Here is a 56,914-nt window from a genome sequence, read left to right on the forward strand (position 1 = left end):
TGGGGCAGCTGAAGCTGCTGGCCGCACAGGAGCCAGGGATCGTGAACGCCTCGCTGCAGTTCGACGCCGAGCGGCTGGTGCCCACCTACCGGCTGGTGAAGGGCGTCCCCGGGCGCTCGTACGGGCTGGCGATCGCGCGCCGACTGGGCCTCCCTCAAGGCGTGCTGGAGACGGCCGAGGCCACCATGCCGCAGGGCGAGCGCGACGTGGGCCGGCTGCTGCTGGAGCTGGAGGCCAAGGAGCAGCGGCTGGACTCGACCACCGCGCAGCTGGAGCGCGAGCGGGCGAAGACCGAGGCGCTGCAGCGGGAGCTGGAAGAGCGCGAGCGCGACCTGAAGCAGCGCGAGAAGGACGCCGAGCGCCGCGCCCGCCAGCAGGCGCGCGACCTGCTGCTGAAGGCGCGCGAGGAGGTGGAGGCCGCCATCCGCGACGTGCGCGGCGCCGCCGACCAGGCGGGGCTCGACGAGGCCGCGAAGACCGCGCGGCGGCGGGTAGAGGAAGCCGCCAAGCGCCAGCGCGAGAAGGCGCCCGCCGAGCGCCGCCAGCGGAGCGGGACGGCGTCGACCCCGCGGCGGCAGGCGGCGGAGCTGGAGGCGGGCGTGCGCGTGCGCATCGAGTCGCTGGGGCGCACGGGAACCGTGGTGGAGCTGCGCGACGGCAAGGCGATGGTGGAGGCGGGCGCCATGCGGCTCCTCCTCCCGCGCGACGACCTGACGCCGCTTCCGCCGGGCGACCAGGGGCCGGAGAAGCGGAAGGCCACCAGCGGCTACTTCGTGCACAGCGTGGAGGCGCGCCCCGAGGTGGACCTGCGCGGGATGCGGGTGGACGAGGTGGAGACCACGCTGGGGCGCGCCATCGACGACGCGATCCTGGCCGGGCTTCCCAGCTTCCGCATCATCCACGGCAAGGGTACCGGCGCGCTGCGGGCCCACGTTCGCGATCTGCTGAAGGCCGACCGCCGCATCTCTGCCGCGCGCCCCGGCGAGCTGTTCGAGGGGGGGACGGGGGTGACGGTGGTGGAGTTCGGGTGAAGTGCGGGAGTGCTGAGTGCTGAGTAGTGAGTGCTGAGTGCTGAGTGCTGAGTGCTGAGTGCTGAGTGCTGAGTGCTGAGTGCTGAGTGCTGAGTGCTGAGTGCCGGGTCGTGGAGCGCGTCCTCCGGCCTCGCGCCCTCTCCGGCCGGCTTAGGCCGTCCACCTCTCCCGTACCGGGAGAGGTAGCTTGCATGCATCTCCGGCACACCGAAACATAGGTGTGACCAGAGGTTGCAGGGCACGCCGATGCTGGACGGCCCCCTCGCCCGGTACGGGAGAGGGCGAGCGCTCCAAGGCGCGGGGAGAGGGCGGCGCGGATGCCGGCCACTCGCAGCGGTACCAGCAGATCATCAAAGTCTGGAAATCTGGATCCGGAAGTACGATCCGGCCTCCGATGCGTTAGATTGGACGGGCAGCAGGGAGCGGGCGGAGAAGCCATTCACCGGGCGCCGTTGGTGGCTGTCCCCTGAGCCCTGTTCCCTGTCCCCCGAAGTACCCTGATGCCGATCCCCGACCACCTCGTCGAACAGATCCGCGACGCCGCGGACATCGTGGAGATCCTCTCGGAGCACACGCGCCTCAAGCGCTCCGGGCGGACCTTCCGCGGGCCGTGCCCCCTGCACGGCGGCGAGGGGCCCAACTTCTCGGTCGACCCCGCCAAGGGGTTCTACAAGTGCTTCGTGTGCGGCGAGGGCGGCACCGTCTACACCTTCCTCATGAAGCACCTGGGGATGAGCTACCCCGACGCCATCCGCTGGACCGCGGCGCGCGTGGGGATCGAGGTGCCCGACGAGCGCGAGGAGCGCCCCGAGGAAGACCCGCACCGGCACTACTACGAGGTGAACGAGTTCGCCCGCGACTGGTTCCGCCGCCAGCTGTGGGAGGAAGAGGGCGGGAAGGGCGCGCGCGAGTACCTGGAGCGGCGCGGCGTGGGGCGCGAGCCGGCCGAGCGCTTCGGGCTGGGATGGGCGCCCGAGGAGTGGCGCGCCTTCGGCGACGCGGCGCGCCACCACGGCATCCCCGACTGGCTGCTGCTGGAGCTGGGGCTGGTGAAGGAATCGACCAAGGGCGGACGCGAGCCGTACGATGTGTTCCGCGGGCGCGTCATCTTCCCCATCGTGGACCTGGCCGGCCGCGTGGTGGCCTTCGGCGGGCGCATCCTGGGGCAGGCCGAGGAGCACGTTCCCAAGTACCTGAACTCCCCCGAGACCCCCGTCTACAGCAAGGGGCGCACGCTGTACGGGCTGAACTGGTCCAAGAACGCCATCCGCCGCGAGGAGACCGCGCTGGTGGTGGAGGGCTACATGGACTACGTGTCGCTGGCGTCGCATGGGGTAGGGAACGCGGTGGCGCCGCTGGGCACGGCCATGACCGAGGAGCAGGCGGCGCTCATCGGGCGCTACTGCGGCCGCGCCATCCTCCTGTACGACAGCGACAAGGCGGGGTTGAAGGCCACCTTCCGCTCGGGCGACGAGCTGCTGCGGGCCGGCGTCGAGGTCCTGGTGGCCACCCTTCCCGAGGGCGAGGACCCGGACTCGCTGGTGCGCGGCAAGGGAGCGGCGGCGCTGAAGCGCTACCTGGACGACGCGGTCGACGTGCTGGAGCGCAAGATCCAGATCCTGGAGCGCAAGGACTACTTCGGCTCCATCCGCGGCACCCGCCAGGCCATCGACTCGCTGCTGCCCACGGTGCGCGCCGCCGCCGACGAGGTGATGCGCGGCGTGTACATCCAGCGCATCTCCGAGAAGACCGGTGTCCCGCGCGAAACGCTGGAGAAGGAGGCGGCCGAGGCCCCCGCGCACGAGCGCCGCGCGGGTGCGCCGCCGCGCGACCGGGGCACACCGCCGCCGCACGCGCCGCACCACGGCGGCCACGCGCGCCCCGAGGACGTGGGCGCCATGACGCGCGCGGTGATGGAGCGGCACCTCCCCGAGCGCATCCTGCTGCTGCTGATGCTGCGCGACGAGGCGTGGGTGGAGCGCGCGGCGGGCGACCTGTCGCCCGGCGACTTCCGCCACCCGCCGTACGGGGCGGTGTTCGCAGGGCTGGTCGAGGCCGAGGGACGGCGCGACGCCGAGGGCGAGTGGCTGAACGTGTTCCCCCCCGAGGTGCTGCCGCTGGTCGAGGAGCTGCGCGGCGACCCCGAGGCGGCCACGCTGGTGCCGGCCGACCAGTTCTTCAACGGGAGCCTGCAGCTGATCCGCGCGCGCAGCATCCAGGCGCGTCTGGCCGAGATCGCGCGCGAGCTGAGCGTGGCCGCCCCCGAGCAGCAGCTGATGCTGTTCCGCGAGAAGAAGCAGCTCACCGACGAGCTCCGCGGCACCAGCGGCTACCTGCGCAAGGCGGGGCTGATGAAGGCGCCGCTGGTGCTCACGGAGCGGCCGGTGAACGGGCCGTACGGATCGTAAACAAGGTGCGAAAGTGCGAGAGTGCGAGAGTGGCGGGGTCCGCCGCGATCCCACGCACTCTCGCACTTTCGCACTTCAGTTCCGTCTCCTACGCCATCCCCGCCGCCTGCATCTTCTCCCGATCCCCATCTTCTCCTTCTTCCCCCGCATCTCCCAGCACCCGCGCGGCTTCCCAGCACAGCATCGCCTGCTTGCGCTCGGTGCCCCAGCGGTAGCCGCCGAACGCGCCCAGCTTGCGGATCACGCGGTGGCAGGGGATCACGTAGGCGATCTGGTTGCGCGCCACGGCGCCAGCCACGGCGCGCACCGCGTCCGGCCGCCCCGCGGCGGCGGCGAGCTGCTCGTAGCTGACCACGGCGCCGGCGGGGACGCGCAGCAGCGCCTCCCACACGCGCACCTGATGGTTCGTCCCCTGCACGAACAGCGGGATCGGGCGCTCGTCGCGCTCGCCGGGCGCGAAGATGCGCGCGGCCAGCGGGGCGGTCACGCGGGCGTCCTCGTCGAGATCCGCCAGCTCCCAGCGCTCGCGCAGCCCGTCGATGGCCTCGCCCTCGCCGCCCTCGTCCACGAACGCGAGCGAGCAGAGGCCGCGGGCGGTGGCGCCCAGCAGCGCGGTGCCGAACGGCGTCTCGTGGAAGCCGTACGAAATGCGCAGTCCCGCGCCCTTCTGCTTGTACTCGCCGGGCGTCACGGCCTCGAGCGTGACGAACAGGTCGTGCAGGCGCCCCGGGCTGCTGAGGCCGGCGTCGTACGTCGCGTCGAGCACCGAGCGGCACTCGTCCAGGCGGCGCTTGGCGTGCTCGATGGTCAGGAACTGCAGGAAGCGCTTGGGGCTGATCCCCACCCAGCGGCGGAACAGGCGCTGGAAGTGGAACTCGCTCAGGAACACGCTCCGCGCCACCTCGTCCAGCGTGGGCTGGCGAAGGTGGTTCTGCTCGATGAAGCGGATCGCCTGGGCGATGCGGTCGTAGTCGGAGACGGGCATCGGGATCGTCCGGAGTGCGTTGGTCTCTCAATCTCGGATGCCGAAGGGTTTCGCGCATCCGTGAACGAAGGATAGGGCTGGACACCCGCCGTCTCCACCCGGATCTTGCCCTTCTAACAACTGACATCGCTGCTGGCTGCGACCGAAAGGCTTGGGTGTGACGAATGGACGTTCTACTCCTGATCCTTAACGTGTTGGCTCTTGCTGGAATCGGAGTCTTGGGAATTCTGCTGCGACTTTATCTTCCCGGGTACATTCAGGAAAAGGCGAAGAACCTGGCGACGAAGGAAGATGTTGGTGACATCACCCGAAAGATCGAATCGGTAAAGGTTGAGTATGCCGGTGAACTCGAGCGTCTGAAGGCCGAACTTCGGCGGTCCGGGTTTCAGGAAGAAACTCAGTTTGCCCACCTTTACGAGCGTCGTGCCGAGGTACTGATCCGGCTGTACAACAAGCTTGGGCGAGCTCGACTCTATACTGAGATATCTCTGAAATATCCCAGCAACCACGAGGTACGGAACAGGGCTGGTAAATCGCTGATATCAGCGGGCTTATACTTCAGTGAATATAAGTTACTGATCCCGCAGCAACTGGCGAATGTTGTTTCGCGGGTATTCAGCCTCTCAGCTGGATTGCTCGCCGATCCCAGTACGTCCGGAACGGAGATTGTGAGTCCGACGCCCGAAGCATGGAAGAAGTTCGAGGTAGAGGCCCCCGGCGCGATGGAGCAGATTGAGATTCAGATCCGCCAGCTACTCGGCGACAAACATGACTAAAAATCCAATGACGCTGGACGAGCTGGAAACGCCCGCGGCCGTGGTCGACGTGGACCGCATGCACGCCAACCTGCGGCGCGCGGCCGAGTACTGCCGCGCGCACGGGCTGGCGTGGCGCCCGCACGCCAAGACGCACAAGATCCCCGCGCTGGCGGCCGAGCAGGTGCGCGCGGGCGCGGTCGGCGTCACCGTGGCCACCCCGCGCGAGGCGGAGGTGATGGCGCCGGCGGTGGACGACCTGCTGCTGGCGTATCCCCCCGTCGGCCGCGCCAAGCTGGACCGCCTGATGGCGCTCCCCGCGCGCGTCCGGCTCACCGTGGGCCTCGACTCGCGCGAGGCCCTGCGCGGGCTGGCGGAGGCGGCGCGCGCGGCGGGGCGGCGCGTGGGCGTGCTCGTCGAGTTCGACGCGGGGATGCACCGCGTGGGCGTGCAATCTCCCGGCGACGCGGTTGCCCTGGCGCGCGAGGCGGCGGAGCTGGAGATGGTCGACTACCGCGGCGTGATGCTGTACCCCGGCCACATCCGCAGCCGCGTGGCGGAGCAGGATGCCGCCCTCCGCGACCTCTCCGCCACCGTCCGCCGCGTCGCCGACGCGCTGGCGGATGCGGGCGTGCCGCCGGAGGTCGTCAGTGGCGGGTCCACGCCCACGTTCTGGCGCTCGCACGAGATCGGCGGGCTGACGGAGGTGCGGCCGGGAACCAACATCTTCAACGACCGCACGACCGCCGAGATCGGCGCCTGCGGCTGGGACGAGGTCGCGTACTCGGTGCTGGCGACGGTCGTCAGCACCTCCGTGCCCGGGCAGGCGGTGGTCGACGCGGGCTCCAAGGCCCTGTCGCGCGAGGAATTGCGGGCCGAGGGCGGCGGCTTCGGCGCGCTGCTGGAGCGCCCCGGGGTCGTGGTGAAGGGCGTCTCCGAAGAGCACGGCCTCCTCGACCTTGCCGGGACCGACTGGCGGCCGCGCGTGGGCGACCGGGTGCGGGTGGTGCCGAACCACGTCTGCGTCTCCGTCAATCTCCAGGAACGGCTCTGGGGGATCCGGGGCGACGAACTCGTGGCGGAGTGGCCGGTGGCGGGGCGGGGACGGGGTCCGCTTTGAAACAGCCAGCCTCGGTGCCGCGCCGATGCGGGGGCTGTTAGATTGATCCCATCTTCCGATGATTCCGAGGGATAGGCTCCCGCCGCCATGAACCTGATCTTCCGGCTCATCCAGGTCGCCGTCGCGGCGCTGTTCCGATCGCGGCTCTCCCCGCTGGGCGAGTCGGTGACGCGCTTCACCGTGCTGCCCACGGACCTGGACCTGAACGGCCACATGAACAACGGCCGCTACCTGACCATCATGGACCTGGGCCGCGTGGACCTGCTGCTGCGCACCGGGGTGGTGGGCGCCATGCGGCGGAACCGCTGGGCCGGCGTGGTGGCGTCGGTCGCCATCCGCTACCGGCGCGCGCTGAACCCGTTCCAGCGCTACGACCTGCGCACGCGGCTGGTGGGGTGGGACGAGCGCTGGTTCTTCATGGAGCAGCGCTTCACCCGCCGCGGCGAGCTGTGCGCGTACGGCATCGTGAAGATCCAGTTCGCCGGGCGGGGGCGCCGCGTGGCGCCGCAGGAGATGGCCGACGCCATCCACCCCGGCGCCGAGTCGCCGCCGCTGCCGCGGGCGGTGCGCGACTGGCAGGACAGCGAGGACCGCCTCGTCAGCGGCCAGGAACCCGCACCGGCGCTCGCATGAACCCGCAGGACCCCCGCGCGCTCGAGGAGCGCATCGAGCGCCTGGAGCGCATGGTCGACGAGCTGAATCGCCAGCTCGCCGCCCGTCCCGCCGCGCCGTTCATCCCCCCGCAGGCGCAGCGGCCCGCTCAGATGGGCGGGATGGCGGCGGATCCGCATCTCCATCCCCCGCAGCCCGCTCCGCACCGGCGCGGGCCGGGGCTGCCGAAGCTGGAGTGGGATGGGCAGCTGTGGCTGAACCGGCTGGGGATCGGGCTGGTGCTGCTGGGAACCGGGCTGCTCTTCCGCTACTCGATCGAGATGGGGTGGCTGACGCCCGCCGTGCGCGTGGCGTTCGGCGCGGCGCTGGGGCTGGTGCTCTTCCTCGTGGGGCTGCGCATCGACCGGCGGCAGCGCTTCGGCGCGGTGCTGCTGGGCGGCGGCGTGGCCACGTGGTACATCACCGGGTGGTCTGCGTTCAACCTGTACGGACTGCTGGGCTACACCGCCGCGTTCGTGGGGATGGTGGGCATCACCGTGCTGGCGTTCGGCTTCGCGCTGGGGCGAGACGCGCCGGCGCTGGCCGTGCTCGGCGCCATCGGCGGGCTGGGGACGCCGCTCCTGCTGGGCGTGTCGTACGGCACCCCGCGCGGCTTCGCCCTCTACACCTGCCTGATCCTGGCGTGGATCGCGGCCGTCTACCTCCGCCGCGGCTGGCGCGTGGCGCTGTGGACGGCGATGCCGCTGGGGTGGGCGCTGCTCTTCATCTACGCGCGCCGCCAGCCGCCCGAGCCCGCACTGACGCCCGGCGACGCCTGGGTGCTGCAGGCCGCCGCGGTGTTCGCCTGGGCCGCGCTCGGCGCGCTTCCGCTGGCCCGGCGCGTGGTGCTGCTGCGGCGCGCGGGCGGCCACGAGTTCCACTGGAAGCACCTGGAAACCGCGCACTGGTACGCGCTCGCGCTGATCCCCCCCGCCGCCGCGCTGGCCGTGGCCGCGGCCATCTGGCATCCCCAGCCGGAGCCGTGGGGGTGGTGGACGCTCTCGGTCGCCGCGGGGTACGCGCTGGCGGGATGGGGATTGTACGGCCCCGACCACCGCATCGCCCGCGCGCTCTTCTTCACCGCGTCGATGCTGGTCTCGGCCGGGTGCGTGGCGGCGTTCAGCGGCGATGCGCTCCTCTTCGCGTTCGCGCTGCAGGCGCTGGCGCTGCACTGGCTGGCCGGGCGCGGCGGCGGACCGTCGATCCGGTGGATGGCGCACCGCGTGTTCCTGGTGGCCGCGGCGTGGATGCTCTTCCGGCTGGTGCAGAATGATGATACGGACGCGCCGCGCGTGCTGGCCGACCTCTCGGTGGTCGGCGTCGGCTTCGTGGCCTCCTTCCTCTTCCGCGGCAGGCGATGGGTGACGGGGTATCGCTACTTCGTGCACGTGGCGCTGATGGGATGGATCTGGCGCCAGCTGCGCCCGTACGACGGCGGCGAGGGGCTGGCGACCATCGCGTGGGGCGTGTACGGCCTGGCGCTGCTGCTGGTCGGCCTGCGGCGCGGACGCCCGGTGCTGGAGCGGACGGGGATCGCCACGCTCTTCGCGGTGGTCGCCAAGCTCTTCCTGGTCGATCTCTCCGCGCTGCACCCGCTCTTCCGCGTGCTGCTGTTCCTGGGCTTCGGCGGCGTCTTCCTCTTCCTCAGCTACTCGCTGCAGGCGTGGTGGAAGGACGCGCGCGACCAGGCCTCCGCCCGTGCCGCCGCGCGCTGAGCCGTGGACGCGCCCCACACGTACGCGCCGCCCGCCGGCCTCTGCGAGAGCTGCCGCAACGTGAAGATCGTGGAGACGCGGAAGGGCTCGCGCTTCTTCCTCTGCACGCTCTCGGACGTCGACCCGCGCTTCGCGAAATACCCGCGCATCCCCGTGGTCCGCTGCCTCGGCTACGTCCCCGCCGGGGCGGCGGCACCCGCGCTCAGCGAGGAATCCGCATGACGATGCGCATCGCCTCCATCCAGGTCGCGCTGCCGCGCGAGCACGGTGACGCCGGCGCGGCCGAGCCGATGGGGCGGCCGTGGACGACCGCGTTCTACAAGGAGCCCGTCGAGGGGCCGGTGTGGCTCGGCCTGACCAACCTGGACGGCGACCGGCAGGGCGATCCCGAGCACCACGGCGGCCCCGACAAGGCGGTGATGTGCTACGCCGCCGCGCACTATCCCGTCTGGCGCGAGGAGCTGGGCCGCGACCTGCCGCACGGCGGCTTCGGCGAGAACTTCACGGTCGAGGGGGCGGACGAGTCGGGCGTCTGCATCGGCGACGTGTGGGCGGTGGGCGAGGCGCGGGTGCAGGTGTCGCAGCCGCGCATTCCCTGCTGGAAGATCGCGCGGCGCTGGGGGATGAAGGACCTGTCCGCGCGCGTGCAGCGGACGCGGCGCACCGGCTGGTACCTGCGCGTGCTGCACGAGGGCCACGTGGTGGCGGGCGACGAGATCGTGCTGCTGGAGCGCCCGCACCCCGGCTGGACGGTGCGCCGCGCCAGCGACGTCCTCTACACCCGCCCGCACAGCGTGGACGACGTGCGCGCCCTGGCCTCGGTCGCCGCGCTGGCGCCGGGGCTGGCCACCGTGCTCGCCCGCTACTTCGCCCAGGCCGAAGCGCCGCCCGACGAGCCGCGCCTGGTGGGTCCCAACGCCGGCGCGGCGTGACGAGGACGCGCGCGCTCGCCCTCCTCGCCGCGGGGATGGCGATCGGCGGCGGCGCCGTGGCGCTCGCGGGGCCGCATCGTCCTCCCCCTCTCCCGGCCGCCGCGTCCCGTCCCGCGCGGGCGGCCGCGTGGCGCGATCCGTCGCCGCACACCGCGCGGATGGTGCGCACCGCGCCGGGCGTGCGGCTGGAGGTGCTGGACTGGGGTGGAGATGGGCCGCCGCTGGTGTTGCTGGCCGGCTCGGGGAACACGGCGCACGTGTTCGACGGCTTCGCGCCGCGGTTCACGCGCGGCTTTCACGTCGTCGGCATCACGCGGCGCGGGTTCGGCGCATCGTGCTGCCCGGCGGGGGGATACGACTCGCCCACGCTGGCGGCCGACGTCGTCGCGGTGCTGGACTCGCTGGGGATCGCGCGGGCGTCGTTCGCGGCGCACTCGTTCGGCGGCAGCGAGCTGAACTGGCTGGCGGTGCACGCGCCGGAGCGCGTGGAGCGGCTGGTGTATCTCGACGCGGGCGTGGACTTCGCGGAACTGTTCGCCGGGCCGGAATGGCTGAACGGTCCCTTCCCGCGCCCCTCGTTCGAGGGCTTCCGCAACGTCCCCGCCGACGTGACGCGGTGGCTGCGGGCCTTCGCGGGGCCGGGCTACCCCGAGTCCGAGGTGCGCGCCACCAGCCGCGTCGAGCCGGACGGCACCCTGGGCGCGACGCTGCGGGTCGACTCCGCCGACCAGAAGCTGCGGGGCGGCGCCCGGCGTGCCGAATTCAAGCGGATTCGCGCGCCGGTGCTCGCCATCTACGCCGCGCCGCGCACCGCCGGGGAGAAGTATCCGTGGATGGCGGAGCTGGACGACGAGAAGCGCGCCGTCACGGAGCGGCGCTTCGCCGTCGAGGAACGCATCCTGGCCCGCCAGCGCGAGCGCTTCCGCCGCGAGGTGCCGCACGTCACGGTGGTCGAGGTCGCGGGCGGGCGGCACTACATCTTCCTCACCCATCCGGGGGTCGTGGAGGAGCGGATGCGCCGGTTCCTCTCGCACCGCTGACCGCATCCGCACGCGAAGAGGGCTCCCGCCGCGACGGGAGCCCTCTTCGCATCTCCATCTCCATCTCCATCTGCCGTCATACCGCATTCCGGATCGCTCGTGCAATCCGGCAGCGGACGTGCGACCTCGCTCATAGATCCTTCGGCCTGCAACCTCTTGTCTGGACACTGGTTGCAGCGTGGTCGGCCTCAGGATGACGTCTCTCTGTGCGTTTTGCGCCTGCTCGATGATCGCTGAATCCTAGCAATCAGCTCGGGAGCGGGCTGCGGTCGCGGAAGTAGTCGATCACGGCCTTGCCGATGGTTTCGGCCTTGTAGTGCATGGTCACGCTCTTGGCCACCCAGCCGATGATGGGGATGACGCCGATGGCCTCGGCCGCCACGGCGCCGGTGATGGAGCCCAGCACGCCGCCCAGGTGCGTCTTCAGCGCGTCCTCGTCGAACGCGGGGATGCCGAACGCCTCGCCCACCTGGCGGATCATCACCACGTCGGCGGCGCCCAGCGCGATGCTGGCGCCGGGGATCCAGCCGGTGAACAGCGCCGTCTTGGCCCAGCGGTCCACGATCGTCCGTGCCCGGGCCTCCGCCTCCGTTTTCGTCGCAGCCGCGCTCATCGCTCGCCTTTCATCGTGTGGGTCCGCCCGCCGCCCTCCGGCCGGCCGTCGCACCACCCTACTCGATTCGCCCCCCGGTAGTTTCGCACTTCCGCACTTCCGCACTCCCGCACTTCCTCAGTCCCCGCTGTACATCGCCTCCAGCTCGTACACCGCCTCGGCGGGGCCAATCACGATCAGCGTCTCGCCGGGGGCCACCACGCGCTCGGCGTCGGGGTTCAGCACGAAGCCGCCGCCGGGCTCGCGCACCGCCAGGATGCTCACGTTGCGCACGCGGCGCAGGTCGCACCCGGCCACCGTCTGCCCCGCGAAGGGCGATTGGGGCTCGATGGTGATCTGCCCCACGTCGATGGCGATCTGCACGCCGAACGAGAAGATCTCGTTGAACAGGTCGTGCACCGCGGGCCGCAGCAGCGCCAAAGCCAGCCGGTGCCCGCCGATGGCGTCGGGCGTGACCACGCGGTCGGCGCCGGCGCGGCGCAGCTTGGGCTCGCTGGACTCGCTGTTGGCGCGAGCCACGATCAGCAGCTCGGGGTTCAGCCCCCGCGCGCTGAGGACCGCGAGGACGTTGCTGGCGTCGCTGTCCAGCGCCGACACCAGGCCGCGGGCGCGCTCCACGCCGGCGGTGCGCAGCACCTCGTCCTGCGTGGCGTCGCCGATCACGTGGGGGATGTTCTCGGCCAGGAAGGTCTCCTCGATCGCCTCTTCCCAGTCGATCACCACGAACGGCTCGCCGCGGGCGCGCAGGTCGCGCTCGATGCGCGTGCCCAGCCGGCCGTGCCCGCAGATCACGTAATGGTCGCGCAGCCCCGCGAGCGACTGTCTCATCCGCCTCCTCTGCACCGAGAGCCACAGCGTCTGCCCCAGCATCACCTCCACCGCGCGCGTGGCGGCCCACGCGCCGGTGCCCACGCCGACCAGGATCAGCCCCATCGTGAACACGCGGCCGGCGGGCGTCAGCGGCCGCACCTCGCCGAAGCCCACGGTGGCCACGGTGATCACCGTCATGTACGCCGAGTCCAGCCACCCCAGCCGCTCGATCCAGTGGTAGCCCAGCGTGCCCGACACCATCACCGCCAGCAGCAGCAGGAGCGACGCCTGGAACTGCCGCACCGGGTCCTCGAGCGAGGTCCGCAGCCGGTGCATGGGCGGCGGCCGGGTCACGCGGCGCGGGCTGGGCGCGCGCACCACCCCCAGCCGGCGCTGGCGCTCCGAGCCCTTGCGGCGGTTGCGGCGTTCGTCAGGCGGCATGCATCGCGGTGGGCATCATGTCGCGGTTCTGGAGATGAGCGGGGCCGGCTCGTGCCCGGGCTGGCCGGCCCGGTCTCAGCCTGGCCAGCTTGGCCTCAGCTTTGGCCCCGGCGAATGAATTCGCGGCAACAACAGCACAAAGTCCGCCTTCGCGAACTCCCTCCTCACCCTCGTGGCGAGGTCTCGCCGCCGGAGAATTCCCCGCGCTGAGTTCTCCCCTCCCCCGCGGAGCGGGCGGAGGGGCCGGGGGAGGGGGCCAGCCGGGCGGGCAGGATCCATCCTTCCCGAGCCGTCGCCTCTCCTCGCTATGAGGGCTCCCGGCGCGCAGCGCCCCCGCCGTGCCGCCCCGCGATGATCTCCATGCGAATTCGAGTCCGCCGGGGATGGTCACTCCCCGAAGTACGCCACCTCCGCCAGCGGCTCGCCGCCCAGAACCACCGCGCGCACCGCATCCCCCGGCCGCAGCTCGGAGCCGGCGGGGATGATCCCCAGCGCGTCCGCGGTGGCCATCGAGGTGCCGATGCCGGAGCCCTGCGCGCCCGTCAGCCGCACGTACGCGGTGCCATCCTCCATCTCGATCTTCAATCGGGGGATCTGGAGGAGCTCGCCGCGCGCGCTGATGGGGTCGCGGGCGACGGCGCGGACGACCCGTTGGTAGATGCGGGTGCGGCCGCACATCCGCAGCAGCGCGGGGCGCACGAACAGCTCGAACGTCACCATCGTCGACACGGGGTTGCCGGGGAGGCCGAACCACGGGATGCCGCCCAGCGCGCCCACGTGCCCGAACGCCAGCGCCGAGCCCGGCTTGATGCGCACGCGCCAGAACTCCACGCGCGTGTCCATCTCGCGCATCACCGCGCGGACGTGGTCGTGCTCGCCCACGCTGATCCCCGCGCTGGTGACCAGCGCGTCGCACCCGCGCGCGGCCTCCACCATCTCGCGCAGGCTGTCGTGCGTGTCGCGCGCGATGCCGGGGACGCGCGCCTCGATCCCGCTCTCCGCGAGCTGCGCGGCCAGCGCGTAGCTGTTGCTGGAGACGATCTTGCGCCCGGCGCGCACCTCGTCGAAGCGGTCCAGGTCCACCAGCTCGTCGCCCGAGGTGACGACGGCGACGACGGGGCGGCGATGCACCCGCAGCCGCGCCCGCCCCACCGCCGCGGCCACGGCCAGGTGCGGCGCGCGCAGGGTCGTCCCCGCCGCGAGCACCGTCTGCCCGGCGCGGACGTCCTCGCCGCGCGGGCGCACGTTCTTTCCCGCGTCCGCGTCGGAGAAGATGGCGACGCGCGCGTCCGCCGACCCGATCCCCACCCCCCCGTCCGTGTGCTCCACGCGCACCACGCCGTCCGCGCCGGCGGGGACGGGCGCTCCGGTCATGATCCGCGCCGCCTCGCCATCCGCGAGCGCGCGCGCCGGAAAGCCGCCCGCGGCGATGTCGTCGACCACGCGGAGGACGGCGGGGCGATCGCGCGTGGCGCCGCGGACGTCGGCTGCGCGCACCGCGAACCCGTCCATCGCGGAGTTGTCCCACGGCGGCAATTCGACGGGAGATGCGACCTCCTCCGCGAGGATGTGGCCCAGCGCGTCCAGCAGCGGGCGCGCCTCGATGCCGATTGGCCGCACGCCATCGACGATCCGCCGCAGCGCGTCGGCGGGGGAGAGCCAGTCCGCGCGGTCAGCCGGCATCGCGGCCTCCGCCGAGGAACCGCGCCTCGATGAGGTCGGCGACGCGGGCGACGTGCGCACCGTCCGCGCCGAGCGCGATCACGGGGCAGCCGGCGCGCAGTTCCGCGTCGTCGGTCACGATGGCGACGAAGCGCGCGGCGGCGTGCGCATCTCCCGCGTCCTGGACGGGACGGTCGTGCACGGCGCGGCGGAAGATCTCGATCTTCGGCAGCGCGCCGTGCTTCCATCCCTCGATCAGCACCAGGTCGTAGCCGCGGCCCGCGTAGAACTCGGAGATCAGCCGTTCCGGATCCGGCTCGTCGCCGGTGCGCATCACCAGCGCGATCTTGCCGGTGCCGGCCATGATCGTGGCCTCCGCCTGGCCCTCGTTGAAGTGGCGCCAGCTGTCGCGGCCGGGCTGATCGGTCTCGAAGGCGTGATGGCCGTGCTTGATGGTGGCGATGCGCCGCCCGCGCCGCCGCAGCTCGGCCGCGAGCGCCACCGCCAGCGTGGTCTTCCCGCTGTTCTTCTTCCCCACGATGCAGACGGCGGGCGGGATCTCAGGCATTCTCGGCGATCCGGAGGGCGCGACGGTGGTCGTCGGGCGTGTTCACGTTCAGGAAGATGACGTCCGGCTCGCCGAACCGCCGCACGTCGGCCAGGGGGATGCGCTCCGCGCGCACCGCGTCCACCAGCGCCGCCAGCGACCGGTCGCCGGACGCCAGCGCCCGCTCGACGGCGGGGAGGCAGGCGGCGGAGTACCACGCGCACAGCGGCTCGAATCCGCGCCGCCCGCCGCTCTCCGGCACCACCGCGTCCGCATCGCCAGACCCGGCGCGCGTGGCGATCTCGCGCAGCAGGGCGGGGGAGACGAACGGCATGTCGCACGCGACGCAGAGCGCGCCCGGCCGCCCCATCTCCATCGCCCAGCGCAGCGCCGTTTCGATGCCGCCGATCGCGCCGAGCCCCGGCGTCCGGTCGCCGCGCGTGGGGAGATGGAGGTCCGCGAAGAGCGCCGGTTCGTTCGCGACCAGCACCACGTCGCGCACCGCCTCCGCCAGCGCGTCCCGCACCCGCTCCACGATCCGTCGCCCGCCCACCTCCGCCAGCGCCTTGGACGAGCCGAAGCGCCGGCTCGCCCCCCCGGCCAGGATGGCGCCGAGGGGTTGGAAGACGGGATCGGCAGAGGGCGGCAGAATGGCTCCAGTGCGAGGGGTGCGTTTGTGCGCAGCCCGGCTTCCCCCGGCGAATGAATTCGCGGCAACAACGGCCCGAAGTCCGCCTTCGCGGACTGCTGGATTGCATTCGCGCGGTTGTTCGAACGCCGATGCAGCCGCGGCTGGTCGCGATTCAGGCAGCCGCCCGCGCGAATGACCGGGCGGCAGTCGCGAAGCGACTTCGTGCTTTTGTTGCAGCGAATTTATTCGCCCTTCCCCTTCCGCGCATCGGAACGGACCGGGAACGCCTCTTGCGCGCCGGGGTGGGCGAGTGCGAACGGCGCAATCAGGAGCAAGGAGACGAGCGATGGCGGGCTACGACGACGGTTTCGGCGGGCCGCGGGGCGGGTGGCGCGGGCGCCAGGGCGGACCCTACGATCGCGGCTTCCGCGGCCCCGGCGGGATGCCGCAGGGCGGCCGCCCCGGCTACGGCGCATACGGCGGCGGCGACTGGGGCCGCGAGTACGGCGCCGGAAGCGGCCAGGGGCGCCCGATGCACGGCGGCGGCAACTTCGGCGGCGGAACCTACGGCAGCGGCGGCGCGCCGTCCGGCCGCGGCTGGGGCGGCGGCGAGGGCGGCTACCGCGCGAGCGGTCACGGCTTCGGCAGCGGCAACCGTTCGGCTGGGACCGGGCTCGGCAGCGGCGGCCGCTCGGGCGGTTTCGGGATGGGAAGCGGAAACCGCTCCGGCGGCTTCGGGGCTGGCAGCGGAAACCGCTCGTATAGCGGCGGGATGAGCGGCGGCGGAACGCCGGGCGGATGGACGTACCGCGCGGGGATGGACCGCGGCGCGGGCGAGGCGTGGGGCGGCGGACGCGGCGAGTACGGCGGCGCATACGAGGAGTACGGGGGCTATCCCGGCGGCCCGGTGCGTGGCGAGTACTACGGCGGCGGGCGTCCGTCGCAGGGGCGGGGATACGACGCGGGGTTCGCGCGCGAGCCGTTCATGCCCGAGGAGGCGTATCGCCGCCACCCCGAGTACCGGCAGGAGCGGCACCCGCGCGACTGGGAGGCGCACCAGCACGAGTACGGCGACGACGACCTGAGCGACGACGAAATCCGCGAGGCCGTGTACGACCGCATGCACGCCGACGCGTGGCTGGAGCCCGGCCGCATCGAGGTGCAGGTGGAGGACGGCGTGGTCACGCTGACCGGCGAGGTGGACGACTTCCTGAAGGCGCGCTACGCCTGGGACGACGCGTGGGAGGCCGACGGCGTCCGCGGCGTGGTCAACAACCTCACCGTCCGCGCCGACGAGCCCAACGAGGAGCCCCACGGCGACGTGGTCACCCAATCCGGCGGCGACCGCACCAGCCCCGACGACGCTGGCGGGATGAGCTGAGGGGACAGGGGACAGGGCGCGAGCCCGCGGACGGATCTCCATCACCCCGAACGAGACGGGCCCCGGCGCAACTCGCCGGGGCCCGTTCTCACGCGGAAGCAGAACGCACTCATATCACGCACTTCCGCACTCACGCACTCACGCACTTCGGTTCCGTACTCTCGTACTCCCCGTACTTTCGTACGTCCCCTCAGTGCGCTTCCCGATTCCCGTATCCGTCCGCCACCGGGTGGTCGGGCGGCTCGTAGGTGGCGCCCTCCTCGATGGCCTGGCTCGCGTCGTGGGTGCCGTAGGCCTGCGCGTCCAGGTCCTCCACCAGGTGCTGCGCGGTGTCGGACTGGTCCCACGCCGGGGAGCCCAGCTGGTCGTCGGTGTCCAGGTCCTGCGCCACCGCGTCGTCGGCCGCCTCGGGCATCTCGCCGCGGTGCAGCTCGTCGACCACCAGGTCGTTGGTGAAGCTCTGCTCGTCCAGCCCCAGCACGTCCACCACGCCCTTTTCGGCCACCTGCGCCTCGCCGTCGCTCGACACGCGGCCGGAAAGCGTCACGTGGCCGTTGCGCACCGTCACGTCGATCCACCCCATGTCCAGCTCGGGGTACTCGCCCAGGTGCTGCACGACGAGGTCGTAGATCTCGTCGTCGGTCATGGTGGAGAAGTCGTACGTTCCGAAGTCGCCCAGCATCGAGCTCCGTCCCTGTCGGGGTTCAGAAGTGCACCACCGCCCCGATCTGCGCCGAGGAGGCGTTGTTCCACTCGTCGATCTTGCTCTGCGAGACGGAGCGGAACCCCGCGGGCGCCGACTCGTGCCAGAGCCGGCCGTCGAGCTCCAGGCGCAGCGCCACGCGGCGCGTGAGGAACAGGTCCGTTCCCCCGCTCACTCCGAGAGCAAACGATGGGCCGAACTCATAGCGCTCCTGCGCGGGGATGTCGCTTTCCTGCGGGTCCTTGCCGCTGATGGCGCGCGCGTACCCCGCGTTCACGCCGATGAACGGCGCCAGGTTGTGCACCGCGCGCGGCCCCGTCAGGTGGAACAGGAAGCCGGTCTCCACCAGCAGGATCCCCGTGCTCACCCGCCGCCCCGTGTCGATGGGGCGGATCTGCGTGCTGTCGGCGCTGGCGTTCTCGGCGAAGAAGACCTCGCGCTTGCTGGCGATGTACCCCGCCGACGCGCGCAGCGACAGCGGCCCGCTCACCCGCAGCGTGTAGCGCAGCCCGAAGATGGGCGCCGAGCGCGGCCCGATGTCCACCGAGGTGCTGTCGGTGAGCGTCAGGTTGGGGTCGGTGAACACGTAGCCCACGAAAGGCTCCAGCCCCTGCGACGGGTCGATGTAGCGGATGTGCGACGGGATGGTCTGCGCAGCGGCGGGGCGGGCGGCAAGCGCCAGCACGGCCAGCGCGGCAAGGGCGGTCCGCGAAAGTCGAGTCATGCGTGTGAAGGCTGCAAGATGCGTGAGCGGCGGGGAAGCGAACGGCCCCCGCCGCAAGGCCAACGGTCCCGGGACGGGATTCGTCGCGGGACCGTTATAGCGGGCGGAAGCTACGCTTTGTTCCCTGATGCGGCAAGAACGGCGCGGGACAGGGGAGGCGATGGAAGATGGAGATCGGGATGTGGATCGGGATCGGCCGCCGCTCGGCCGCCGTCCGAGGTCGAATTCGAGCAGAGGGACGACAAGTCGCCGGGGCGATGGTCCCGAGGGTCTACCGGCGCGGCCGCAGCTCGCCCGACGCGAGCCGCCGGAGCGCCTCCGCCCGCCGCCGCTCGCGGCGCATCCTGGCGGCCTGCCACGCGGCCGCGGCGGAGCCGAGCACAAGCACGGCGACCAGGGCCAGGCGGACCTTGCTGGCGGGGCGCACAGGAAGCTCGTTCCACCTCTGCTCCGCCGGGAGCGCCGCGATCCCGTTGGCCTCGGGGTGCATCGTCAGCATGTAGGCGGAGAACGGGCCGGCGTGGATCCCCTCTTTGGTGTCCACGATCACCCACTCGTCGCCGTGCCCGCCGTACGCGGGGGTGCGGTGGGCCACGATGTAGCGCTCGCCCCACCCGATCCGGTCCACCGCCCGCCCGGTGTAGGCGTCGGGCTCGTCCCTGCCCGCGGCCTGCAGGTAGTAGAGGTCCTCTTCCTTCTCCAGCTGGTAGTCTCCCACGATGGTGCGCCGCGACAGCCCGAACGGGTCGTGGCACCCCGCCAGCAGCGCGCAGAGCGCCAGCAGCGCCGGAAGCGCTCGCCTCACCCGCCCACCGCGGCCGCGCGCCGCCGCGATTCCGCGCTGGTCGCGGGGGCCAGCACGCGCAGGTCGCGCCCGGTCATCGCCTCGGGCTGGGGGACGCCGATCAGGCCCAGCATGGTCGGGGCGACGTCGCAGAGGGCGCCGTCCGCCAATCCCGTCGCCGTCCTGCGATCTTCCGGCTCCAGGAGGATGATGCCCACGGGGTTCAGCGTGTGCGCGGTGTGGGGGCCGTTGGTCTCCGGGTCCCACATCTGCTCGCAGTTGCCGTGGTCGGCGGAGACGATGAGCGTGGTCCCCGTCTCGCGGCAGGCGGCCACGACCTGCGCCAGCCCGGCATCCACCGCCTCGACCGCCTTCTTCGCCGCCTCGAGCGAGCCGGTGTGGCCCACCATGTCGGGGTTGGCGTAGTTGCAGACCAGCACGTCGTACTCCATCGACCGGATCGCCTCGACGAGGCCCGCGGTGACGTCGGCGGCGCTCATCTCCGGCTGCAGGTCGTACGTGGCCACCTTCGGCGAGGAGACCAGGCGGCGCGATTCCCCCTCCGGCGCTTCCTCGACCCCGCCGTTGAAGAAGAAGGTGACGTGCGGGTACTTCTCCGTCTCGGCGGTGCGGAAGCTCTTCAGCCCGTGCGCCGCCAGCACCTCGGCCAGGATGTCGTCCATCGGCTGCGGCGGGAAGGCGGCGGAGAGGGGAAACGCCTCGTCGTACTGCGTCATGGTGACGACCTCCACCTCGGGCCGCTCCGCCCCGCGGTCGAAACCGTCGAACGCCCGGTCGGCCAGCGCGCGCGTCATCTGCCGCGCCCGGTCCGCGCGGAAGTTGAAGAAGATGACGCCGTCGCCGCTCCGCACCGGGCCGATGGGCCTGCCGTCGGCGTCGACGACCACGCGCGGCTTCACGAACTCGTCGGTCTCGCCCGCCTGGTACGCGGCGGCCACGGCCTGCACGGGGTCGGTGATGGCGATCCCCTCGCCGTACACCATCGCGCGGTAGGCTTGCTGGGTGCGGTCCCAGCGGTGGTCGCGGTCCATCGCCCAGTAGCGCCCCATCAGCGTGGCGATGCGGCACTTCTCCCCGATCCCCGCGCGGCCGGAGAGCTCGGTGAGGAACTCGCGCGCGCTGGAGGGCGGGGTGTCGCGCCCGTCCAGGAAGAGGTGGATGCGGATGGCGGGCGCGGCCTCCTGCTGCGCCAGCTCGCAGAGGGCCAGCAGGTGCTCGTCCACCGCGTGCACGCCGCCGGGGCCCACCAGCCCCATCAGGTGCAGCGTGGCCCCGCGCTCCTTCACGCTGCGGATCAGGCGCAGGAAGGCGTCGTTGCGGCGGAACTCGCCGGTCTCGATGGCGCGCGAGATGCGCTGCAGGCTCTGCATCACCACGCGGCCGGCGCCCAGGTTCAGGTGGCCGACCTCGCTGTTCCCCATCTGCCCCGCGGGAAGCCCCACCGCGGGCCCGTGCGTGGTCAATCGCGCCCGCGGATAATCCCCCTCTTCCCACAGATGCCGCCAGGTGGGCGCGTTTGCCTGGGCCACGGCGTTGTCCCACGCGGGCTCGCGCAGCCCCCATCCGTCGAGGATGACGAAGCAGACGCGGGGGCGTTCCCCCGCCGCAAGATCGGTCACCGGGGCACCTTCCGTGGACGAGTCCTAACGTGATTCCAATTGACAGGCGGGAAGCATGGGCATAGGTTGAGCCCGAACCCGCAACGACCTGTCGACATTCTACGGAGCGCCCGGAAGGTTCCGCCATCCCGGTCCGCTCCTTCCCGTTGACATGCCACGCAAGCCCGCGCGCCACCGCCCCGGCGGAGCGCGCACGCGTCCCATTGCGCACGTGCGTCCCCACACACGAGCGCGACCGGCCGCGACGGCCCGCGGGTGACCTTTGCCGGACGCCGACCTCCCCCACCGGCGTCCGCCCGTTCGCAGTGGCTCCGGGCCCCTCGGCCCGGGACGCAAGACTTCGAGAACCCCGCAGGATCAGCAGCAAGGAGTTGCCATGCCCCGTCGCCGACGCGCCTTCGCCGGACCGCTCGCCGCGTGCGTCCTGGCCGGAACCGCCCTGGGTTTCGCCCTGCCCATGCACTCGCTTCCCCCGGTCACCTGGAGCTCGCGGGCTCCCGCCAGCCCGCACCGGCTGTACCGGCTGAAGGGCGAGAGCGCCTTCCGGCTCGCGGACCTGGCGTTCGGGCGCAGCGGCCAGCTGCGGGTGATGTTCACCGATCCGTACCGCCGCGTGGACCTGCCCATCGAGTGGAACGGCGCGCCGCCGGCGGACCTGCGCTACGAGTGGGTGCCGGTGAACGGAACGCAGCCGCGCTCGCTGCAGGGCGCCGGGTGGGTGGCCGCGGGCTTCACCGCGCCGGCCGAGCAGGGGCAGTGGAAGCTGCAGCTCACCGGCCCCGGCCTCACCCAGCGCGTGGACGAGCTGACGCTGGTGACGCGCGTGCCCTTCAGCGAGAAGCGCGACGGCATCCTGAACGGCTACCGCATCGGGCGCTACGTGGCCGAGAGCAACGGCACCCGCGACGGAGCGTACGCGCCGCCGCCGGGGTTCATCGAGGTGACGCCGTTCAACCAGGACATGCCGGTCAGCACGCACTTCCGGCTGCGGAACTTCCTCACCAAGAACCAGTTCGCCGTGTGGCCCAAGTACCTGGCGCTTGACCTGCGGCTGATCGACAAGCTGGAGCTGGTGATGCAGGAGCTGAACGCCATGGGCGTGCGCACCGAGAGCATGGCGGTGATGAGCGGCTTCCGCACCCCGGCGTACAACCTGGAGGGCGTGGGCGAGGGCGGCCGCGCGCTGTTCTCGCGCCACACCTACGGCGACGCCAGCGACGTGTGGGTGGACAACGACGGCGACGGGTGGATCGACGACCTGAACGGCGACGGCCGCCGCGACACCCGCGACATCCTGGTGATGCTGCGCGCCGTGGAGCGGGTGGAGCGCCGCTACCCGGAGCTGACCGGCGGCGCGGGCGTGTACAACGGCAACGGTGCGCACGGCCCGTTCATCCACATCGACGCCCGCGGCTACCGCGCTCGGTGGGGACTGGAATAGAAGTGCGGAAGTGCGGAAGTGCGTGAGTGCGTAACAGCTAAACGGAGGAAAGGAGACGGCAGCGCCGTCTCCCTTCTTCCGTTTTGCATTCCCGTTCACCCACTCGGCCATGCATTCGCCGACCGGACGAACGGCAGGGTCTCACACGGAGGGAGCGGAGGTAACGGAGGAGGGACGGCAGTTCTCCGTTTCCTCGGCGTGAGACGGTTCTCGATCCTCCATCACTGCGTACTTACGCACTCACGCACTCACGCACTCCCCGCACTTCCGTCTACCAGGTCGTCTTCCGCTCGGAAGAGATGCCCCAGACGAAGCTCACGTCGGCCGTGGGCGCGTTCTCGAGGTTGATGGTGAACTTGCCGTCGCCCGGGGTGGGGTCCGTGATCCAGTAGCTCCCCGCGCCGAAGAGCGAGCTGCGCGGCACCACGTAGATGAAGCGGATGGAGTCGACGTCGCGGTTCATCCCGTGCGAGACGACCTTGGTGGTGGTGCCGGCGGCCACGGCCACGCTGTCCGACGCCTTGGTGTTGTAGCCCCGGTTGTCGCGCACCAGCACGGCGCCCGCGGTGGGGGCCAGCTGCAGCCCGCCCTGCGACACGTCGTTGTCCAGGATCCACGCGTTGGTCACGGCCGCCCCCACGATGATGGAGAACGCCTGCGTGGGCGGAACCGTGTCGTCGAAGCACTGGTTCCCCACCAGCCGCACGCGGTCGCCCAGCGGCACCTCGATGCCGGCACGGAAGGCGGCCCCGCGGCCGTTGCACGAGCTCACGTTGCCGGCGATCAGCAGGCGCGACGGCGCGGTGCTGTTGGTGCGGATCCCCGACTGCTGGCACCCCGACACGTAGTTGTCGATGCACGAGCACGCGGTGCACCCCTGGAACTCGATGCCGATGGTCACCGCGCGCACCGTGTTGTGCGACACCGACACGTTGCGCGCGCCGCCCATCACGGAGATCCCGCTGCCGCTGTCCGAGGTGCTGAACACCGTGTTGGCCTCGATCGTCACGTCCTCGGCCCCGTCCACCTTGATCGCGGGGCCGGCCTGCGACACGGGGGTGGCGTCGACCACGTTCCCCACCACGTTCACGCCCACCGGCACGCCGCCGGTGCTGAGCCTGGAAACGCGGATGATCCCCTGCCCCTCGTTGCTGGCGAAGCAGTTGTTCCCCAGCACGTCTACCCCGGTGTTGGCGCCGCGCACGTCGATGCACGCCGAGTCGCACTCGCCCACCACGTTCCCCTGGATCAGCACGTTGCTGCACTCCTGCACGCTGATCCCCTCGTCGCCGATCTCGCGCACGTCGTTCTCCACCACGCGGATGCGCCGGGCGCCGAACCACAGGCTGATGCCGTTGGGAATGACGTTCAGGTCGCGGCGGCCGCGCACCGTGTTCCCGCGGATGTCCACGTTGTCGCTCTCGCCTCCCAGCATGTACACGAAGTCGCCGCAGAGGACGTGGTGGTTGTGCAGGATGTGGCTGTCGCGGACGGTGTTGTAGATCTTGATGCCGTAAAGGTAGAGGTTGGTGCCGGTCTGCCAGATGCGGCAGCGCTCCACCCGCATGCGGTCCACGAGCTTCAGGCTGATGAGCCCGGGGGCGTCGGGGGGCTCGGCCCCCGGGTCCAGGCTCGTGTCCTCGATGGCCAGCCCCACCAGGCCGATGTCGCAGTCGGTGCCGGGGTCGGTGGCCGTTTCGAACGAGGCGTTGCGGAAGGCGCAGCCGTTCACCTTCAGGTGGTTGCCGGGGATCCCCTCCACGGTCACCTGGCTGGCCACGTACACCCAGTCGTCCAGCAGGTACACCGACGGGGGCACCACCACCTTTCCCCCGCCCGCGGCGGCCGCGAAGTCGATGGCCGCCTGCAGCACCTCGGTGCCGTTCGTCACCTGCCCGGCGCCGTCGCGCACCGCGCCGAAGTCGGGGTGCAGCGCGTTCACCACGGCGCCTCCCAGGTCGTACAGCGCCGCGGCGAGCGGTCCCTCCATCTCTTGCAGGTCGGGCGTGTCCAGCAGTACGGGTGTGCTCATGTGGGTCTCCAGTCCTCGTTTCGGCTCCCGGTTCGTCCGCACCCGCGCGGACCTCGCCCGCCGCCGCGATCCGGGAGCCCCTCGGCGGTCCAGACCTCGCCGGCCCCGGGGCGCCGCCACGCCGGGACCGCAACAAAACGCCAATTCTTGTCGGGGAAGAATACAGGCAGCCGCGCCGGAACGTTGGGCGGTGCTCTCCGGCACCCTCCTCACGCCGGTATTGGCGCGCGGGTGCTGTGGCAGAAACGCGCGAATCCCACTCGCGCCCGCCGCCGGGGCGGAGCGTGGATCGCCGGCGTTCTTGTGGATGGATTCGGGCGGCCGGGAGACTTCAGGCCGCGGGGGCGATGGTGCCGGGCAGGACGCCGGCCGCACGTCTTGAGACACGCGGCCGCCGCGGGACGTTACAACGCCCCGATCGTCAAAGCTGCCCGGCAGGAGTCATCTTCTTCGCACTTCCGCACTCACGCACTTCTAGGCGACCCGCCGCGCGTTGTGGAACAGCCGCCGCAGCTCGCGCTCGTAGCTGCGGCGTCCGAGCAGGTCGTTGCGGGCCACGCCGCCGTTGCCGAGCGAGGCGTGGATGATCCGCGACCCTCCCGTGCTCATCACCACGTGCGTCACGCGGCCGGGCTCCTCGGCGAAGAAGCAGAGGTCGCCCGGCTGCAGGTTCTCGAACTCCGCGCCGGGGTCCACCTCTTCGCCGAAGCGCGACTGCTGGTCGCTGTCGCGGGGGATGAGGCGGCCGTGCAGTTTCCACACGGTCTGCACGAAGCCGCTGCAGTCCACCCCGCCGAAGGTGACGCCGCCCCACAGGTACGGCGTTCCCGTCCACCGCGACGCGGTGGCGCACACCGCCGCGCCGTCGGCGGGGAAGGCGAGCGGGCGGACGGCGGCGGCCACCAGCTCGCCGGTGAAGCGCCCCGAGCGCCCGTCGGGAAGGCGCACGACCTCGGCGCCCTCGCGCATCACCCGCGCGCCCCAGGGAAGGCGCATCATCACCTCGCCGTTCTCGGCCGGGTCCAGCACCTCGCCGCCCAGCGAGATGGCGGGCTCTCCATCTCCCCCTGTCTCCCAGGCACGCGCCGCCGCCTCGTCGCGGAGCGCGATGTAGCCGGCGTGCACCCAGCCGATGTAGCCGTCCGGCGAGCGGCACTGCAGCCAGCGCCCGCGCCGGCGGAGGACGATCAGGCGGCTGCCGAGCACCACCTGGCTCACCTGCGTGGTGGTCACCCGCGACTCCAGCAGCATCGGCGCGACGGACGAGGTGACGAGCGCGTGCACCATCTCGTCGGGGTCGGCCTCGGGGAGGCGCTGCACCTCGTCCTGCACCGCGCTCCATCCGCGCAGGTCGGCCAGCCGCGCGGAGAGCGCTTGCGCCGCCTCGTGCTCGGAGGTGGCGCCGACCAGGGCGACGGCGTCGCCGCGCACCTCCACCGTGACCTCGAACACGCCCAGGCGCGGGTCCGGCGCGAACTCGGCGCGCACCTCCTCGACCAGCGCGGCCACGCGGGCCGCGCGCTCCTCTTCGATCGCCCTCACCATCCGTCGCGCCGCTCCAGGATCTCCATCACCCTGCCGATGTCGCCGGCCGTGTTGTACAGGTGCGGGGCGATGCGGATCGCCCCCTCGCGCAGCGAGCAGACGGCGCGCGCCCGGTGCAGCGCCGCGTACGCCCGCTCCGTGTCGCCCAGCCGGAAGCAGAAGACGCCGGAGCGCCGCGCCGCCTCCATCGGGCTGACGATCGTCGCGTCCTCCTGCGCTTCCAGCCACGCCGCCAGCGGATCGATCAGCGCGAAGACGTGGTCCCGAATGCGCTCGATCCCCGTCTCCAGCAGCAGGTTCACCGACCCGGTGAAGCCGGCTACGTCCTGCCACGCCTGCGTGCCGACCTCGAAGCGCCGCGCGTGCTCCACCAGCTCCCAGCGGTAGCGCACGCACGCGGTGAGGTCCGCGCTGGACTCCAGCGCCGTCCACCCCACCACGCGCGGCTCCATCCGCTCCACCAGCTCGCCGCGCACGTACGCGAAGCCGGTGCCGAAAGGGCCGCACAGCCACTTGTGCCCGGCGGTCGCCAGCACGTCGATCTCCGCCGCGCGCACGTCCACGGGGATGCAGCCGAGCGCCTGGATGGCATCGACCACGAACCAGGTGCCGTGCTCGCGGCAGGCGCGGCCGAACTTCTCCAGGTCCGCGTTCCACCCCGTGGCGAACTGCACGGCCGAGAGCCCGAAGATCCCCACGTCGCCGCGCGCGATCTCGGCGAGCAGGCGGTCCTCGTCCGGGCGACCGAGCGCGTCGGTGGGGACCACGTCCACGCGGGCGCGGCCCTCCTTGGCCACCTGCACCCACGGGTACACGTTGGCCGGGAACTCCAGGTTGCTGACCACGATGCGGCGCCCCTCCTCGAGCGGAAGGCACTGCGCGGCCAGGTTGATGCCGTAGCTGGTGTTGGGAAGAAGCGCGATCTCGTCGGGCGATGCGTTCACCAGCCGGGCGGCGGCGGCGCGGGCGCGCTGCAGCGTGGGCTCGAAGTCGTCGCTGCGCAGCTGGTGCACGGCCGAGCGCCGGGCGTTGTGCGCGTCGATGGCGGCTCGCGCGCGCTCCGGCAGCGGCGCGACCGAGGCGGCGTTCAGGTACGGGGGATGGCCGTCCAGGTGCGGAAACTCGCGCTCGCGGAGCGCGCGCACGTCGATCGGCGCGGCGGGGATGCTTGCATCGGGCATGGGGCGGGACGATAACGGCGGGTGCGGATGTGCGAAAGTGCGAGAGTGCGGGAGTGCGAGTGCTGAGTGCTGAGTGCTGAGTGCCGGGCTGCTGAGCGCGTCCTCCGCCTCGCGCCCTCTCCGGCCGGCTCAGGCCGTCCACCTCTCCCGTACCGGGAGAGGTAGCTTTCCGGCATCACTGCAGTTGCGATGTTCTTGTGCGGCCATGCCTGGGTTTGGCGCTGATGCTGCCTTGCCACCTCCTCCCGGAACGGGAGGGGGTCGCGCCCTCCGGCGCGGGGGGAGGGCGCGAGGCGGAGGACGCGCGCGGTCGGAGGGGTCACGCGCTGGAAGCTCGTTTGTGAGGGCGCGAGGGGGAGGGCGCGCGCGGGTGGAGGCTCACGCACGGGAGTGTCGCCTGGCCGCCGCGACGGCATCTCCATCCCCTTGCGTTCGATCCGTTTCCGCGGTCCTTTCGTCGGGATCGAATCACCCTCAACCGAACGTGAGATGGACTACCCGGCCGAAGTGTGGGGCGCGCTGCGGGAGCTGCGCGAGCGCTCGCCCCTGGTGCACAACATCACGAACTACGTGGCGATGGACGTCAGCGCCAACGCCCTCCTGGCCATCGGCGCCGCGCCCGCCATGGTGCACGCGCTGGAGGAGGTGGAGGAGTTCGTGGGCATCTCCAGCGCGCTGGTGGTGAACATCGGCACCCTCTCGCCGCAGTGGGTGGAGGCGATGCGGAAGGCGGCGGGGCGCGCCGCCGCGCTCGGCAAGCCGTGGGTGCTCGATCCGGTCGGCGCCGGGGCGACGCGCTACCGCACCGACACCGCGCGCGAGCTGGCGGAGATGCGGCCGACGGTGATCCGCGGGAACGCGTCCGAGATCCTGGCGGTCGCCGGCGGCGTGGAGGGGACGCGCGGCGTGGACAGCACGCACGCCTCGGACGACGCGGTGGAGGCGGCGCGGTCGCTCGCGCGGCGGCTGGGGTGCGTGGTGGCCGTTACCGGCGCGGTGGACTACGTGACCGACGGCGAGCGCACGCTCTCCATCGCCAACGGGCACCCCATGATGACGCGCGTGACCGCGCTCGGCTGCTCGGCCACGGCGCTGGTGGGCGCCTTCCTGGCCGTGCACGACGACGCGGTGTTCGCCACCGCCGCCGCCCTTGCCGTCATCGGCCTGGCGGGCGAGATCGCCGCGCGCGAGGCGCCCGGCCCCGGCACCTTCCGCCAGAAGCTGCTCGACGCGCTGTACATGATGGGCGAGCGGACGCTGGAAGGGGTGCGCATCGCCGAGGCGTAACACCGAATCCGGGAGTTCCGGCTCGTGCATCCTCGCCGCATCGACCGACGTCATCCTGAGTGGGGGTGAAAGGAGATCGATCGTGAGCGCCGATGCCGCGGAGTGAGCGGATCAGCCTCGCGCAGTTTGCGAGGCTTCCCGTAGTCGTTGCTGCGGCTTCAGCCGCCGGTGAGGGCGCCAGGCCGCGAAGTTTCCAGGTGTTACGCGCGGAACCCACATCCGGGAGAGATCGCGTGGAGCGGAAGACGGAGGTCCCGGTTCTCCGGTTCGCCGTCAGCATCGTGGGGATGCTGGCGGTGTTCGGCATGGTGCTGTTCGGCTCCGCGGGGACGCTGGCGTGGCCCGAAGCGTGGCTCTTCCTGGCGCTCTTCTCCGCGTTCACCGTCGCCATCAGCGCCTGGCTCATGCGCCACGACCCGGCGCTCCTCGCCGAGCGCATCACGGGCATCGGGAGCGCCGGCCAGAAGCGCTGGGACAAGATCTTCATCCTCCTGGCCAACGTCGCGTTCATCGCCTGGCTGGCGCTGATGGCGCTGGACGCGGTGCGCTTCCGCTGGTCGCACGTTCCCGTCTGGGTGCAGGGGATCGGGGCGGCGATGCTGATCGGATCGTTCTGGCTCTTCTTCCTCGTCTACCGCGAGAACTCGTTCCTCTCGCCCGCCGTGCGCATCCAGACCGAGCGGAAGCAGACGGTGGTGAGCACCGGCCCGTACGCCCGCGTCCGCCACCCGATGTACGCCGCGGCCATCCCCCTGCTCGTCGGCACGGCGCTGATGCTCGGCTCGCGGTACGGCGTCGCGGGGGGGATGGTGGTCGTCGCGATGATCGCGTGGCGCGCCCTGCGCGAGGAGCGCGTCCTGGCCGCGGAGCTGCCCGGGTACGCGGAGTACATGCGGCGCGTGCGGTTCCGCTTCATTCCCGGCGTCTGGTGAGAGAGCTTCTGCAGCGCGTGGCCCAGTTCTGGGCGGACCAGGATGTGGTGGCCGGCGCGCCCGCGTCGCCGGACGACATCGCCGCGTGGGAGGCGCGCTACGGCGTGCCGATGCCGGGCGAGCTGCGCGAGTGGTTCACCACGCTGAACGGCATGGAGGACGGCAACGGGCTGGACAACGAGATGATGCTCTCGTTCTACCCCCTCTCGCTCTTCTGCCGCCTCCCGGAGGACGCGCCGACGTTCGCCGATGCGCCGGACGCGACGGAATACTTCGTGTTCGCGAACCATCTCGCGTGGTCGCACGGGTACGCGGTGCGGCTCACGGGCGAGGCGTCGCACTCCGCGCCCGTCTTCGTCGTCTACGCGCCGGACCTGGTGATGGAGGTGGCGCCGTCGTTCCGCGCGTTCCTGGAGCGCTACCTGGCCGTCGATTACGACGCGCTCTTCCCCGCGCCCCCCGCGGAGTGGAAGGAGCGGCAGGACCGCGAGCTGGCCCGCCTCCGCGCCGAGCGCGCCACCGCGCGGATCGAGGAGCCGCCGCGGCTGGCGAACGCGGACGAGGTGACGCGGGAATTGTCGCGCTTCGCGGCGGAGCACGGCCGCGCGAACCCGCACCTGGCCGGGAGCGAGCGTGTGGTGACGGTGCGCCTGCGCGTGGGCCCGGACGGGACGCCCGACCACGTCGGCGTCGACGGGGACGCGGGCGATGCGGCGCTGGACGCGGAGGCGGTCCGCGCGGCGGGGCGGATGCGCTTCGAGCCGGGGAAGGTGGACGGCGAGCCGCTCTACGTGTGGATCACCCTCCCCATCGCCTTCCGCTTCGCCGCCCGCCCGCGGAGCCTCTGGCAGCGCGTCTTCGGACGGTAATGGAGATGCGGCGGGCACAGCGCAGGGAGATGGGATGTAGAGGCGCGAAGCTGTCGGAAGATGGCGAAGATAATCTTGCCGGGATTGGAGGAGAGGGCGATTTTGTCACGCGCAAATCAGCGTGATCTGAATCTACCCACCTCATCCGACGGAGACTTCTCGTGGCCGTGATCCTCGCGCTCCACAACACGCCGGCCGATGCCGCCGAATTCGACCGGCATTTGCAGGAGACGCACATCCCCCTGGCGAAGAACATCCCCGGCATCCGCTCCGTACGCGTCAGCAACGGGCCGGTGATGACGCCCGGCGGGCCGGCGCCCTACCACCGCATCGGCATCCTGCGCTTCGACTCGATCGCCGACCTGCAGGCGGGGATGGGATCGCCGGAGGGGCAGGCGGCCGCCGCGGACCTGATGGCGTTCTCCACCGGCGGCTCCACGGTCCTGATCTTCGACGAAGAAGAAGTCTGATCCTGCGCGGCGGGGGATTCAGCCGCCGGCGAGGCGGTGGAGCCGCGCCCGCGACGCCCCGACCGCGTCCGCCGCCCGGCGCAGGGCGATGGCGTTGTTGCGCGCGTCGGTGTCGTCCGCCCACCCGGCGGACTGGAGGAGGTCCGCGCGCGCGTCGCCGAGGGACGCGGCGAGCGCACGGATCTCCCCGTGCGTTTCGGCCGGCGCGGTGGGTGGCGCACCCTCGTGCGTCCACCCGGCGGCGCCCGCGGACGCCACGAGCGGGTCGAACGCGGCGATGCGGCATCCGGCCACGAAAGGCTCCATCGCCCACGCCACCGCCGCGCGCGCCTCGCCATCCGACGCGCGGTGCAGGCCGCCGAACGCCATCAGCGCGCGCAGGAGCATCTCCTCCGCCGATCCGCCGTACGCCTCGACACGGGCGCGCAGAAGCTCGTGCGCGCGGCGGAAGCCGTCGCCCGCGTCCCACATTTCCAGCGCGCCCGGGATCGCCGCGACGCGCTCCATCCCCGCGCGGCGGGACTGCCTGGCGCGCTCCGCCCGCATCTCCATCTCCCGCGCGATCGCGGCGCCGATCCACCGCGCCGCATCTTCATCCCCCTCCTCCATCGGCCGTAGCCCGCGCAGCGCAAGGACTTCGCGGAGCTCGTCCGGGTGCCGGTAGGTGACGCTGACCCATATCTCCATCAGCGCGTCGCCGTCGATCACGTACAGCACGGCGCCGAGCTCGTCCTCGACCGACCACGTGCTGCACTCGTACTTCCGCGCCACGGTCCCGTCGCCGCCGATCAGCCAGTAGTCCGCCGGCGGCGTGGGGAGCGGATCGCCGGACGCACGGCGCAGCGGGAGCCAGTCCGGGACCGGCTCCGCGGGCGCCCCGCGCCGCACCAGCCACCCGTCCGCGCACCGCCACGCACGTGGAGAAGTTGGGGAGAAGCCCGTCATCATCATACCTGTCTCAAATCACAATCGCGCGACTCCCCACTGACGTCATCCTGAGGCCGGCCACACCATAACCTTCGTCCGCGCAGAACGTTGCAGGCCGAAGGATCCATACTCGCCGAGCACGTGATGCAGAGAAAACGCAGCGGCGTCTCGTTCACTCGTCTTCGGAGCATGCGAGGATGCCGCGGCGCGTTCACCCGACTCACGTGCTGCCGAAGTTATCGATCCTTCGGCCTGCAACCAATTGTGATGAAACGGGTTGCGGTGTGGGCGGCCTCAGGATGACGTCTGGGGGGCGTACCGTACGTGTGGCGCGATTCAAAATCAGATTACGCCGAGCAGGTGCAGGACGAGGGGGGAGGTGGCGAGCAGCATGGTGGCCCAGCTGCGCGGGCGGTGGACGTCCTCGGCCAGGTAGAAGATGCGCGGCGGGAAGTACACCAGGATGGAGACGAACCAGACGAAGAAGACGCGCCCCGCCAGGTCCTCCCACCCGCCGATGCGCGTCATGCGGCCGGAGATCACCACGTTCCAGATCACCTGGAACAGGATCATGTTCAGGAAGATGCACGCGTCGCCCAGCGCCTCGCTGCGCGGGCCGCGCCAGAACGCGCCCCGCGGCGGCCCGCGCGGCGGCGTGAGGTAGCGGTAGACCAGCACCGTCTGGACGATGCTGAACACCAGCACGCCCAGCATCAGCGGGAGAAAGACCCCCGCGCGCTGGTTGATGTCCTCGCCGAAGAGCTGCTGCGCGATCATCACCGCCGCGCTGGTGGCGATGACGAGCGACACGGCCAGGTAGAACGCCGGGTTCAGCAGGCATCCCCACGCCGCCGCGTCCGCGTCGCCGGTCTGGCCGCGCGCGGCGCGCCGCCGGTGGAAGTGCCAGCGCCCCAGCACCGCCCCCGCGGCGGGGAGCACCAGCATCAGCAGCAGGTAGGCGATGAGGGATGCCTTCGCGCCCCCATCGCCCGCCGACGCGCCGCGGACGATGGCGGCGAACTGCCGCGCCAGCTGCCGCATCAGCAGCAGGTTCAGCGCGAACACGGTCACGTCCAGCACCATGCCGCGGCTGGCCGACGCGGCGAGGCGCCGGAAGCGCGCGGGAAAGGGCACGGCGGCAGCCGCTCGCAAGGGATTTCGGGGGATATGGAATGGATCGGGTCCGCGACAACGATGCGGCGGCGCGGGCGCGAAGAAAAGAAGAATCTCACGCGGAGCCGCGGAGGCGCAGAGGACCGATCGGTTTCTCTGCGTCTCCGCGGCTCCGCGTGAGATTCCTTTCGTCTTCCCTACGACGCCATCGCCACCGCGTGCTCGGACTCGGCGGGGGCGGTGAAGAGCGAGGTGCTGAGGTAGCGCGCGCCGGTGTCGGGGGTGATGGTGACCACGCGGCGGCCGGGGCCCAGCTCGCGCGCCACCTCCAGCGCCGCCCACACCATGGCGCCGGAGCTCATCCCCACGAACAGGCCCTCCTCCCGCGCCAGGCGCCGGGCCACGGGGAAGGCATCTTCCTCCCACGCCTTCAGCATCCGGTCGATCACCGAGCGGTCCAGGTTGTCGGGGATGAAGCCGGGGCCCATCCCCTGGAACTGGTGCTGCCCGCGCGGCTCGCCGTGCAGCACCGCCGACCGCCCCGGCTCCACCGCGATCACCCGGACGCGCGGGTCGCGCTCCTTCAGGTACCGCCCCGCGCCCGAGATCGTCCCCCCCGTTCCCGTGCCGTAGACGAAGGCGTCGACCCGCTCCTCCATCGCCTCCCAGATCTCCGGCCCGGTGGTCTCGTAGTGCACGCGCGGGTTGGCGGGGTTGGAGAACTGGTTGGGAAGGAAGGCGCCGGTGGCGTCGCGGATGCGCTCGGCCTCCTCGATGGCGGCCAGCATCCGCCGCTCGGGGTCGGTCAGCACCAGCTCGGCGCCGTACGCGCGGAGCGTGGCCTTGCGCTCCTCGCTCATCTGCGCGGGAAGGCAGAGGATGAGCCGGTAGCCGCGCGCCGACGCCACCTGCGCCAGCCCGATCCCCGTGTTCCCCGAGGTGGGCTCCACGATGGTGCCGCCGGGCGGGAGAAGGCCGCGCCGCTCGGCGTCCACGATCATGGCCAGCGCGGTGCGGTCCTTGATCGAGCCGCCGGGGTTCATCCCCTCCACCTTCACCCAGACCTCGGCCATCCCCGGCTCCACGATGCGCTCCAGCCGCACCGTGGGCGTGTTGCCGATGTATCGGTCGATGCGGGACATCCGCGTCTCCTCGTCGTCAGTTTCTCATGGATACGGAAAGGCCCCGGGCTGCGAGGTGCAGGCCGGGGCCGTAGCTGTGTCGTGTGGGATTGCGCCGTCAGCCGTCCCTGACGCCGCCGCGCACGCGCAACGCTCCGGCCCCGCCAGCGGCGAGACGGGCGATACAGCGACAGGTGCAGCAGCGGGCGGCGTTCGTCATCCGTGGATGATTTCGCGTGAACGGGTGGCGCGAGACTCAGATCTGACGTTCGCCCTGCGCGGCGGCGGTGTCAAGGGATCTGGTGGCGCGGGGCTGGGTGTTGCTCGAGCTTCCTCCACCGCCGCCGCCTGCACGCGCCATCCGCCCGGGAGGGCGCGCAGCAGCACCAGCCAGCCTGTTCCCCCTTGCCCGCCACACCGACGCGCCACGTACACGATCGCCCGCCGCCGGTCGGCCGCATAGCCCACCCCCGAAACTTCGTAGCGGCAACCGGTCCCCGGTCCGCCGCCACCGCTCGCGTACTTCACGCCTCGGCGGATTGGAAGCCGGGGCAATGGCTCCGTTCGCGCGGCGCGCTCGCGCAGCTGGGCGCGCATCCTGGAGTCTGCCCCCATCAGGCCCAGGTGCACGTCATTCAGCACCGGCGCCCCGCGCGGGAGGGTCACCGTCGAGTCCCTGACCACGAGCGGCGCTGTCCCGGCATCGGCAAGCGAGTCGAGCGCCACCGCGTAAACGGCGGCATCCGCCGCCCGCCCCTCGCCACCGCCGCGCATCCATGCGCAGCCGCCGAGGAGCAGCAGGCCGCAGACAGCAACACGGTTCAACGCTCTCTCCGGCCCCATCCGGAACCCTTCCAGCTCGTCCGCCGCCACGCCGCCTCTCCCGAGTTCCGTCATCGCGCACTCCTAGTGTCCACTGCCGAACAGGAACAGCCCGCGCGGAGGGCAAAGCAGCGGCCAGCTGCCGCCGTGATCGGTGTAGATCGCCGCTTCCGGGTCGCGGCCGAACCACTCCAGCAGTCCGGCGGTGCGGCCGATCGTGGTGACGCGGTACATGACGGGGCGTGCGCGGCACCCCGCGGCCAGCGGGCACGACTTCGCGAGGCGCGACGCCACCAGCGCGTCCAGATCGCTCGCGTACACGATCCGGCAGGGGCGCCCGCCGGTGCGGTTCCACCGTTCGGAGGGTTCCCGCACGGCGTCCGGGGCCAGCCATCCGTCACCGCAGACTTTCCGCAACACGTCCAGCGCCCAGCGCCCGCCCTGCGTCACGTACACCCCGTCCGATGCGTCATCGGGGCCGGGAGGCCGCACCTTCGGCGCGTCTTCGCCCACGATCCGCGCGACCGTCTCCATCCCGCGCTGCGTGATCCGGTAGAGCCGTGCGGGCGCGGCACCCGGCACAGTGGCATCGTGAACTTCCGCGAGCCCGCCCGTGGCCGCTTCCGCGAGCAGCTCGCTCCATGCGTACGACCCGGCGAGGAGCGCGAAATCGTTCGGATGCGCCCATCCGGACACGCCGCGCACGCGGTAGCCCGAGGACAGAACGGCCAGTTGTGCGAGGAATGTCAGCGCGCGTTCGCGCCGCTCGCCGGGGCTTGCCCGCCGACCGCGCGGGCTCACGCCAACTCGTCCCCGTCCTCCGTGTCGTCCCTACAGGGCGCGCGCCACGGCAGCAGGACCACGCTGCGGCCCGCTTCGGACACCCGCCAGTACACGACCGGCTGATCCCGGCCCCACAATCGTTCATCGCGCTTTTCCGCGAAGCCGCCCCTCGCGAGCCACTTCAAGTCCATCGAGTCCAGCCGCGAGTAGCGGCGCGCAGCCCGCTGCCGGTTCGACTCTTCCACGATCAGCGTCGGTTCCCGCCCGGTGCGCCATCCATCTTCCCCGAACCGCCGCGGGCCGGCCTGCGCATCGTACGCGAGCCGGAGAACGGCCAGCGCGTTGCGCGGGCCAGGCGCGAGGTAGACCGGGGCGGGCTTCTCCATTTCGCCCGGCACCCGCACCCGTTCGTACGCGTCCCCCCACGTCTCCGCCGACGCCCGCGCCCCCGCGTCCGTGATCCGGTATACCCAGCAACCGCCGGTCCCGCCACTCGGCCCCGCATCGACCCGATCCAGCAGCCCCATGGCGTGCAGGCGCGGAAGCTGGCCGTCATGACGGGCGCGCGTCCCCTCCTCGACCTCGTGCCGGTGAGCCCACCCGCTGACACCCCGCACCGTGTAGCCGCCGCCCCTCGCCGCCAGCCGCGCCAGGTATCGCGCGGCTGCTGCCGGGTGCCGATCGGAAATCACGCGTTTGGCGGTAAGCATGTGCATCACTGAGCCCAAGGATCATCATCGTTTGGCGCTGGGCGCGACCACTCAGAAACCGACGAAAATCTCAAAGTTATTCAGGTTGGACACCAGCCCGTGCAACATGGCGGTTCGCGTCCCGCATCCAGCCGTGGTACGAACTCCGGATAAAGCCTTCAAACCCCGGCTCATACATGGCTGCGCCATCACGCAGCAGGGCCCGGCCGGAGGGAAGGAACTCCCTGCGGGCTGTCGGCATCCGCATGGGCGTACGTCACAGAGCTGGATAACCAGGCTATACCCCCCTACTCTGGCGGGAAGCGTGCGGCAGCTACATCGTTATCCTGCGCCCTCTTGGCGCAGCGAGAATCTCAGTAATGTCAGGAGAAACACACCATGCGCCGCATCGTTTCCGCCGTTACCATCGCTGCGCACTTCGCGCTGCTGGGTGGCTGCGTACAAGCTCCCACCGCGCCTGAGTCTGCGCGTCACTGGCGTGCCGACGAAACCGGTCCCGGGTTAGGGTCGGGCAACGTGATCACCCCACCAACGCAAGCAACCGCCGCCTCTTTCGAGACGGCGGTTACCACGGATTCCACGTCGCGCATCGGGCCGGGCCTTGGTTCAGGCCATTAGGCAACCCATTGGTTTCGAAATACCCGGCGCCTCCTGATCGGGTGACTCTGCGGGTTCCATCGGGAGAGCCGTGCGGCTAATTCACGGGTCAGCTTATCCGGCAAAGAACCTGAGGGTACGCTTACCGAGTGAATTCCGGTTTGTCCCACAACGAGGACCAGAGTTCTCTCCGAAAGCCGCAGCATCTCGCGGTCATCCCGCTTGAGTGCGAGTTCACGCGATCTACGCGCGTGCCGTTCGGCTTCGGCCCATGAGCGGCACGCGCGCGCACCTTCGGCCAAGTGGTAGTAAACCACGGATGCATGCTCCGGATAGGTCTTCGCAATCTCCTCGGCCTCCCGGCGAGCCCGCTCATAGTCCTCCTTCTGTCCAAGGCCGCCATAAGATCGGGCCAGCATGCTTTTGATCAACGCTTTCACAGCGGGTTCATGGATCACCGACACACATCGCTGGAGCAGCGACAAAGCATCCGTGAAACGCTGTTGCTCCAATTGGATAAAAGCGAAGTCGACGACGAAGTGCGGAAACCGGCGGTCGTGCAGCGGATACAACTCTGCTGCGCGCAGTGCTTGGGCTTCCGCTTCTTCGTATTCACTCCGCTGCACATGAAGAAGCATCGAGTCGTGCAGTGCATGGCCCGCGAGCCAGAAGCTTCCGTTGTCCGCTGCGACTCGCGCCGCCGTGTTCAAGTGCCGGACGGCCTTCTCCAGGTGAATGCCTCGCGAGTACAGGAGAGCAGCATACCCTATGTGGCCGCATACATACTCCGTCGCGTTCCGCTGCCGTCTCGCGAGTGCGATCGCACGAGGGTAGAACATTTCCGCGCGCTGCCAATCGCCCGCACGCCGATACATCAGCCCCGCGAGGTTCGCGGCTTCGGCGTTTTCTGGTGCGACCGCTGCCGCCGCCGTCGCGAAATGCAGCGAAGTTACCTCCAACGAATTCTCCGCAGCCCAATCCGCTATTTGCATGCACGCCCGGCACAGGGCCAGCGGGTCAATCGCTCCGGAATTGGCGGCGAGCGCCGCAAACGTGCGTAAGGGTTCGTGCAACTCTGGATAACCGCTGAATACAGCCCTCCGGCGCTCCTTGCCGCTCTCTCGTGCGCTGCGCCGGAACAGGCGTGAACGCGCAGCGGGCGGCGCCTCGATCCACATCCGGACCTTCCGCACACACAACCAGAGCTCGACTGCAATCGGCTCGCAGGAGAGTTCGTCAAGAATCGACGCTTCCGTGCGTGGCCAGTCTGGCGGCGGACGGAGCATTTCCGGATGGGCGGCGGGCATAGTTGGCGACGGGTGTGTGCCTGCGCATCTGAACGCGTAAAATCGGCCCACAGAGGCCAAGCTGTATATACTTCTATCCAATGGCGGCTTTTACAAGCCCCCCCTCACGTTGGCGGCATTTGTACTCGCATCCCTGGATTATTCTCATCCCCTGCTCTGGCTGCTCCGGTCCGCGAGAGAAGCAGCAGCAAAAGCTTGTCTTGCTCATCCGGCGTGAGAATGACACCCCGCACTGTGTAGCCGCCGCCCCTCGCCGCCAGCCGCGCCAGGTATCGCGCGGCTGCTGCCGGGTGCCGATCGGAAATCACGCGTTTGGCGGTAAGCATGTACCCATTCCCAAGCGAGTGTCACGATGTGGCGCACAGCGCGCGCGGGGTCCGGCCGGAAGCTCTCCTTTAGCTCCTTGTAGGTCAATACGTAAGTAGAACTCCGCCAAGGAATTGTCCTTGGTCTGTATAGGAGCGGTGCATGACGCAGAACAGGCGGAAAGAAGCCGGTGAACGGGGTAAAGCGCTCCGCGATTATGGGCAGTGCGGTGGCGTATTGAGCGCGGGCGTCGGTAAATTCGCCCTCGGAACACGCCTAACGGTGGGCGCGTTCGTGAGGGAATCCTGTGCTACGGAGACACCCGATGCGGATGAAAATTGGATTGGCTGGGATTGGAATGATGTTCGGCTGCCTGACGGCCGCGTGCGGAAATGGAGGCCCCACGGGTGTGCGTGTTGGGGCCGAGCGGCGCGCAGGCGCGGTACGATCGGAAGGCTACTTCCACAACGGCGGGAATGACGGCATCACCACGCAGTCCGACACGACCACGCGGGGGATTGGGGGCTTCGGGTCCGGGAATTAGGTTAGGTGGTGGGCCCGCTGTCCCTGCAAAACCCGAGGAAGAGAGCTTTGCCAGTCGCCGGAGGAGCCGGGTTGCAAACTCGGAAACCTCATGGCCGAAAGAGCTTGAAGGGTATCAGGCGCATGCAATGATCCTCAATTTGCGCCAACTTGCGTTAAGTCCGCAAGCAGCGGCTAGAGCCACCCTGGGGACCCGGCGAGGATCCGCGCCGGTTGACGGGTCGGCCGGTTATAGCCGGACCGCCGTGGAAGCCCGGGGCCGGGGAGCGGGGCAGGGGAGCCTCAGCCGCGCGAACTCGCCCAGCGAGGTGTGGGCATCGGCGGGAGGGTGCGTTACAGAGCCGGGGGGCCGGAACCTGTAGAACGCTCCCCGCCCGTCGCGCAGTACGGATAGATCCGGCGCGGGGACCGTCGCGGATGCGGTGCGTGCCACGTACATTGGCGCGCGGGAAGGATCTCCCCGCAGCCGAACTTCCGGGAGGACGAACGATGAAGCTGGGACGTGTGGCGGCAGCGGCGCTGGCGGCGCTCGCGCTGGTGACCAGGCCCGCGTACGCGTGGGACGAGCTGGGGCACCGCGTGGTGGCGCGCATCGCGTGGGACCGCATGACCCCGCAGGCGCGGGCGAACGCGGTGCGCCTGCTGGAGAACGGGCCGCTGAACGCCGGTCTGCGCGAGCTGATGCCGTCCACGGGGACGGCGGACGAGCGCGGGCGGGAGCTGTTCGTGATGGCGGCGGTGTGGCCCGACATCATCCGCACCCGCACCCATCCGGGGAACCGCTTCGCGCACTCCGACTGGCACTACGTGGATCACTTCTGGGAGCAGAAGACCCCCGGAGACCGCGCCATCGACCGCCCCGACGTGCACGTGGAAGGACTTCTGCTGCAACAGCTTCCGCAGATGGACCGCACCGTGGCCGACGCATCGGCCAGCGACTCGGCGCGCGCGATCGCCCTCGCGTGGGTGCTGCACCTGGTGGGCGACGCGCACCAGCCGCTGCACAACAGCTCGCGCATCACCCCGCAGGACACGGCGGGCGACCGCGGCGGCAACTCGTTCCAGCTGGCCGGGCTGTACCCCCGCAGCAACCTGCACGCCTTCTGGGACTCGCTGATCGGCTTCTCCGTGCCCTGGGGCGCGCACGACCGCGACGAGGCGGCCTACGTCGGCGACATCGCGGCGCAGATCGAGGCGCGGTATCCCCCGTCGTGGGCGCGCTCCCGCCTCCTCCCCAACCAGCCGCAGCAGTGGTCGATGGAGGGATACCGCATCTCCAGGGAAAGCCTTTATCCCGCGTGGCTGGTGCGCGGGCAGGCCGCTCCGCCGCGCTACTACGCGCAGTCGTGGGCCATCGCGCAGCCGCGGCTGGCGCTGGCAGGGTACCGGCTGGCGGACCTGCTGAACCACGCACTGGACTGAGGGTCAAAGTGCCCAGTGCTTCAGTCACTTGGCACTTGGCACTTGGCACTTGGCACTTGGCACTTGGCACTTGGTACTTGGTTCGTTCGTGACGGTTCCGTTACACGCGGGGTGAATCCCGCGCGCCGCGGCTTCGTACTCCTGCGTGCTCACCGGCCGCCCGGGTGCGGCGGCCCGCGGGAACCCGCCACAGGGCGTGTATGAGCAGCACGGAAAGCAGCAGCTACAGGGAAGATGCCGGCCTCCGGGCTCGTCTCCAGGCGTTTTCGCCGGACGAGCCCGGCGTCGCTTTCTCCTTCAGCGCGCGGCTGGCGAGGGAGAACGGGTGGACGCCCGAGCACGCCCGCCGCGTCACCCGCGAGTATCTCCGCTTCGTGTACCTGGCGATGACGGCCGGCCACCCGGTGACGCCCTCGGCCAAGGTGGACGAAGCGTGGCATCTCCATCTCACCTACACCCGCTCGTACTGGGAGGAGATGTGCGGCCGCGTGCTGGGCCGGCCGCTGCACCACGAGCCCACCCGCGGCGGCACCGCCGAGGACGCGAAGTTCGAGGACCAGTACGCGCGGACGCTGGCCAGCTACCGCGCGGCATTCGGCCACGAGCCGCCCTTCGACATCTGGCCGCGCCCGGCGCCGAAGCCCCGCGCCGTGGAGCGCCCCGCGCCGGGGCCGTCCCTTCCAGGCGCGCGCCGCCGGGGGATGTACGACGCCGTGCCGGACGCGAGCCCCGCGGCCGCCTCGGGCCTGGCCGCGCTGATCGCGGCGGCGGCGGGGGTGCTCGCCATTCTGGGCGGGCTCTCCGGCTCCGCCGCGATCTTTATCGCCATGGTCACGGTGATCGTGGCGTACCCGATCGCGATCGTCGTGAACAATCCCCTCGGCCCGGCGCCGCCGCATCGCCCGGGGAAAAAGCCCGCGTGCTCGTCGGGCGACTGCGGCGCGCCGCTGGGCTCCTTCGCGGACTGCGGCGGAGGCGGCGGCCACGCGGGGTGCGGCGGCCACTCCGGCTGCGGACACGGCAGCTGCGGCGGACACGGCTGCGGCAGTGGGTGCGGCAGCGGGGGACACTGAGCCGCGCGTCCCGACGATCCCTGATCTCACGCGGAGACGTGGAGCCGCGGAGAACCCGGCCCATGCGGTGAGTTCTCCGCGTCTCCGCGTCTCCGCGTGAGGCCAGCGGAGCTTTTCGAAGCGTACGGGCGGATGACGTGAAAGGATGGGGAAAAACGTGAATAGGCCCGCTTCGGACGATTCGGAGCGGGCCTTAGCTGTTCGGAGTGACGAGATTCTTGTTCCTGCGCGCGGAGATGCCCAACTTGGCAGAACTCCCACCGGACATGCGGACGTGCGCCTTTCCGGAGGGCGCGCCCGGGCCCGCCTCCCCCCAGGCCGGTCCGGGCCCGGCGGTTTCACGGGGGTCCCTGAGGTTCTCCTGGCCACCAGCAGAGCGGGGGAGATGCAGATGGAGCGGTCGTTCGGACGGCTGGTGAAGATGCTGGAACGGCACTACGGCGCCTTCGTCGACGCGCGCGATGCGGTGCCCTTCGGGCTGCGGCTGGCGAGCGGGCCGCAGCACGTGTTCGGCGGGCAGCAGCCGGCGTTCACGCTGGTGCTGAAGGACAGCAGCGCCGTGGCCGCCCTCAGCTCGCTCGACACCATGGACATCGGCGAGGCGTACCTGCGCGGCGCGCTGGACGTGGAGGGCGACTTCCTGCACCTGCTGTCGGTGCGCGAGCTGTTCCGCGACCGGCACCCGCTGCTGTGGGCGTGGAAGTTCGTGCGCCCGCTGATCTTCGGGCAGGTGAAGACCGATGCCCGGGTGATCGCCCATCACTACGACGAGGACCCGGAGTTCTTCCTCAGCTTCCTGGACCGCGACTACCGCGCCTACAGCCAGGGCGTGTTCGAGCGCGACGACGAGCCGCTGGAGGCCGGGATCCGCCGCAAGCTGGAGTTCACCCTGGACCAGATCGGGGTGAAGGAGGGCGACCGCGTGCTGGACGTGGGGGGCGGCTGGGGCGCGTGGACGCAGTTCGCCGGCGAGCGGGGGATCCGGGTGACGTCGCTCACCATATCGCAGGCGTCGGAGCGCTTCATCGGCGGGGTGATCACGCGGCTGCGGCTGCCCTGCCGCGTGCTGCGCGAGCACCTGTTCGAGCATGAGGCGGCGGAGAAGTACGACGCGATCGTGAACCTGGGGGTGACGGAGCACCTGCCGGACTACGGGCGCACGCTGAAGAAGTACGCATCGCTGCTGAAGCCGGGCGGGCGCGTGTGCCTGGACGCCAGCGCGTCGCGGCAGAAGTACGACGTGTCGGCCTTCTTCGAGAAGCACATCTACCGCGGCAACGGCACCACGCTGTGCCTGCACGACTACCTGGCCCAGGTCGCGCGCTCGCCCTTCTCGGTGAGCGTGGTGCACAACGACACGCGCAACTACGAGCTGACGGTGCGGCACTGGGCGCGGAACCTGGACGCGCACCGCGAAGAGCTGGAGCGCCGCTTCGGCGTGGAGCAGTACCGCCGCTTCCAGATCTACCTGTGGGGGTGCGTGGACGGGTTCCGCCGCGACGTGGTGCAGGCCTACCGCTGGGTGCTGGAGCTGGGCCGCGGCGAGGGCCTGGGCTTCCACAACCGAGCGGAGGAGGCGGCCTCGCCCGCCGCACCCACCCTCGCGCCGGAACTGGCGCTGAGCGCCGGCGGCTGACGTTCGGCGGATGGCGAGAGAATGAGCGGAGAGCCGCGACGGAAGCGGCTCTCCGCATTCTGTTTGGGGCGGATTCGCACCGGGCGACGACAGAGAAACGACCCCGTCACGCCGAACCTGTGGCGCGCCCGGGCCGCCTCGCGCCCTCCCCCCGCGCCGGAGGGCGCGACCCCCTCCCGTTCCGGGCCCTTTCCGGGAGGAGGTGGCTTTCCAGCATCCCCGCGCCTTCCGAAATCCATCTCAGCCAGGCGAGGCGGGCAAGATGCATCCGGAGCACACCGATGCGGCCCAGCTACCTCTCCCGGTACGGGAGAGGTGGACGGCCTGAGCCGGCCGGAGAGGGCGCGAGGCCGGAGACACGCATCAGAGTTCCCGGCCGCCGCCCGTCCCTGTCCCCCGTCCCCTGTCCCCTGTCCCCTGTCCCCTCCGGCGGCCCCATCTCCCACGCCTTGCCGGGGCGGGCGCGGGGAGCCAAATTTTCGGAGCGGGTCCGGCCGCGTGTTCCTTCGCACCTCGAAGTATCTCCGTGAAGCCGAAGTACGCCGTTGCTGTGCTCCTCGCGTGCGGGGCCACCGCCGCGCGGGCCCAGGGCGCCCCCGTGCGCCCCATGCCCGCCGTGGGCGAGCTGATCCGCGTCTCGCCGGCGGGCGGCGAGGCGTTCACCGGCAGCCTGGCCGCGCTGGGGCGCGACACCCTGCTGCTCACGCGGCCCGGCGACACCGCGGTGATGGTGAGCTTGCGCGCGCAGCCGGTGGACGTGCTGCGCAGGCGCCGCGAGACGTGGAGCGGGCTGGGCGCGCTGGCCGGGGCCGCGGCCGGCGTGCTCGTTTCGCAGCTGGGCCGCAGCACGGGCCCGGACGCCTCGCCGCGCAACGCCTCGCACGCGGTGCTGGGCGGCGCGGCGGGGGCAGTCGCCGGCGGGCTCACCGGCTTTTTCGTGGCGCCGCGGCGGTGGCAGCGGCTGACGGTGCTGGGCCCGCGCATGCTTCCGCCGCCCGCGACGCTGTCCACGGACGCCGCCGCATCGGCCGCGGATCCGGCCGCCGCGTCCGCATCTTCATCGCCCGCGCCCGGATCTTCATCGTCCGCGTCCGCATCTCCATCGCCCTTGCCCGCACCGCCTTCCCCCGCGCCGGCTTCGGTGCCGCCGCGGGGGCGGTGACGGGCGCGGCATCTCCCTCATCTCCATGCTCGACTTCTTCCGCAGGCGCCGCCGCGACGAGGTGCGCGACCGGCCGTTTCCGCCGGAGTGGCGTGAGATCGTGGCGCGGAACGTGGCCATGTTCCACCGCCTGGACGCGCACGACCGGGCGGAGCTGCAGCGGAAGATCCTGGTCTTCCTCGAGGAGAAGAGCTTCGAGGGGTGCGGCGGGCTGGAGCTGACCGACGAGATCCGCGTGACCATCGCCGCGCAGGCGTGCATCCCCATCCTGCGCTTCGAGGACCACTACTATCCGCGCCTGCGCTCCATCCTGGTCTACCCCACCACCTTCGTGGCCCGGCGCGAGCGGCGCGAGGGCGGGTGGGTGCGCGAGGAGGATGAGGCGCTGCTGGGCGAGTCGTGGCACGACGGCGCGCTCGTCCTGTCGTGGGCGAGCGTGGACCGCGATGTTCATGACGCCGGGGACGCGCGCAACGTGGTGATCCACGAGTTCGCGCACCAGCTGGACACCGAGGACGGCGGCGCCGACGGCACGCCCCCGCTCCCGCGGGCGGAGTACGCGCCGTGGGTGCGCATCCTGGGCGGCGAGTACCTGGCGCTCCGCGAGGCGGTGGGAGACGACGCGCCGCACCTGCTGGACGGCTACGGCGCGAAGAGCGAGGCCGAGTTCTTCGCGGTCGCGTCGGAGACCTTCTTCGAGAAGCCGGCGGAGCTGCTGCGCGAGCACCCGGGGCTGTACGCCGAGCTGTGCCGGTACTATCGCCAGGATCCCGCGTCGTGGGCGCCCGCCCCGGCGGATCCGGACTGAGACGGGGACGGAGGAAGACGGATGGAGATGGGCGGCGGGCGTGACGCGCTGGTGATCGGCGCGGGGGTGATCGGGCTGACGAGCGCCATCCGGCTGCAGGAGGCCGGGTGGCGCGTGCGCGTGTGGGCGGCCGAGCCGCCGGAGCGCACCACCAGCGCCGTGGCCGCGGCGATCTGGTATCCCTATCGCGCGGGTCCCCAGGCGCTGGTCAAGGCGTGGGGCGAGCGGAGCTTCGCCGTGTTCGAGCAGCTGGTGGCGGACGCGGAGACCGGCGTGCGCATGCTTCCGGGGATCGAGCTGCTTCCCCGGAAGACGGACCCGCGGCAGTTCCCGGAGTGGGCCGCGCATATCGCCGGCTTCCGCGTGGCCGACGCGGCCGAGGTGCCGGACGGGCGCGTGGGCTGGTCGCTCACCGTCCCCGTCGCGGACACCGGCGTGTTCCTGCGCTGGCTCGCCGCCCGCTTCGCGGCGAACGGCGGGGAGATGGAGATGCGGCGCATCGCGTCGCTGGACGAGGCGGCGGCGTACCCGCTGGTGGTGAACTGCAGCGGCCTGGGCGCGCGCGAGCTGGCCGGCGACGCGGCGATGCGCCCCATCCGCGGGCAGGTGATGCGGGTGGAGAACCCCGGGCTGACGCGCTTCTGGCTGGACGAGTATCACCCCGAGGGGATGCTCTACATCATCCCCCGCGGCGGCGACTGCATCCTGGGCGGCACGGCGGACGAGGGCGAGGAAGACACCACGCCCGACTTCGACGTTTCCGAGGCCATCCGCTGGCGGTGCGCGGAGCTGGAGCCGGACCTCGCCGACGCGCGGCTGCTGGAGCACCGCGTGGGCCTGCGCCCGTGGCGCCCCGAGATCCGCCTGGCGCTGGAGACGCTGCCCGGCGGCGGGCGCGTTATCCACAACTACGGCCACGGCGGCGCGGGCGTCACGCTCAGCTGGGGGTGCGCGGAAGAAGTCGTCGCGCTCGCCGAAACCATCTGAAGAATCTCAACGTGGGTTGTGGAGCGCGCGGGCGGCGTCGCGCTCGTCGGACGTCAGCGGAGCGAACGGGGGGATGAGGAGCTCGGTGCCGGGCGAGAGGCGGTCGGGCGACTGCAGGACGTCGCGGTTGGCGAGCCAGAGCTTGGGCCACAGGCTCCCGTCGCGGTACACGAGCCAGGCGATGGCGACCAGGTCCCCATCTCCCTCGCGGACCACGTAGGTGTCGTTCGGCCAGTCGGTGAAGCCGGACTCGCCGCGCTCGCGCCAGGGCCGCGCGGCCGCCGCCATCGCGGGGCGGTCGGCGGGACGAGCCGTCACGGCGGGCGCCGTCACCACGCCCGGGATCGCAGCGACGGGACGCGGCGGGGCGGGCGCCGATCCCCGCGCGGCCGCACCGCCCAGGACCAGGTCGCCGCCGCCGACCATCACCATCTCCCGCCTGCGAGGCACCGCGCGCAGCTCGATGCGGTGCGACTCGCCGGCGGCGAGCGTGACGCCGACGGAGCCCGGCTCCAGCGCGTGGTTGGGCGGGAGGTCGGCGCTCACCACGGCCACCGTCCACTCCCCCGGCGGCAGGTCGGAGAAGAGGAAGCGCCCGCTCGCGTCGGTCAGCCGGCGGCGGCGCTCGTCCCCGCGGCGGATCTCCACCACGGCGCCGCTCACGGCGCCGTCGCCCTCCTCCGGGTCGGTCACCTGGATGCGCCCCTCCACGCGGGAGGCGCGGGAGACGCCGATCTCCACGCTCCGCTCGTGCCCGCCGGCCACGTCCACCTTCAGCGCGTCCGGGCGCACGACCACGCGGCCCACGCCCACGCTCACCGGGTCGATCTCCACCGTGTAGCCGCCGGGCGCCAGGCCGGCCACCGCCCAGCGCCCGCGCGCGTCCGTCACCACCGCGCGGTCGCCCACGCGCACCAGCGCGTCCGCCACCGGCCGCCCCGTCTCCTGGTCCACCACGCGCCCGGATACGGTCCCCGTCGCCCCGTTGCGGCCGAGGGGGACGCGCAGCGGGAGCGACCAGTCGAGGTAGACCATCGGCCTGCGGCGCCCCGCCTCGGCCCAGGGGAAGGCGCGGACGCGCAGCCGCAGCGTGTGCCCGCCGGGGAGCCGCTGCTCCACGGTGCCGTCCACCAGCCCGTCCGGCTCGCCGCTCCACTCCGTCGCCCCCGCCTGCGCCATCAGCGACACGCGCGTCCCGGAAGCGGGCTGGAGCTGCAGGGTGAAGGAGCCCAGCCAGCGGTCCATCTCCATCCCCGTCTCCACGCTGGCGCCGGTGCGCCGCTCCACGCCGGCCCAGAGCGAGCCGATCCCCGCCGCCGTCCCCGCCCGCACCCACGTCCGGCGGAAGGGGGACGACGAGCCGTCCATGCGGTCGTCCACCGTCCCCATCTCCATCCCCCCGCCCAGCGAGGTGCGCCCCGCGCGGAAGCCCGCGGACGCGACCCACGAGTCCGAGCGCCGCGCGAACGATCCCGCCTCGTTCACCCCCTCGCGCGCCTGCATCCGCCGCTGGATGGCCAGCGCGTCGCCGATGGAGATGCCCGCGTATCCGGTCCGCGACGCCAGCTCCGTCCCCGGGAGCACGCGGCCCAGCGTGTCGGCGCGCCGCTCGCGCTCGTACCCGGCGGTCGCGCGGAGGCCGGCGGGGAGCGCGGCGCGGGCGTTCGCCTGCAGCAGCGAGCGGCCGCCCTGGTCGCCGGGATAGCCCGCGTCCGCCTCCAGCCGCCGCGCGTCGAAGCCGAAGGCGGGGCGGCTGACGAACGCCCGCGCGTACCCGGCCCTCGCCCCGCCCGCCGCGCCGTACTCCGCGTCGACACCCACGCCGCGCGCCGGCGCCGCCCGCCCGCGCAGCGACAGGGCGGGCGCGGAGCCGTCGCCCGCGGACAGGTAGTTGGCGGCGAGCGACGCGGCCTCGCCGCCGACGCCCACCGCGCCGCCCGCCGCGCGCGGGGCGCCGGGGGTGAAGCGGTTGCGCGCGGTGAACCCCTCGGCCCACACCGCCCCGGCGTTGAAGCGGCCGCCCGCGCCGTACCCCGCGCGGCCGGGGGAGGTGAGCGGGGAAAGCGACCAGAACTGGTCGCCCAGCCGCAGCTCGCCGCGCCGGCCGCGGAGGGAGAAGGAGAGCTGCTCCTGCTCGCCCAGCTCCGGCGCGGCGGCCGCGCGCCCGCGGTAGAAGAGGTCCACGCGCGTGTCCCCCGCCACCACGCCGGAGGCCGACACCTCGCCGGGGATGCCGCCGCGCCCGTCCATCCCCGGCCCGGCGCGCAGGGCCACGGTGACGGGGAGCGTGCGCATGTCCACGCCGCCGCGCGCGCTCCGCCGCACCAGCGCCACCCGCGCCGCCGCCGACGCGGCCGCGCCCTCCGCCGTCGCGCGCAGCGTCAGGCGGTGCGTGGCCACGCCGGCCGCCGCGCGCGTGGCCACGGTGACGCGCACGAGCCTGCTCTCGCCCGCCGCGAGGTCCAGCGCGCGCACGTCCGCCCGCGCGGAGAATCCCGATGCGGACTCCACGGCCAGGCGCACGGCGGCGCGGCCGTTTCCGCGGTTGGTGACGCGGAACGCCGCCGCGTACTCCGACCCCGCGACGGCGAAGCGCGGCGCCTCCTCCACCGCCACGTCGATCCCCCGCCGCTGGTTCACGGCGATGGCCACGGAGTCGGCGAAGGCGCCCGCGCGGTAGCGGACGACGTATCGCCCCGCCGCGGCGCCGCGCGGGACGACGGTGGCGACGAGGCGGATGAGGTTCGCCCCCGGCGCGACCGGCGCGTCCGCATCGGGGGAGACGAGCGGCCACCCACGCGGCAGCGCCGCCACCGCGGCGGCCGGTGCGCCGGTCGGGTTGCGGACGTTGAAGGCGACGGCGACGGACGCGCCGGGATCGGCCTGCACGCGCGCCGCCCCGATCCGCTGCACCTGCGCGGCGAGCGGCGTCGCGAAAAGCAGAAAGCCCGCACGGAGGAAACGGAGGGAGCGGAGGAACCGCGACGGGCTCCTCCGCTTCCTCCGTTCCCTCCGTGCGACACCCATCCCCATCAAAGCTCAGAGCTTCAGGCTGTACTGCGCGCCGAAGACCTGGTCGCCGCCCGCGTCGGCCACGACGAGCGCCTGGTAGCTGCCCGGCGGCACCGCGCCCAGCTCGAACGTCTGCCGCAGCGAGGTGCCGGGGTACAGCAGCCCGCGCCGGCTGGTGAACGTCCCCGCCTTGCCGCCGGCGGCGTCGAACAGCTCCACGCGGATCTCGGGGCGGTAGGCCACGTCGCCCGCGTTCGCCAGGTCCAGCTCCAGCACCTTCCCCTGCGCGGCGGCGTAGGCGCGGGCGCTGGTGAACGACACCTTTGGCGCGCCCGTGCCCTCCAGCGTGGTCGCGATCTGCACGCCGTAGCGGGTGGACGGCTGGATGCCCACCCGCACGCGCGCGTTCGCCGCGCCCGAGGTCGATTCGGCGCTCCCGCGCGCGATCCCCTCGATCATCAGGATGCTCCAGTACGTGCCGCCCAGCGACGCGTCCGCCGGGACCGTCACCGTGTAGCCCACCGTGGCCTCGCCGCCCGCGGGGATGCGCACCTGCGACGGGGTGAACGCGATCCACCGCGCGCTGCTCCGCGGCAGCGACCCGGCGGCCGCGTACCGCGTGGTGCCGTCGGCCGCGAAGGTGTAGTCGGTGAGGTAGACCTTGGCCTCCTCGGCCTGCCGCCCGTCGTTGCGCAGGCGCAGCGTGCCGCTGTACGTCTCGCCCGGGCGGGCCGCGTGCTCCTCGACGCCGCTGCCGATCACGCTGACCTGCGCGCGGGCGGTGATGGAGAAGGCGGAGAGGGCGAGGGAGAGGATGAGTGCTCGCTTCATGGTTCCCGCATCGTCAGAAAAAAGAAGCCGCGGGCGCGGCGGATGGTGGCTCCGCCGCGCCCGCAGGGAGAAAGGGGAGCGTCAGGCGCCCGCGACGATGGTGTAGGTCACGGTGCGGGTGGTCGCCGCCACCACGCCCGCCGACGCCGCGGCCGACAGCGTGTAGGTGAGGCCCAGCCCGCTCACGCTCGTCCGGCCCACGTTCGTGAGCACGTCCTGCGCGGACGTCCCCAGCTGCACCGTGCCGGCGCTGGTTCCCAGCGACGGCGCGGCCAGGTTCACCGACAGGGTCACCCCCGGCGGCGTGTCGCTGTCGAGCTGCGCGGTGACCTTGCGGCCGGTCTCGTTGGTGGTGATGGCGTAGGTGGCGTTGGCCGTGGCCGAGTTCAGCGCGCCGCCGGTCGCGGCCGAGCTGATGACCAGCGAGGGCGAGCCGGTGAAGGCGATCTGGTTGATGGCCTGCACCTCGAGCGTCACGTCCTGCGTGTTGGAGGACTGCGCGTGCGCCTTGCCGGCGCCGAAGGCGGCGAGGACGAGGGCGGGGGCGGCGAACCGGATGAGCTTCATGAGACTTTCCGTCCTGCGAAACGGATGGGAGAAAAAGTCCGGGAGAATACCCGGGGGTGCCCGCTCTTCAGGGCACGCCGCGCGCCATCCACTCCGAATCTCCTAAGTCATTCCCTTGTAGATAGATACGCCTCCATCCCGCCGATCCGCATCCCGCGCCGTCCCGTCGCGAACGTTGACGCCGAAGCCGATGCGAAGCCTCGATTTCCGCGCCATTGTTCGCGATCTCCCCGACTGTCGCGGATTCGTACGCTGAACTGCAGGAATTTCATACCAGATCTTGAGATCGACTTTGCATTTGACACGCGCCCAAAGACGTCATCCCGAGTCGAACACCCGCGCTTCGCGCGACCACGGAGGATGAAAAGGAGGTGTCCTCCGGAGCCGGAACCCGCCGCCGAGCCGAACAGCCTCGCGCAGTTTGCGAGGCTTCCCGTAGTGGTTGCTGCGACTTCAGTCGCCGGTGAGGGGGCCAGCCCGCGACCTTTCTGCGCGAACCCATCTTTTCAGGATTTCGGCGCGCCGGGCGGCTCGGGGACCATGAGCGTCAGCCGCCCGGGCGCGAACGCGTAGTCGAAGCGCCGCGCGCACAGCGGCTCGCCGTCGGCGTTCACGGCCAGCTCCTCGGCGGCGTCGATGCGGAGGGAGGGCACCTGGCGGTAGGTCACGCGCGGGTGGTCCACGTGGCCGCCGGCGCGCACCTGCGGCGCGATGCGCGCGAACTCCAGGCGGCTCATCTCCTCGATGATGCAGACGTCCAGCAGCCGGTCGTCCATCTCCGCCCGCGCGGTCAGGTGGATGCCGCCGCCGGTGCGCCGCGCGTTGCCCACCGCGAACACCAGGAACTCGCCGTCGTGCAGCGTCTCGCCGCCGGAGGTGAAGCGGGCGCGCGACGCCTCCAGCCGCACGAACTTGCGCACGCCCGTCACCACGTAGGCCACCGGCCCCAGCACGCTCTTCAGCGCCTCCGGCGACTCGCCCGTGGCCTCGGCGCCGAAGCCGCCGGTGGACACGTTCAGGAAGCAGCGCCCGTTCACCGTCGGCACGTCCACGCAGAAGGGGATGCCCGCCACGGCCACCGCCAGCGCCGCCTCCGGGTCGCCGAGGGGGATGCCGAGCCCCGCCGCCAGGTCGTTGGCCGTTCCCAGCGGGAGGATGGCGAGCCGCGGCGCGGAGGCGGCGCCCGCGCGCGCCACCAGGCCGTTCACCACCTCGTTCACCGTCCCGTCCCCGCCCGCGGCCACCACCAGCCCGGCGCCGCCGTCCGCCGCCTCGCCGGCGAAGCGCGACGCGTCGCCCGCCTCGAAGGTCACCCGCGCCGCGACGTCGTGGCCGGCGCCGCGCAGCTTCTCCACCCCGCTCCGCACCTCGTCCACGGAGCCGGGCTTCACGATCAGAACGATCCGCACGATCCTGCGTCCTTCCATCTCCCGTCCCGCTCGTCGCCGGACGAGCGGAGGCCGGGCCCGCAGGTGGGTGCGGGTGGTGGGGACGATGCGGCCGAAGCCGCTACGACACGTCGTCCGCGCTCGCGGACTTCCCGGCGATCCGGCAACATCCCCGCCATTCTGCCGCTCACGGCCGAGCGGCGGGATTTTCCCTCGCGGCTATCGCGATCCGGCTCTCACCCCGAAGGATGCGAGCTTCCCCGCCTGCTTCAGCAGGTGCAGGTGACGGCGCACGAGGCCTCGGGCGTTGAGTTACAGGCATAGCACGTGTTGTAGCAGGTGGCGACGTCCGCGCACGTGTTGCACGTGCCGTAGCAGGTCATGCCGCCGACGGCAGACGGGCAGCTCACGCAGGAGTTGTCCGTGTAAATGCCGCTGCCGCAATCGCCCACGAAGGTGCAGTCGGATACCCACGAATAGCCCGTGTCCTTGTCCCTGATCTGCCCGCGCCCTTTCACCGTGCCCCGGACCGGAGGAGTGCCGGGATTGACCGCGAAGGATTCCACCGCGAGCTGTTCAAGGTCCAGCTTCAGCTTGTTCATGCCGCGCTCCCAGCAAAAAGTTTACGGCCCGGCTCCAGAGGTGGAGGCGCGGCCGCCACCAAACTGAGACACATCCCTAGTCGAGTCAATTAATATTCGTGAAAGGTGTGTTAACTCACGTCAGGAGGTGCGGGTGAGGAGAATGCGGAAGGCACCTGGTCGCGTGAATTGCCCTCCCCGCTCCCCCACGAAAGTCACTTCATCTCCCCACTTCTCCCCACCGTCACCCCACCTGACGCGAAAACGCAGAGTTCACGCGGCCTCGCGCGCGCGCAGACCTGCACGGCTGTTCGGCTTATCTTCGTCTTGACTCGCTGGATTCCCGCACTATCTTGCGGCGCGGTGGGGAAGAGTGGGACGTTGTGGGGAACCGAGGGGAACCTGCCCTTCCGGGGAGAGGGATGCGCGGCTACCTGGGCAGCTTTCAGCACCAGATCGACGAGAAGGGCCGGCTCAGCCTTCCCGCGCAGTTCCGGCGGGAGAGCGGCGACGAGGCCCTGGTGCTGGTGCATGCCTTTCCCGAGTCGCTCACGCTGTATCCCCAGTCCACCTGGACCAAGGTGGAGGAGCGGCTGCGGGAGATGATGCGCTCCTCGCCCCAGGCCCGCGCCTACGTCCTGAGCGTGACCGCCAACGCGGTCGAGGTGGCGCCCGACAAGCAGGGCCGCATCCTGGTGCCGCAGCGGATGCAGGAGGCGGTGGGGATCACGGGGCCGGCGCTGGTGGTCGGCGCGCTCGACAAGATCGAGCTGTGGAACCCCGACCGCTTTGCCGCGGCCACCGCCGAAACGGCCGCCGAGACCCAGAACTTCACGCACCAGATCTTCGCCTGAAGCCCGCACCCCGTGGAGGCGCCATGATCCACACGACCGCCCAGCCGCAGCCCCAGCGCGCCAGCGCCCGCCCCGTGCCGTGCTCGCTGGACCGCCACATGGGCCCGTTCGAATCCATCCCCGAGCTGGACGGGTGGCTGGGCGCCGACTGGTGCGTCTGCCGCTCGTGCCGCAGCACGCTGACCACCTGGACGGCCCTGCGGCAGCGCAGCGCGGCATGAGCGACTACGCCTCCGCCTACCATGCGCCGGTGATGGTGGAGGAGGTGATGGAGATGCTGCGCCCGGAGCGCGGCGGCCTCTATCTCGATGGAACGCTGGGCGGCGGCGGCCACGCGCAGGCGCTGCTGGAGCGGGGCCCCGGCGCCCGCCTGATCGGCGTCGACCGCGACCCCGACGCGCTGGCGGAGGCGGGGAAGAGGCTGGAGCGGTTCGGGGATCGCGTCCGCCTGGTGAAATCCCCCTTCGCGGACGCGGTCGACGCGGCGGGGGTGGGTGAGGCAGCGCTGGACGGGGTGCTGCTGGACCTGGGGATCTCGTCGCACCAGATCGACGAGGCGGCCCGCGGGTTCACCTTCCGCCCCGGCGCCCCGCTGGACATGCGGATGGCGCAGGCCACGGCGGGCGAGCCGAGCGCCGCCGATCTGCTGAACGAGATGGACGAGGCCGACCTCGCCACCCTGTTCTGGAAGTACGGCGAGGAGCGGCGCTCGCGGATGCTGGCGCGGGTGGTTCTGGAGATGCGGGCGCGCAAGCCGTTCGCGGTGAGCGACGACCTGGACGAGGCGATCGGGCGGGCCATCCCGCGCAGCGACGCGGGCGACCGGGCCAGGATCTTCCAGGCACTGCGCATCGCGGTGAACGGCGAGATCGAGCAGCTGGAGACGGCGCTGGAACGGTTCCGCGACGCCCTTGCCCCCGGCGGGGTGTTCGCCATCCTGAGCTACCATTCGCTCGAGGACCGGCTGGTGAAGAACGCCTTCCGCGACTGGAGCCGAGCGTGCACCTGCCCACCTGGCCTGCCGGTTTGCCAGTGCGGCGGTGTGCCTCGGGGGGAGACTCTGGCGCGGAAGGCCATCACCGCCCAACCGGAAGAAATCGAGCGGAACGTGCGCGCCCGCAGCGCGCGGCTCAGGGCCTGGAGGCACGCGTGAGCCGCCGTCCCACCGGCACGCCGCTGCCGTGGGAAGGGCCCCGCGCCGACGCCGAGGCGCGCGCGGAGCGGCGCCGCCGGCGGCTGGGATGGATCGCCTACGCGATGATCCTGGTCGCCGCGCTGGCCAGCGTGGTGTGGAGGCAGACGGTGGGGGTGGAGCGGTTCCGGGAGCTGCAGAAGACGCGCGAGGAGATGGCGGTGGCAAGGGCCGAGCGGGACGAGCTGGCGAACCGCATCCTGCAGCTGCAGCGGCGCGAGCGCATCGTGGCGTTCGCGCAGCAGCGTCTGGGGATGCACGTGGCGCGCGACGAGGAGATCGTCCTCCTCCGCGTTCCCGCGTCCGCCGCGCGCTCCGGCTCCGCCGCCGGGGTGAAGCCGTGAGCGCGCCGAAGCGCCGCCCGGCCGCCGGGGTGGCCGAGGACGCCGTCGCCCGCCGCCGCCGGCTGTGGATGATGGGCTCCGTGGGGATGGCCGCGCTCCTCATCGTGGGCCGCGCGGTGCAGCTGCAGGGGTTCGAGGGGGAGCGCTGGCGCGCCGAGGCGCAGAAGCAGCAGCAGACCACCGTTCCCCTTCCCGCGCGTCGCGGCGCCATCTACGACCGCGACGGCGTCCCCCTGGCGCTCACGCGCGAGACCTTCGCCGTCTCCGTCGCGCCGAACGAGGTGCGCGACCGCGGCGAGGCCGTCTCCAGGCTCGTCCGCGCGCTCGGCCTCACCCGCGCCGCCGCGCGCCGGCTGACCGATCCGCACCAGCGCTGGGCGGTGGTCCCCGGCCGCTTCACCGTGGAGCAGCGCCGCGCGCTGGGCGACGTCCGCGGCATCTACGTGGAGCGCAAGCTGGAGCGCTTCTACCCGCAGGGCGACGTGGGCCGCGAGGTGCTGGGCAACGTGAGCGGCGACGGGCGGGCGATGGGCGGGATCGAGGCGGCCATGGACTCGCTGCTGAAGGGCGCCGACGGCTTCTCCATCCTCCGCCGCGACGCCAAGGGCCGGAAGGAGGCCGCGCCCTCGCTCCCCGCGCGCCCGCCGCGCGACGGCGACGACGTGGTGCTCACCATCGACTTCGACCTGCAGGAGATCGCCGACGCGGCGCTGGAGGAGCAGATCCGCGCGACCCACGCGATGGGCGGCGACCTGCTGCTGACCGACCCGCGGACGGGGGAGATCCTGGCCGCCGTCTCCAAGCGGGCGTCGTCGCGCGACCTTTCCGCCTTCATCGAGCCGTACGAGCCGGGGTCCATCGCCAAGCCCTTCTTCGTCGCCACCCTCCTCGCCGAGCACCGGGCCGCGCTGACCGACCGCGTGTTCGCCGAGAACGGCAGCTGGACGATGCCGAACGGCCGCACGGTGACCGACGTGCACGCGTACGACTGGCTGACGCTGCGCGACGGGCTGCGCGTGTCCAGCAACGTGGTGATGTCGAAGTTCAGCGACCGGCTTCCCCCGGCCACGCAGTTCGCGTATCTGCGCGACTTCGGGTTCGGCACGCAGACGGGGGTGGAGTACCCGGTGGAGTCGTCGGGCCGCCTGCCGCGCCCGGATCGCTGGTCGCCCTTCACGCCGGCCTCGCTGGCCATGGGCTACGAGATCTCGGTGACGCCCATCCAGATGGCCATGGCGTACGGCGCGCTGGCCAACGGCGGCGTGCTGATGGAGCCGCGGCTGCTGCGCCAGGTGCGCGGCCCCGACGGCACCGCGCTGGAGCGCCCGGAGCCCCGCCAGGTGCGCCGCGTGATCCCCGCCGAGGTCGCCCGCGAGCTGCGTGACGTGCTGGTCGAGGTGGTGGCGGACGGGACGGCGACGAAGGCGGCGCTCGCGACCTTCGAGGTGGCGGGGAAGACGGGAACGTCGCGGCGGACCGGGGCCGACGGGCGCTACGAGGCGGGGGCGTACAACTCCTCGTTCGTGGGCTTCTTCCCCGCGCAGGCGCCGCAGCTGGTGATCTACGTGAAGCTGGACCGGCCGCAGGGCGACTACTACGGCGGCCTGACCGCCGCGCCGGTGACGCGGGCCACGCTGCAGGCGATCCTCGCCGCGCGCACCCCGTCGCTGGACCGCGGCGCCCTGCTGGCCATGCGCACGCAGCCGGCGGAGCCGGCGCCGTCGGCTCGGCCGCAGGCGGAGGACGCCGCGCCGGCCGTGGCGGGGAACGAGGGAACGTACGTCTTCCTCTCCAACCGCATCCCCGCGGCGCCGCCGGAGGACCGCGCGCCGGTGCCGGTGCCCGCCGTGGCCGGGCTGCCGCTGAGAGACGCGGCGCGGCGTCTCCACGCGCTCGGCTTCCACGTCCGCGTGCGCGGCGGGGGGAACGTCGCATCCACCACACCCGCGGCGGGGGCCATGCTCCCGCGCGGCGACACGCTCACCGTCACCGGAGCGGGACTCTGACATGGCAGCGCGGGTGACGCTGGGACAGATCGCGGACCGGCTCCGCGCCGAGGGACTGCTGAAGGGCGAGCGGGGGCTGGCCGACCGCGCCGCCGCCCGCCCCGTTCCCGAGGCGTGGACGGACTCGCGCAGGGTGAAGTCGGGCCACCTCTTCTGCGCCGTGAAGGGCACGGAGACGGACGGGCACCGCTTCCTGGCCGAAGTCTCCGGGAAGGGCGCCGCGGGGGCCACGGTGGAGCGGCGCGACCACCTCATCTCCCTCCCGCAGATCGAGGTGACCGACGGTCGTCTCGCGGCCGCCTACGCCGCCGCCTGCGTGTACGGCGACCCGTGGAACGAGCTGACCGTGGTCGGCATCACGGGGACCAACGGGAAGACGACCAGCACCGCCATCCTCCGCCACCTGCTGGGGCGCCGCGCCCCCGCCGGGAGCATCGGGACGCTGGGCGCGCTGGACCACGAGGGAAAGGTGATCCCGGGGACGGAGGGACT

Annotated in this window: 52 protein-coding genes (2 of these 52 cut by a window edge); 27 read left to right on the forward strand and 25 right to left on the reverse strand. The window is 71.8% G+C overall.

Annotated elements, in window-relative coordinates; genetic code table 11:
- On the forward strand, positions 1-1,031 hold the 3' portion of the coding sequence (locus VLK66_RS13590; RefSeq protein ID WP_325309972.1) for an endonuclease MutS2. Its footprint begins 1,360 nt before the window's first position; 1,031 of the gene's 2,391 nt are visible here — the last part of the coding sequence; its start codon lies beyond the left edge, outside the window; the stop codon is at positions 1,029-1,031.
- 500 nt (positions 1,032-1,531) lie between these two features.
- Positions 1,532-3,439, forward strand: coding sequence for a DNA primase (gene dnaG / locus VLK66_RS13595; RefSeq protein WP_325309973.1), 1,908 nt, complete (start codon positions 1,532-1,534; stop codon positions 3,437-3,439).
- Between the two features lie 88 nt (positions 3,440-3,527).
- Here the strand turns inward: dnaG and VLK66_RS13600 are convergent, their stop codons facing one another.
- Positions 3,528-4,424, reverse strand: coding sequence for a methylated-DNA--[protein]-cysteine S-methyltransferase (locus VLK66_RS13600; protein WP_325309974.1), 897 nt, complete (start codon positions 4,422-4,424; stop codon positions 3,528-3,530).
- Between the two features lie 218 nt (positions 4,425-4,642).
- On the opposite strand from VLK66_RS13600, the gene VLK66_RS13605 reads away from it, so the two are divergent.
- The 7 genes from VLK66_RS13605 (at position 4,643) to VLK66_RS13635 (ending at position 10,637) form a co-directional block, all read left to right on the forward strand.
- Positions 4,643-5,200 carry a hypothetical protein gene (locus tag VLK66_RS13605; RefSeq protein ID WP_325309975.1) on the forward strand — a complete coding sequence of 186 codons (558 nt, stop codon included), beginning with the start codon at positions 4,643-4,645 and terminating at the stop codon, positions 5,198-5,200.
- Positions 5,193-6,299, forward strand: coding sequence for an alanine racemase (locus tag VLK66_RS13610; RefSeq protein WP_325309976.1), 1,107 nt, complete (start codon positions 5,193-5,195; stop codon positions 6,297-6,299). The genes VLK66_RS13605 and VLK66_RS13610 overlap by 8 nt, the downstream gene beginning before the upstream one ends.
- An 87-nt stretch (positions 6,300-6,386) precedes the next feature.
- Complete coding sequence (locus VLK66_RS13615) at positions 6,387-6,932, forward strand: acyl-CoA thioesterase (RefSeq protein WP_325309977.1); 546 nt, start codon at positions 6,387-6,389, stop codon at positions 6,930-6,932.
- A complete protein-coding gene (locus VLK66_RS13620) occupies positions 6,929-8,665 on the forward strand; it encodes a DUF2339 domain-containing protein (protein ID WP_325309978.1) in 1,737 nt (578 codons plus the stop codon). Before VLK66_RS13615 ends, VLK66_RS13620 begins: the two co-directional genes overlap by 4 nt.
- Positions 8,666-8,668: 3 nt before the next feature.
- On the forward strand, positions 8,669-8,887 hold the full coding sequence (locus VLK66_RS13625) for a hypothetical protein (RefSeq protein WP_325309979.1): 219 nt from the start codon (positions 8,669-8,671) through the stop codon (positions 8,885-8,887).
- Positions 8,884-9,597 (forward strand): MOSC domain-containing protein, encoded by a 714-nt coding sequence (locus VLK66_RS13630; RefSeq protein WP_325309980.1) that lies wholly within the window; start codon positions 8,884-8,886, stop codon positions 9,595-9,597. The genes VLK66_RS13625 and VLK66_RS13630 overlap by 4 nt, the downstream gene beginning before the upstream one ends.
- The gene (locus VLK66_RS13635; RefSeq protein WP_325309981.1) at positions 9,594-10,637 is read left to right on the forward strand and encodes an alpha/beta hydrolase; all 1,044 of its coding nucleotides are present in this window, start codon (positions 9,594-9,596) and stop codon (positions 10,635-10,637) included. The genes VLK66_RS13630 and VLK66_RS13635 overlap by 4 nt, the downstream gene beginning before the upstream one ends.
- Before the next feature lie 247 nt (positions 10,638-10,884).
- On the opposite strand, the gene VLK66_RS13640 is transcribed toward VLK66_RS13635, so the two are convergent.
- From VLK66_RS13640 to mobA, 5 genes are all read right to left on the reverse strand, one after another.
- A complete protein-coding gene (locus VLK66_RS13640; protein WP_325309982.1) occupies positions 10,885-11,250 on the reverse strand; it encodes a hypothetical protein in 366 nt (121 codons plus the stop codon).
- Positions 11,251-11,367: 117 nt separating this feature from the next.
- The gene (locus VLK66_RS13645) at positions 11,368-12,501 is read right to left on the reverse strand and encodes a potassium channel protein (RefSeq protein WP_325309983.1); all 1,134 of its coding nucleotides are present in this window, start codon (positions 12,499-12,501) and stop codon (positions 11,368-11,370) included.
- Between the two features lie 387 nt (positions 12,502-12,888).
- Positions 12,889-14,184, reverse strand: coding sequence for a gephyrin-like molybdotransferase Glp (glp, locus tag VLK66_RS13650; RefSeq protein ID WP_325309984.1), 1,296 nt, complete (start codon positions 14,182-14,184; stop codon positions 12,889-12,891).
- A complete protein-coding gene (gene mobB, locus VLK66_RS13655; protein ID WP_325309985.1) occupies positions 14,174-14,731 on the reverse strand; it encodes a molybdopterin-guanine dinucleotide biosynthesis protein B in 558 nt (185 codons plus the stop codon). The genes glp and mobB overlap by 11 nt, the downstream gene beginning before the upstream one ends.
- Positions 14,724-15,689: a molybdenum cofactor guanylyltransferase gene (gene mobA, locus VLK66_RS13660; RefSeq protein ID WP_325310080.1), complete on the reverse strand. Its 966-nt coding sequence runs from the start codon at positions 15,687-15,689 to the stop codon at positions 14,724-14,726. Before mobA ends, mobB begins: the two co-directional genes overlap by 8 nt.
- Here mobA and VLK66_RS13665 point away from each other — a divergent pair.
- The gene (locus tag VLK66_RS13665; protein WP_325309986.1) at positions 15,688-16,722 is read left to right on the forward strand and encodes a BON domain-containing protein; all 1,035 of its coding nucleotides are present in this window, start codon (positions 15,688-15,690) and stop codon (positions 16,720-16,722) included. The two genes, mobA and VLK66_RS13665, sit on opposite strands and share 2 nt — an antisense overlap.
- A gap of 190 nt (positions 16,723-16,912) precedes the next feature.
- Here VLK66_RS13665 and VLK66_RS13670 read toward each other — a convergent pair whose 3' ends face one another.
- From VLK66_RS13670 to gpmI, 4 genes are all read right to left on the reverse strand, one after another.
- Positions 16,913-17,404, reverse strand: coding sequence for a BON domain-containing protein (locus VLK66_RS13670; protein WP_325309987.1), 492 nt, complete (start codon positions 17,402-17,404; stop codon positions 16,913-16,915).
- A 22-nt stretch (positions 17,405-17,426) separates the two neighbouring features.
- Positions 17,427-18,149, reverse strand: coding sequence for a hypothetical protein (locus tag VLK66_RS13675; protein ID WP_325309988.1), 723 nt, complete (start codon positions 18,147-18,149; stop codon positions 17,427-17,429).
- A 271-nt stretch (positions 18,150-18,420) separates the two neighbouring features.
- Positions 18,421-18,954, reverse strand: a complete 534-nt coding sequence (locus tag VLK66_RS13680; RefSeq protein WP_325309989.1) for a hypothetical protein — start codon at positions 18,952-18,954, stop codon at positions 18,421-18,423.
- A complete protein-coding gene (gene gpmI / locus VLK66_RS13685; RefSeq protein ID WP_325309990.1) occupies positions 18,951-20,573 on the reverse strand; it encodes a 2,3-bisphosphoglycerate-independent phosphoglycerate mutase in 1,623 nt (540 codons plus the stop codon). The genes VLK66_RS13680 and gpmI overlap by 4 nt, the downstream gene beginning before the upstream one ends.
- A 376-nt stretch (positions 20,574-20,949) precedes the next feature.
- Between gpmI and VLK66_RS13690 the strand changes: the two genes are divergently transcribed.
- Positions 20,950-22,014 (forward strand): hypothetical protein, encoded by a 1,065-nt coding sequence (locus VLK66_RS13690; RefSeq protein ID WP_325309991.1) that lies wholly within the window; start codon positions 20,950-20,952, stop codon positions 22,012-22,014.
- Between the two features lie 271 nt (positions 22,015-22,285).
- On the opposite strand, the gene VLK66_RS13695 is transcribed toward VLK66_RS13690, so the two are convergent.
- The 3 genes from VLK66_RS13695 to VLK66_RS13705 all read right to left on the reverse strand — a co-directional run bounded on the left by VLK66_RS13695 (position 22,286) and on the right by VLK66_RS13705 (position 26,772).
- Complete coding sequence (locus VLK66_RS13695; protein WP_325309992.1) at positions 22,286-24,046, reverse strand: right-handed parallel beta-helix repeat-containing protein; 1,761 nt, start codon at positions 24,044-24,046, stop codon at positions 22,286-22,288.
- Between the two features lie 474 nt (positions 24,047-24,520).
- Positions 24,521-25,591 (reverse strand): C40 family peptidase, encoded by a 1,071-nt coding sequence (locus VLK66_RS13700; protein WP_325309993.1) that lies wholly within the window; start codon positions 25,589-25,591, stop codon positions 24,521-24,523.
- Complete coding sequence (locus tag VLK66_RS13705) at positions 25,585-26,772, reverse strand: aminotransferase class V-fold PLP-dependent enzyme (RefSeq protein ID WP_325309994.1); 1,188 nt, start codon at positions 26,770-26,772, stop codon at positions 25,585-25,587. Before VLK66_RS13705 ends, VLK66_RS13700 begins: the two co-directional genes overlap by 7 nt.
- 489 nt (positions 26,773-27,261) lie before the next feature.
- Here VLK66_RS13705 and thiM point away from each other — a divergent pair, with 489 nt between their 5' ends.
- The 4 genes from thiM (at position 27,262) to VLK66_RS13725 (ending at position 30,330) form a co-directional block, all read left to right on the forward strand.
- Positions 27,262-28,059: a hydroxyethylthiazole kinase gene (gene thiM, locus VLK66_RS13710; protein WP_325309995.1), complete on the forward strand. Its 798-nt coding sequence runs from the start codon at positions 27,262-27,264 to the stop codon at positions 28,057-28,059.
- A 233-nt stretch (positions 28,060-28,292) separates the two neighbouring features.
- Positions 28,293-28,991, forward strand: a complete 699-nt coding sequence (locus VLK66_RS13715; protein WP_325309996.1) for an isoprenylcysteine carboxylmethyltransferase family protein — start codon at positions 28,293-28,295, stop codon at positions 28,989-28,991.
- Positions 28,988-29,860, forward strand: coding sequence for a TonB family protein (locus VLK66_RS13720; protein ID WP_325309997.1), 873 nt, complete (start codon positions 28,988-28,990; stop codon positions 29,858-29,860). The genes VLK66_RS13715 and VLK66_RS13720 overlap by 4 nt, the downstream gene beginning before the upstream one ends.
- Before the next feature lie 161 nt (positions 29,861-30,021).
- Complete coding sequence (locus VLK66_RS13725) at positions 30,022-30,330, forward strand: EthD family reductase (RefSeq protein WP_325309998.1); 309 nt, start codon at positions 30,022-30,024, stop codon at positions 30,328-30,330.
- Between the two features lie 18 nt (positions 30,331-30,348).
- On the opposite strand, the gene VLK66_RS13730 is transcribed toward VLK66_RS13725, so the two are convergent.
- The 7 genes from VLK66_RS13730 to VLK66_RS13760 all read right to left on the reverse strand — a co-directional run bounded on the left by VLK66_RS13730 (position 30,349) and on the right by VLK66_RS13760 (position 37,581).
- The gene (locus VLK66_RS13730) at positions 30,349-31,281 is read right to left on the reverse strand and encodes a hypothetical protein (protein WP_325309999.1); all 933 of its coding nucleotides are present in this window, start codon (positions 31,279-31,281) and stop codon (positions 30,349-30,351) included.
- 318 nt (positions 31,282-31,599) lie between these two features.
- Positions 31,600-32,409 (reverse strand): hypothetical protein, encoded by an 810-nt coding sequence (locus VLK66_RS13735; protein WP_325310000.1) that lies wholly within the window; start codon positions 32,407-32,409, stop codon positions 31,600-31,602.
- Positions 32,410-32,567: 158 nt separating this feature from the next.
- Positions 32,568-33,512 carry a cysteine synthase A gene (gene cysK / locus VLK66_RS13740; protein WP_325310001.1) on the reverse strand — a complete coding sequence of 315 codons (945 nt, stop codon included), beginning with the start codon at positions 33,510-33,512 and terminating at the stop codon, positions 32,568-32,570.
- Between the two features lie 195 nt (positions 33,513-33,707).
- Positions 33,708-34,388, reverse strand: a complete 681-nt coding sequence (locus VLK66_RS13745; RefSeq protein ID WP_325310002.1) for a hypothetical protein — start codon at positions 34,386-34,388, stop codon at positions 33,708-33,710.
- A 9-nt stretch (positions 34,389-34,397) separates the two neighbouring features.
- Positions 34,398-35,114 carry a hypothetical protein gene (locus VLK66_RS13750; RefSeq protein ID WP_325310003.1) on the reverse strand — a complete coding sequence of 239 codons (717 nt, stop codon included), beginning with the start codon at positions 35,112-35,114 and terminating at the stop codon, positions 34,398-34,400.
- A complete protein-coding gene (locus VLK66_RS13755) occupies positions 35,111-35,812 on the reverse strand; it encodes a hypothetical protein (RefSeq protein ID WP_325310004.1) in 702 nt (233 codons plus the stop codon). The genes VLK66_RS13750 and VLK66_RS13755 overlap by 4 nt, the downstream gene beginning before the upstream one ends.
- A gap of 608 nt (positions 35,813-36,420) precedes the next feature.
- Positions 36,421-37,581 (reverse strand): hypothetical protein, encoded by a 1,161-nt coding sequence (locus tag VLK66_RS13760; RefSeq protein WP_325310005.1) that lies wholly within the window; start codon positions 37,579-37,581, stop codon positions 36,421-36,423.
- 1,467 nt (positions 37,582-39,048) lie between these two features.
- Here VLK66_RS13760 and VLK66_RS13765 point away from each other — a divergent pair.
- From VLK66_RS13765 to VLK66_RS13790, 6 genes are all read left to right on the forward strand, one after another.
- Positions 39,049-39,981 carry a S1/P1 nuclease gene (locus VLK66_RS13765; protein ID WP_325310006.1) on the forward strand — a complete coding sequence of 311 codons (933 nt, stop codon included), beginning with the start codon at positions 39,049-39,051 and terminating at the stop codon, positions 39,979-39,981.
- Between the two features lie 200 nt (positions 39,982-40,181).
- Positions 40,182-41,054, forward strand: a complete 873-nt coding sequence (locus VLK66_RS13770) for a hypothetical protein (RefSeq protein WP_325310007.1) — start codon at positions 40,182-40,184, stop codon at positions 41,052-41,054.
- A 385-nt stretch (positions 41,055-41,439) separates the two neighbouring features.
- Complete coding sequence (locus VLK66_RS13775; RefSeq protein ID WP_325310008.1) at positions 41,440-42,690, forward strand: class I SAM-dependent methyltransferase; 1,251 nt, start codon at positions 41,440-41,442, stop codon at positions 42,688-42,690.
- A gap of 526 nt (positions 42,691-43,216) precedes the next feature.
- Positions 43,217-43,852 (forward strand): hypothetical protein, encoded by a 636-nt coding sequence (locus VLK66_RS13780; protein ID WP_325310009.1) that lies wholly within the window; start codon positions 43,217-43,219, stop codon positions 43,850-43,852.
- 25 nt (positions 43,853-43,877) lie between these two features.
- Positions 43,878-44,660, forward strand: a complete 783-nt coding sequence (locus tag VLK66_RS13785; protein ID WP_325310010.1) for a M90 family metallopeptidase — start codon at positions 43,878-43,880, stop codon at positions 44,658-44,660.
- A gap of 21 nt (positions 44,661-44,681) precedes the next feature.
- A complete protein-coding gene (locus tag VLK66_RS13790) occupies positions 44,682-45,647 on the forward strand; it encodes an FAD-dependent oxidoreductase (protein ID WP_325310011.1) in 966 nt (321 codons plus the stop codon).
- Between the two features lie 6 nt (positions 45,648-45,653).
- Here the strand turns inward: VLK66_RS13790 and VLK66_RS13795 are convergent, their stop codons facing one another.
- The 5 genes from VLK66_RS13795 to VLK66_RS13815 all read right to left on the reverse strand — a co-directional run bounded on the left by VLK66_RS13795 (position 45,654) and on the right by VLK66_RS13815 (position 52,047).
- On the reverse strand, positions 45,654-48,560 hold the full coding sequence (locus VLK66_RS13795) for a carboxypeptidase regulatory-like domain-containing protein (protein WP_325310012.1): 2,907 nt from the start codon (positions 48,558-48,560) through the stop codon (positions 45,654-45,656).
- 126 nt (positions 48,561-48,686) lie between these two features.
- Positions 48,687-49,490, reverse strand: a complete 804-nt coding sequence (locus VLK66_RS13800) for a hypothetical protein (protein WP_325310013.1) — start codon at positions 49,488-49,490, stop codon at positions 48,687-48,689.
- 81 nt (positions 49,491-49,571) lie between these two features.
- Positions 49,572-50,057, reverse strand: coding sequence for a hypothetical protein (locus VLK66_RS13805; protein ID WP_325310014.1), 486 nt, complete (start codon positions 50,055-50,057; stop codon positions 49,572-49,574).
- Positions 50,058-50,563: 506 nt separating this feature from the next.
- Positions 50,564-51,466: a YegS/Rv2252/BmrU family lipid kinase gene (locus VLK66_RS13810; RefSeq protein WP_325310015.1), complete on the reverse strand. Its 903-nt coding sequence runs from the start codon at positions 51,464-51,466 to the stop codon at positions 50,564-50,566.
- 248 nt (positions 51,467-51,714) lie between these two features.
- Positions 51,715-52,047 (reverse strand): hypothetical protein, encoded by a 333-nt coding sequence (locus VLK66_RS13815; RefSeq protein ID WP_325310016.1) that lies wholly within the window; start codon positions 52,045-52,047, stop codon positions 51,715-51,717.
- A gap of 401 nt (positions 52,048-52,448) precedes the next feature.
- Between VLK66_RS13815 and VLK66_RS13820 the strand changes: the two genes are divergently transcribed.
- The 6 genes in view from VLK66_RS13820 to VLK66_RS13845 are tightly spaced (at most 23 nt apart) and all read left to right on the forward strand, a layout consistent with a single transcriptional unit that may run on beyond the window.
- A complete protein-coding gene (locus VLK66_RS13820) occupies positions 52,449-52,880 on the forward strand; it encodes a division/cell wall cluster transcriptional repressor MraZ (protein WP_325310017.1) in 432 nt (143 codons plus the stop codon).
- A 23-nt stretch (positions 52,881-52,903) separates the two neighbouring features.
- A complete protein-coding gene (locus VLK66_RS13825) occupies positions 52,904-53,101 on the forward strand; it encodes a hypothetical protein (RefSeq protein WP_325310018.1) in 198 nt (65 codons plus the stop codon).
- Positions 53,098-54,033: a 16S rRNA (cytosine(1402)-N(4))-methyltransferase RsmH gene (rsmH, locus tag VLK66_RS13830; protein WP_325310019.1), complete on the forward strand. Its 936-nt coding sequence runs from the start codon at positions 53,098-53,100 to the stop codon at positions 54,031-54,033. Before VLK66_RS13825 ends, rsmH begins: the two co-directional genes overlap by 4 nt.
- The gene (locus VLK66_RS13835) at positions 54,030-54,416 is read left to right on the forward strand and encodes a hypothetical protein (RefSeq protein WP_325310020.1); all 387 of its coding nucleotides are present in this window, start codon (positions 54,030-54,032) and stop codon (positions 54,414-54,416) included. Before rsmH ends, VLK66_RS13835 begins: the two co-directional genes overlap by 4 nt.
- Positions 54,413-56,422: a penicillin-binding transpeptidase domain-containing protein gene (locus VLK66_RS13840; RefSeq protein WP_325310021.1), complete on the forward strand. Its 2,010-nt coding sequence runs from the start codon at positions 54,413-54,415 to the stop codon at positions 56,420-56,422. The genes VLK66_RS13835 and VLK66_RS13840 overlap by 4 nt, the downstream gene beginning before the upstream one ends.
- Before the next feature lies 1 nt (position 56,423).
- Positions 56,424-56,914, forward strand: partial view of a UDP-N-acetylmuramoyl-L-alanyl-D-glutamate--2,6-diaminopimelate ligase gene (locus VLK66_RS13845; RefSeq protein WP_325310022.1) — the 5' portion only. Its footprint extends 1,057 nt past the window's final position; 491 of the gene's 1,548 nt are visible here — the first part of the coding sequence; its start codon is at positions 56,424-56,426; its stop codon lies beyond the right edge, outside the window.

Origin of the sequence: Longimicrobium sp. (genome assembly GCF_035474595.1) — a bacterium.
Classification (GTDB): Bacteria; Gemmatimonadota; Gemmatimonadetes; order Longimicrobiales; family Longimicrobiaceae; genus Longimicrobium.

Excerpts from the sequence above, each read along its gene's own strand:
- VLK66_RS13630 (WP_325309980.1), top strand. The coding sequence starts at position 8,884 with ATGACGATGCGCATCGCCTCCATCCAGGTCGCGCTGCCGCGCGAGCAC.
- glp (WP_325309984.1), bottom strand. The coding sequence starts at position 14,184 with ATGCCGGCTGACCGCGCGGACTGGCTCTCCCCCGCCGACGCGCTGCGG.
- VLK66_RS13675 (WP_325309988.1), bottom strand. The coding sequence starts at position 18,149 with ATGACTCGACTTTCGCGGACCGCCCTTGCCGCGCTGGCCGTGCTGGCG.
- cysK (WP_325310001.1), bottom strand. The coding sequence starts at position 33,512 with ATGTCCCGCATCGACCGATACATCGGCAACACGCCCACGGTGCGGCTG.
- VLK66_RS13670 (WP_325309987.1), bottom strand. The coding sequence starts at position 17,404 with ATGCTGGGCGACTTCGGAACGTACGACTTCTCCACCATGACCGACGAC.
- VLK66_RS13705 (WP_325309994.1), bottom strand. The coding sequence starts at position 26,772 with ATGCCCGATGCAAGCATCCCCGCCGCGCCGATCGACGTGCGCGCGCTC.
- VLK66_RS13600 (WP_325309974.1), bottom strand. The coding sequence starts at position 4,424 with ATGCCCGTCTCCGACTACGACCGCATCGCCCAGGCGATCCGCTTCATC.
- VLK66_RS13700 (WP_325309993.1), bottom strand. The coding sequence starts at position 25,591 with ATGGTGAGGGCGATCGAAGAGGAGCGCGCGGCCCGCGTGGCCGCGCTG.
- VLK66_RS13785 (WP_325310010.1), top strand. The coding sequence starts at position 43,878 with ATGCTCGACTTCTTCCGCAGGCGCCGCCGCGACGAGGTGCGCGACCGG.
- mobB (WP_325309985.1), bottom strand. The coding sequence starts at position 14,731 with ATGCCTGAGATCCCGCCCGCCGTCTGCATCGTGGGGAAGAAGAACAGC.
- VLK66_RS13775 (WP_325310008.1), top strand. The coding sequence starts at position 41,440 with ATGCAGATGGAGCGGTCGTTCGGACGGCTGGTGAAGATGCTGGAACGG.
- VLK66_RS13615 (WP_325309977.1), top strand. The coding sequence starts at position 6,387 with ATGAACCTGATCTTCCGGCTCATCCAGGTCGCCGTCGCGGCGCTGTTC.
- VLK66_RS13760 (WP_325310005.1), bottom strand. The coding sequence starts at position 37,581 with ATGTGGATCGAGGCGCCGCCCGCTGCGCGTTCACGCCTGTTCCGGCGC.
- VLK66_RS13620 (WP_325309978.1), top strand. The coding sequence starts at position 6,929 with ATGAACCCGCAGGACCCCCGCGCGCTCGAGGAGCGCATCGAGCGCCTG.
- VLK66_RS13815 (WP_325310016.1), bottom strand. The coding sequence starts at position 52,047 with ATGAACAAGCTGAAGCTGGACCTTGAACAGCTCGCGGTGGAATCCTTC.
- VLK66_RS13690 (WP_325309991.1), top strand. The coding sequence starts at position 20,950 with ATGCCCCGTCGCCGACGCGCCTTCGCCGGACCGCTCGCCGCGTGCGTC.
- VLK66_RS13755 (WP_325310004.1), bottom strand. The coding sequence starts at position 35,812 with ATGCACATGCTTACCGCCAAACGCGTGATTTCCGATCGGCACCCGGCA.
- VLK66_RS13640 (WP_325309982.1), bottom strand. The coding sequence starts at position 11,250 with ATGAGCGCGGCTGCGACGAAAACGGAGGCGGAGGCCCGGGCACGGACG.
- VLK66_RS13770 (WP_325310007.1), top strand. The coding sequence starts at position 40,182 with ATGAGCAGCACGGAAAGCAGCAGCTACAGGGAAGATGCCGGCCTCCGG.
- VLK66_RS13610 (WP_325309976.1), top strand. The coding sequence starts at position 5,193 with ATGACTAAAAATCCAATGACGCTGGACGAGCTGGAAACGCCCGCGGCC.
- VLK66_RS13790 (WP_325310011.1), top strand. The coding sequence starts at position 44,682 with ATGGAGATGGGCGGCGGGCGTGACGCGCTGGTGATCGGCGCGGGGGTG.
- VLK66_RS13695 (WP_325309992.1), bottom strand. The coding sequence starts at position 24,046 with ATGAGCACACCCGTACTGCTGGACACGCCCGACCTGCAAGAGATGGAG.
- VLK66_RS13745 (WP_325310002.1), bottom strand. The coding sequence starts at position 34,388 with ATGACGGAACTCGGGAGAGGCGGCGTGGCGGCGGACGAGCTGGAAGGG.
- VLK66_RS13730 (WP_325309999.1), bottom strand. The coding sequence starts at position 31,281 with ATGATGATGACGGGCTTCTCCCCAACTTCTCCACGTGCGTGGCGGTGC.
- VLK66_RS13665 (WP_325309986.1), top strand. The coding sequence starts at position 15,688 with ATGGCGGGCTACGACGACGGTTTCGGCGGGCCGCGGGGCGGGTGGCGC.
- dnaG (WP_325309973.1), top strand. The coding sequence starts at position 1,532 with ATGCCGATCCCCGACCACCTCGTCGAACAGATCCGCGACGCCGCGGAC.
- VLK66_RS13645 (WP_325309983.1), bottom strand. The coding sequence starts at position 12,501 with ATGCCGCCTGACGAACGCCGCAACCGCCGCAAGGGCTCGGAGCGCCAG.
- VLK66_RS13805 (WP_325310014.1), bottom strand. The coding sequence starts at position 50,057 with ATGAAGCTCATCCGGTTCGCCGCCCCCGCCCTCGTCCTCGCCGCCTTC.
- VLK66_RS13820 (WP_325310017.1), top strand. The coding sequence starts at position 52,449 with ATGCGCGGCTACCTGGGCAGCTTTCAGCACCAGATCGACGAGAAGGGC.
- thiM (WP_325309995.1), top strand. The coding sequence starts at position 27,262 with ATGGACTACCCGGCCGAAGTGTGGGGCGCGCTGCGGGAGCTGCGCGAG.
- VLK66_RS13825 (WP_325310018.1), top strand. The coding sequence starts at position 52,904 with ATGATCCACACGACCGCCCAGCCGCAGCCCCAGCGCGCCAGCGCCCGC.
- VLK66_RS13800 (WP_325310013.1), bottom strand. The coding sequence starts at position 49,490 with ATGAAGCGAGCACTCATCCTCTCCCTCGCCCTCTCCGCCTTCTCCATC.
- rsmH (WP_325310019.1), top strand. The coding sequence starts at position 53,098 with ATGAGCGACTACGCCTCCGCCTACCATGCGCCGGTGATGGTGGAGGAG.
- VLK66_RS13765 (WP_325310006.1), top strand. The coding sequence starts at position 39,049 with ATGAAGCTGGGACGTGTGGCGGCAGCGGCGCTGGCGGCGCTCGCGCTG.